Origin of the sequence: Streptomyces lacrimifluminis, from assembly GCF_014646095.1 — a bacterium.
GTDB lineage: Bacteria > Actinomycetota > Actinomycetes > Streptomycetales > Streptomycetaceae > Streptomyces > Streptomyces lacrimifluminis.
The window spans coordinates 170,832-227,728 of sequence record NZ_BMMU01000009.1 but is presented as its reverse complement, the minus strand read 5'-3'; the positions used below and the strand labels follow the sequence as shown (position 1 = coordinate 227,728).

The following is a 56,897-nucleotide window of genomic DNA, read 5'->3' as shown; positions in this document are numbered from 1 at the left end:
TTGCCGCCACTTTCCCGGTTCGCCTCATAAGCGAGAGCGGCTACCTCGTTGCGGTATGCCGCGCTGGCGGAGTCAAGGTAGTACTTCATGGGGTTGTCCTTGCGGGCGAACCGAGAACGCTGGCCCAAGAAGTTGAGTCCGCCCATGGCACCAACCTCACCGAGCACGTAGCTCTGATAGGGCCGGGCACACTGGTTCATTAGGAAGGTGAACCACCCCATGACCGTGACGTGTCCTGGAAGGATGCCGGTTCCAGCGCTCAGCCGATTCACGATCTGGTTCAGGTTCTCGTTGGTGTACGTCGTCACCAGGACGCGCTTCGCCGGGTCCCCGAGTACCTGGTCGATGATGTGCTGGGTCTTACGCGAGCCGGCCGCCGCGATGATGGCCTGGTTGTTATGAGACGGCATCGACCGCTTCCTTGATGTACTCCGGCATGTTGATGGTCTGGTTGCTCTGGAAGATGGCGAGCGCGCCGTCCGTCTTGTGCCTCTTCATGTAGTCGAGCAGGTCATCGTCTGTCGTGAAGCTCTGGCCGAGGGCGGCGTTCATCGTGGCCCTGTCGTTCACCTTGAACAGCTGTGGTTCAAGCGTCTTGAAGGCCGCGTCCTCACCAACGTGGACAGTGATGTTGGGATGTGCCGTGTAGCTCGCGTACCGCTGCTTTACGTCGCTGGCATCCTTCCCGTCGTTGTCCGTGACGACGGCAACGACGTTCTGCGGCAGTAGCTGTGCGATGTCGAGGAATCGCTTAAAGGAGAGGCCGCGGACGTTGATGATGTCGATTCCGCTTTCAACGGGGAGCGTGCCACCGTGCGTATCCATGTGGGCGCGCTGAATCACTAGTTCATCCGATGGCCCCTCGACGAGGATCGACCGCCGGGCCAGCACCATGCGAAGAGTGTCGTAGCCGGACAGCTTCCTGAAGTAGTTCTGCGTGTCGGCCGGAAGCCGGTCGAGCCGTACCCCCTCGGTCTGGGACAGCAGGACGAGCTTGTCCAGTCCAAGCTTGTTCAGTACGAACGAGCTGTGCGTGGTGATGAAGACCTGACGGTCCTTGCACTTCTCGCTGATTTTCTTGACCAGCTTGCCTAGGTTCGGGAACGACAGGTGGTTCTCCGGCTCCTCGACGAGGACGATGTGCGCGTCGTCGACCCTTTTGTTGAGGGCAAGCAGGATCTTCAATGTGCTCTGTTCCCCCTTGCCGACGAACTGGAAGGGAAGGTCATCAAGGTGCGGCACGATGCCGCTTTCCCAACTCGACTTTTGTGACACGTCGATGTTCAGTGTTAGTTCGCGGTCACTCACGTCGCTCGGGGCGCCCCGTAGCGCGTCGTTGATCTTCACGATCGACTCGTCCTCGGCGAACGTCTCACGGAGGCTGCGGTACGCGCGTGTCAACTTTACGCGCTCGTCCGGAACGAGGAGGTCATTAAGGATGTGCCTCATGTAGTAGTCGACGCCGCTTTGAAGGTGGATGTTCGCAGCGTCGATGAGGGATGCAGTGGCCGGGATACTGCGGAACGTGACGCCGTTCCCGTCGAAAGCCAGCCAATCGACCTTGTAGTACTCCGTCGGAATCAGCCGCACCTTCGCCGGGTGCTTGATGAATTCCTTGTACTCCGCCTCATAGTCAGGGTTAAGCGCAACCCGAATGCGAACGCCGGGCTCGTCGGCCTTGAGGAGGTTGTTATTCCCCTTGAGTGCGGCTGTCTCAGGTGTCAATTCAAGGAAGAGGTCGATGATGATTTCCGGAGGTGGAACCGCGCGGCTGCCCTTCAGGGCGTCGATCCATTCACCCACGGCGTCCTGGTGAAACAGGTACGGCGACAGGTCCTGATAGAGGGGGCGTCCGCGTAGCTTGCCCGTCAAACCGAGATCGATCGCCTCCAAAATCGTCGACTTACCCGCATCGTTGTTGCCAACCAAAATGTTCATCTCGGCGTCGAAGTCGAGCCTGAAGTTGCGAAACGTGCGGTAGTTCTGAATGACAATTTTAGAAAGCATACGCCCCCCTAGTATAAAACTTTCACTTACCGGAGGCGAGCATAAGTTTGATCAGCGGAACCAGGCTCCCCACGAGGTTCCACGAGCACGCCCTTCGAACAAGTGTCGAGGATCGTAGCAGGCGTCCCAGCAGTTACGGGGGCAGAGCCGACAAAGTCCCTAGCGTTCGAACGCGCTATCTATTTGCTTTGGCCAAAGCTATTTAGATACGACTGGCATTTTTAGCCAACTGGCTTGAAAGTAACCTTCATTTAGCTCCTGAATGGAAATGACTTACCGGTAACAAGAAGAGCACCGCCGGAGGGGTGGCGGTGCTCTTCTTGGCTTGTACTGCGGTCATGATCGGTCCGACCAACGGCTCCCCGCCGGCATCAGCTTGGTCGTCCGCTTCTACTACGCACACCCGTTCGGGAAGCTCTCGGCGCTAGACTGCTGCCGATTGGTCAGAAACCTGCCTCTCTAGGTGAAATACACCTATTTCGGTAGAATGGGAGCAGAATGAGTCTCGATTTATCAGCCGCAGTCCGCACCGACCTTGACGACGCCTTCGCCACCCTCAAGACGCCGTACAAGTGGCGGGCGGTGACGTCGTACTTCAAGGACGAGGTTCCGCCCCGTGACTACACCAGCAACGTGCACGTGGTGCCGTTCGTCGGGGATCGGGTGGTGCTGCTGCACGCCAAGGAATCCGGCTGGGGTCCGTCCGGGGGCACGCTGCTGGAAGGCGAAGCCTTCGAGACATGCGTGACGCGCGAACTGGCGGAGGAGATCGGCGGCGCGGCCACGCGCTTTGAACTCTTCGGACAGTGGGACAGCGAAACCACGGCCGAGACTGCCTACCGGCCGTGGCTCCCGCATCCCAAGTTCGCCATCGCGCTTGGGTGGGCCGACGTCACCATCTCCGGGTCGTCGGATGATGACGGCGGCATCGAGATGGAATCGATCCTGGAGGTTTCCATCCTCCCTATCCACGCTGCCATCGAGCGCCTGGAGCAGAACGACGAACACCACCTGGCGGCGCTGTACCGCATCGCGTACGAGGTACGTCGCGCCGCCAAGGGCTAATCCACCTACGGTTTCCGCGCCACCCAGAGGCCACGTCCAAATTCGGGCGCGGCCTCTTTGCGTACGTCGACGAACCCGGCTGCCGTGAACGCCGTCTTCATCACGTCGTCGGGGTGCAACGTGAAGTCGTAGCGTTCATCGAAGGTGTGTAGTCCGCTACTGGTCCCGAGCGTGACGTGAAAGTCGATCCGTCCGCAGGGGTGTCCGTAGCCGACCCGAACCACCGTCACCGCGTCGTCCTGGTGGTGCGTGACGTGAATCTTCTTCGGCTGCCACTCGTCTGGGGTGTACCAGGGTTCGACGACGAGAAGCCCGCCACTCACCAGATGCCCGGCGAACGTTGAAAGGGTCGGTTCAAGCTCAGCCGGCCCCATGTACCCGATCGCTCCATCAAGAAGGAGCAGTACATCCGCGCCGGGCCGCGGGAGCTGGAAGTCCTGCATCTTCCCTTGCACGAGCGCCACCTCGTCGCCGAGCTTCTTCCGCGCGATATCGAGCATGGCTTCGCTGACGTCCACCCCCGTTCGCTCGTACTCCTGGAGCCGAGCGAGCAAGGTTCCGGTGCCACACGCCACTTCGAGGATCGTCCTTGCTTCGGGCGCGTGCTGCTGGATGAGGCTCCCTATCGCGGCGGCCTCGGCGTCGTGGTTCCGATGCGATTTCACGAGGTCGTAGAAGGGTGCGATGTCCGTGAACACCCGTCATCCCTTCCGGCGCGTAGGACCGAGCTGGACAAGCAGCGGCTTGATGCACCCGGGGTCGTCGCCGTCAAGCGACCCGTTGATGTGCAGGCGCATCGCTGGACATTCGGCGTGGCAGGTGGTGTGACGAGAGCACGACCCACACGTCTTGTTCTCGGGGAGGTTCCGCATCTGCTCGAAGGCGGGAGCACTTCGCCAGAAGTCGCCGAGACTTCCCGGCGTCCAGCGTCCGGACTCGAAGCCGCTACCAAGGAACGTGCACGGCGACACCATGCCGTCTTCGTCTACGAACATGATCCGCGTGCCCGCGCCGCAGTCGTTTTCCGACAGCAGCAACGGTTCCTTGGCCCCGGCCTCGACGTTCATGAGGTCTTCCACCCCGCAGTGGTCGGCCTTGTTCAGCTTGACCACGGCGTCGAAGTACTCGGGTGTCCCCTCGGTGATGATGTCCGTCGTCCCGATGACCCTGCCGGACGGTTTGGCGCGGCGAGCCTTCACCGGCACGCCCAGCTCGTGACAGAGCTCAAGCACGGCGTCGACGTCGCACAGGTTCGAGTTCATCAGGGTGAAGCGGATCGTCGGCGTGATCCCGGCATCCAGCATGGTGCGGATGCCCTGGATGGTTCGCTGGAACGACCCCTCGCGGCCCCGGATGCGGTCGTGATTTTTCTCGGCTCCGTCGATGCTGACGTTGACCCGCACATCGTGTCGCTTGAAGGCGCGCAGATCACGCTGCCGCACGATCGTGCCGTTGGTGGTGAGCGATACGCCCATGCCCTCGTCGCGCATGGCTCCGACGAGCTTCCAGATGTCGTGGCGCATCAGAGGTTCGCCGCCGCCAACGACGATCAGGAAAACACCAAGCTCCCCAGCTTCACGGATGAGCGTCAGCAGCTCGTCAGTGGTCGGCTCCGTTCGTCCGGCTGGTGAACTGTCCGACATGCAGTGCAGGCACGTCAGGTTGCAGCGGTTCGAGACGCTGACGAACAGCTTGAGCGGAGCGGATAACGCCCCCGGTAGTGGGGGCCGTTGGATGCGCCGAACCACCTTGCCGGACGCTTCCAGCTTGGTGACGTGCTCTTCGGTGACGGGATCGACCGAGTGCTTCACGGTGTCGAAGAGCAGCCATTCTTTGCCCTCGTCGCGGGCGAGGAAGTCGTACCGCAGAGCCGGTACGCCGGCGGTCGTGGATGACATGGGTGACCTTTCAGGTGAGTGCCTCATCGGTGGTGCGTCGGATCAAGCCGGTGTTGCCGTCGACAAAGGCTTCGACGGTTTCACCAGGACGGAGCGCGGCAAGTGAACTGCCCGCCACGGAGATGTAGGCGAAGGCGCTCCGGTGCGGGATGACCTCGGGGAGGTGCCGGGGGTCATGACTCAGACGGAAACCATCGAGGAGATCGACCACCAAGGTGCGGTCGCCTCGGTGGAGTCGCCGCACAATGTCGGGGCAGTCGGCAAGCGACGTCGTCCGCTTCACCATGACGGCTGGGCGTCCCGGAACGTCCTCGTCCACAGTGCTCGGGCCGCCTTGCCATGAACCCCAGATCCACGGTGTGCGGTGCCAGTCATCCCGAGCGCTCGGAAGATGCGCCGGATGCAGAACGCGCGGCATATCTTCTGGGATCGGTCGGAGCTGTACGGCGATGACCCCGTTTGGAGACGCGAAGCCTTCCATGTCCAGGTCAAACCCGACGGCATCCCGTAGCCCGCTGATCGCGCGGTACAGCTGAAGCGGATCAGCTTCGAGGACGCTGCCGGATCGGATGTGCGCACCGGCCACGGTGGCGTAGTCGACAACCTGACCGCCCCGGATTTCCGTGAACGTCCGTCGCCCTCGACTGATGGCTTCCACCAGCACGCGCCCCTGGTAGCCGTAGGCGTAGAAAACGCCCGACAGCCCTTCCGCCTTGACGTACTGCTGAAACACGACGGTCTGTGTTCCGGGCGGTGCGTTGATGATCGCTTCGGCGACGAGCGTGCGCGCCTGGTCGAGATTGGAGCCGTCCCAGAAGCGACGGCGCGAGGAGTGACGTCCACGGGTACAACCGGGCGAGAAACTTTCCTGGTGACCGGAGTACTTCAAGGCGAAGCCGGCCCGCAGCGTAGAAGGTAGTGACTCAACCAGTCGATCCGCGCCGATCCTCGCGGCATCTTCCAGACTCAGGATCAGGTCGTCGGGAACGACCAGGGTGAAGCGGTCGGCAACGCGCTTCAAAATGGCCAGTCCCAAGCAGGAGCCCCCCTGACGCCAGTACAGGTCGATCAAGGGGGCTTCCGTAATGCCAGCCTGCTCCAAATACCGAGCAGCCGTGCCTAAGCCGATGGTGCTTGCCTCGTGCGCGCCTGAGCTCACTTGTCCCCCAAGGGCTTCTCTGGGCGAAAGGTCAAGGACGGACCAAGTATGCGGAGTATGGAGGTTTGCGCCTAGCTGTCTACCGAATGACTGAAAGTGACCTATCAGCCGAGTTGAGCAGTCTCGTTAGCACCATCAACGGGTGGGGCGATGCCTGCCTTTCCGCCTCCTGCCGAACAGCAGCCACCGACCAAGCTGCGGGCGTGAAGCACGCGGTTCCCTCGGCCCCGGAAGCTGCAACCGATGCAGCGGCCAGGCCCGCGTGGTCGTCCGAAACCAATGCGACTGCTGCATACGGAAAATGCAGCGATGACAAGCGAACAGGGGCAGTGCTGAGCCCTTCACGGTTATGTCTCCGACGTGCGCCACGGGAACGCCCGACGCTTCGCAGCGGAAGCACGCTCCTCGGTACCAGTCGAACAAATCCCATAGCTGCTGTGGCTTCATCGGACGTCAGCCCGTCCGTGAATCTCACTCGTCTCGTACAGCAGCGCCCCGCCGTCCAAGGCGATCTGCTCAGAGACGAGGAGCTGCATCAAGGGGTGTTCCGTGATCTGCTCCAGACTCGGCACGATCACGTGGCGAACGTCGTCGCGGATGAGTCGACGCACCAAGAGGTGCGGCGAGATGCCCGGTCCCCACTCGTAGTAGGTGTACGTCATCCACAGGTTGTGGGCTTCGGCGTAGGCGTGCAACTGGTCGTCGAGCAGCTTGAGTTCTTGGTCACTGGCGTTGTTGCGTACGCGCATGTAGCCGTAGGCGATTGGAGTACTGGTCATGTAGTTCACCCCGCCCGGATCAGAGGAGCTGACGGAGGCCATCAAGGACGCGCTGCATCAGAGCGATGGACGCCTGGTCCTTCACGGGACCGTCCTGCGGCTTGAGGTCATCCGGCACGCGCAGTTGAAGCGTGGAACCATCAAGCGGAGGAGACGGCAGCATGGTCAGCGTCTTCATCGCCCAGACGATCTTGCCTCCGGCCGGCGACAAGTAGGTGCCCCACTTCTCGGCAACCGCTTCGACGAGGTGAAGTCCGCGCCCACCCTCCGCTTCCGCGGTGACGGTTTGCTTCACCGGTTCATCCGAACTGCGGTCCCACACCTCGACGAACAGTTCATCGCCGACGACTCGCAGCTGTATGGCCATGACGTGCTGGGCGGTGATCTCCCATGGCTTCGGTTGTCGACCAGGGAACCCCGTTGCCTTGACGGCGTTGCTGACAAGCTCGCTCATCATGAGAGCGGTGTCATCGGCGTAGTCGTCCAGCCTCCAGTACTTCAGCGTCTGGTAGACGAACTCACGCGCCACCGGTACAGCGGAGGCAACGGCAACAAGGTGCAGTCGAGACACGTGCAGCGTCCTCACAGTGGAAGCTGTCGCGTTCATTGGTCGCCGCCGTTCTCCGCGAGGGTCGGCGGGTACGACGACCGCTCCTCTGTAGGAGCGACGATCCAGACCTGACCGCCGATGTCCTGCTCAAGCACTTCCTTAGAAATCTCCGAGAGCATTGGAAACTGGTTCAGGTGCTCGCTGGTCGGCACGATCACGTGGCGGATGTCGTGACCCTGGCAGTAGGCCATCAGAGCGTTGAGAGCGAGCGTTCGTTGCCACCGCTTCTCGACGAACACCATCGACAGTGCAAAACCTTCGCGTTCAGCAAAGGCCGCCATGTTCGCGATGTGCTGCTGTTCAGGCTGGTCGTCGTCTGACATCCGAAGCCGCAAGTACCCGACACACAGCGGGGCGGGTGTGGTCACGGTGTCTTCACCCCTTGCACGATCCACAGCCGCGCACCGAGTTCCTTCTCGATGTGCTCGCGCATGGCCGCTTGCAGTCCAGGCAGCCGGGCGAAGTGCCAGAGTGACGGCACGATGACGTGCTTGACCTCGGTGGTCTTCAGCGCGTCCACGAGCGTGAAGAACGCCGACTCTTCCTCAGCACCGAGCCGCTCGATGAACAGCCGCTCCAAAGCGAAGCCTTCGCGACTGGCGTGGACCTCCAACTCCCGCCGGATTGCCTCGTTTTCGTCTTGGCTGTCATCGCTTGGCGTTAGCCGCATGAACCCGTACATGGCAGGTGGCATCCGTTCCTCCTGGGGGACTGGAACGGTTGGCGAGTGACGTCACCGACTGCGTCACTCGCCAACCTGCCCGCCAGACAAGCGGTCTGACCTGCAAAGACACCACAGCAAACGTGCGGCACACATGCCGCATCCGTGCGGCGTTTCAGGCCCTGGCCTGCACGAATGTCATATGTGGCGCTACGGTGTTACCCCGCCCCACACCGGAGGGATGGTCCTGGTGGCAGCGAAGCGCATACGCCTCGCGCGGCGCCGGAAGTCGGCAGGCTTCACCCAAGAGGGACTGGCCGAACACCTTAGCGTCGAGCGTTCCACGGTAGGGCGCTGGGAAAGCGCCGAGACCGAGCCTCAAGCATGGTTACGGCCAAAACTGGCACGCGCGCTCAAGGTGAACACCGAGGAGCTTCAAGCGCTGCTCGATGACATCGTGGTCACCGACAATCACCCCAGCGAGCGCATGACGCATGCCCTCGAAAACCCCTCCTCCGTCGACCTGATGGTCGTTGCCTACCTTCACGAGCGGCTGCGGCAACTGGATGAGTCGTACGACCAAGAGGCATCCACCAGCCTGCTTGGTCGCGCTGGACAACTGCACGGTCAGGTGAAGTTCCTCCGGGAGAACGCGGGCAATCCGCGCGTACGACGGGCGCTCTACGAAGTCGAAGCCGACTCAGCGACGTTCATGGGGCAGTTGGTGTGGGACGTCAGCCAACGTCGCGACCACCATGGACCCCTTGGCTACTTTCAAGAGGCGGTCGACGCTGCTCGTCATGTTCGCGATCCGTCCATCGAGGCGTACGCAACGCTGCGGATGTCCTACGTCGCGCTCTACGGCGAGAAGAATCCCCGGCGAGGAGCAACGCTTGCCCAGCAGGCAGCGGACGTCGCCACACTGGTCAGTCCCTCACTCACCGGATTGAGCCTTCTTCACGTTGCCGAAGGGCACGCCATGACCGGCGCGCTCACCGAGTGCGAAGCGGCGTTGAATAGGGCCGAGGACCAGTTCGACCGCGCTCACCCCGATGACGTGGCCGCGCCGTACTACACGATCAACGAGTACAACCGTCTGGCTGGCTCGTGTTACCTGTTCCTGGACCTTCCCGAACGCGCCGAACCCATCCTCCGTATGACTACGCGGGCGCTCGCTGCCAAGAAGAAATCTCAAGCCATCGCGCTCGGCAACCTGACCTTGGCGCTCATCCGGCAACGGAAGCTCGACGAAGCGGCAGCGGCCATGCACCGGACGATTGATGCCGTAGAGCTGACTCGGGGCGGCGGCGGTCTTAACCTGGCGTTCTCTGCTGGGCGCGAGCTTCGGCAGTGGCGACAGGAGCCGTGGGCACAGGAGATCAACGATCGGTTGCTGGCGTTGATGGCAGCGATCTAAGTAGGGCGGGGTTGTACGTGAACGACATCGATCAGGCCAAGCAGGAGCTGCGCGAGAAGGTGTGGCGTCGCCTTATCGACGGGGGCGGTGCACCCGAAGATTCGTACGGCAAGATTCCTGGCTTCTACGGTGCCGAGGACACGGCGGAGCAACTGGCCGGTCAAGACTTCTGGCAGCGCGCCACCACCTTGAAGGCGAACCCCGACTGGGCGCAGCTTCCGGTGCGTGTTCGTGCCCTCAAAGACGGCAAACGCGTCTACATGGCCGTGCCGCGTATGGCATCGCTCGAACCCTTCTACTTGCTCGATCCCAAGAACCTCGGACTTCCGCCCGAAGAGGCTGCCGAGAAGAAGGGCGCGGCTCAAGTTGCCCGCCGGCTTGGCGTTGAATCGATGGAACCTATCGACGTCGTGGTGTGCGGCAGTGTGGCTGTGAACCGCTCGGGAGCCCGCATCGGCAAGGGTGCCGGGTACTCCGACCTTGAGGTTGCGCTCTTGATCGAGGCGGGCCTCGTCACGGATCGGACGGTGATCGTCGCACCGGTTCACGCGCTTCAGGTCGTCGACGACGACATCCCCGAGACCGAGCACGATTTCTCTGTGGACTACATCGTCACCCCTGACGAGGTGATCCCCTGCACCAATCGGCGCCGGCCGTCGGGGTTGGTGTGGAACGACCTCACTGCTGAGAAAATTGCCCAGATTCCGGTGCTGGCAGCGCGTCACCAGGCGTAGCTAGACTCCCAAATCAAAGAGCGCCCGACTCCCCCCGTGGTCGGGCGCTCTTCGTCAACCGATCATGTGCGAGTTGTCGTATTCAGGACCTCGGCACCCAGCACACGTGTCCATCCACTCTGACGTCTGCGTGTTCCATGAGCAGGGATTAGTCCGGCAACCTTCACATTTAGGGACCGTTGGCGCCCCGTATCCAGACGCTGCGTACGCCTTGTTGAAACGGTTGTAGTCTCTGCGCGCTTGGAGCAAGCCCACGAGATACAGCAACGGCACTCCGGCAGCCGGTACGCAGAACACCAAAGCCCAGTTTCCGGCCTGGTAGCCATCGCTGTTCGAACCGGTGTAGAAGACAACTGCCCAGCAGGCACCAAAGATTTGAGCTGCAACCCCGATGACCCACTGCCGGAGCTTGACGGGTTTGGGCGTGTTATATCCGTCGTACCGCATGGGCATCCCCTCAGAGGCTTCCAGCTCCGGCAGTTGAGTACTTGATCAAGGCAGGGCGCCAGAACGCTCCACCGAGCAGGAGCTCAGGCATGCACAACTTGGCTCAGCTTCACGTTCGGGATGGTGGCGTGATTCGCGAAGCGGACGCCCAACAAGCCGTGGAAGACGGATACATGGGTTACCACCCCAGCAGTGCCACGGTTCACGCCCTGGCCCAGCGCCTCGGTGGCAACCACCCGGTCACCCACGTTGAAGTTCTCGGCCACGTGTACACCCCCGTACAACTAGCGCTCGTCGCACTCTAATTAGCACGGTTCAGCTTGGCACGGTTCGCACGGGTACGTGAGTCTGTTGACCTATAAACGAGGTCCTACAGCTTGCTTGCCCGTCAAGGTTCTCGCTCTGACCGCTCCGCACTACTCGTCGTATGCGCTCGCCCGGGAGCAACCCCCGTCAGCGATCGTCGCTGGTGCCAGCGCGTACGAGTTCGACCGGGCGTGAACCTGAGCCCCGATCGGTAGCATCCCGGATGCTCGGCCCATTCAGAGGTCGGGCATCCAGGCGCTTAAGGGGTGGGACGTGGCATCGCAGCGGCTCGTGTTCTGGAACTGGACCGACTTCAAGCCCGACAAGACGGGCTACATCAACGCCTGGAACCTCGACTACGACTCACTTATCGGTGAGTGGCCTGAGATGGCGCAGGTCATCGGCCATGGACGCATCATCTCGCACCACGCCATGCCCCACGAGCGCGGTGTTCTGCTCACCTTCATCGTGGACTACTGAGGCTTTGGGCTCTGACGACCAGAGCGCCCAATCCGCGCCGTGGATCGGGCGCTCTTCGCTGTTGATCTTGCCGGTTGATGGCCGCATCAAACCCGGAGCGGCACTCGTCGGCGAACGTCGCTGGTCGGCGCAGCAGCACCCCTCGGAACACCCATGAATCGGCACCCGAGACACGCACCACACACCCTCTGAGCTGCACGTTTGCCCGCTCCGCAGGGCTGCCCAACGGGCCGTCAGGGCGATAGACTGACCCCTGTCGGGATGGGTGCATAGCCAGACATTTGACTATTCCGAAGTGACCATCCCGGCATCCCGCCGCGCCACCAGCACCGCACGCGTCCTGCACACCAGGGCGCACATCCGTTCCCGTACCGCTGTGAACATTTCAACTCCCGTAATTTTCAGTCTTGTTGATGACTCGTCGTCGATGACTCGTCGCTGTGACTCGCTGTTGTGACTCACTGCTGTTGAACTCCGTCGATGACCTGCTCCTGATCACCCACTGCTCACGTCATCCACCACCCCCGCCCAGCAACCCGTCCGCCAGCCCGATGACCACAGGCAGTACGCCGATCGCGATGAACGCGGGGAGGAAGCACAGCCCCACGGGCACGGTGACCATGACGGCCGCCCGCCGGGCCCGTTCCGTCGCCGTGCGCCCCCAGTCGGCGCGCGTGTCCGCGGCGAGGCGCGCGACAGGCCCGGACGCCGGTACGCCCGACTCGTCGGCCCGCTCCAGCAGCCTCGCCAGGGGGCCGGCTCCCGGTATCGACGCCAACCTCCGCCAGGCCTCCCCCGGTTCACCCCCGAGCCGCACCTCTGCCGCGCCGCGCGCCAGCGCCTCCCCGACCGGTCCCGCCAACGCCTCCCCCACCGCCTGGGCGGCGACCACCGGACCGGCGCCGGCCGCGATGCATGCGGCCAGCAGATCTGCGGCCAGCGGGAGTTGCCGGGCCGCCTCGGCAGCGTCGACGTCCGCCGCCGCACCACCGGCCCCCCGCCGCAGTCGCCAGCGCCACAGCCCGACCCCCGCGACCAGCCCCACCACGACGCCGGCCACGCCGCCGACCAGCACCCAGCCGGCACTCACCGCACCCGCCACGGGCAGCCAGCGCCGTACGGCACCCCGCGCCCCGAACCACCGTCCCGCCTGGCCGCATTCCCGCTCCGCCTCCAGCGCGAGCAGCCGGGCCAGCCTCCGCCGCACCCTCCGTTCACGCCGTACCGTCTCGATCCACCGCAGCAGCCACCCCAGGGCCAGCACGGTCCCCAGCACCACCCCCAGCCTGTGGAAAACCTCCGCGCTCACGCCAACTCCCTTCTCCGGCCACGCTCGACAGCCGTACCGAGACGGCCCCCGTCATCCACTCCCCCGGCCCTCATGCCGCCTCCGCTCCCCGCACGATCCGCAGCGCCCACCACAGGCCCGCGCCCTCCAGCGCACCGCCGACCAGCAGGCAGCCCAGTCCGGCGCCGGTGTGCAGCAGCACGTGCAGCGGGTCGGCGCCCAGTGCCGTGCCCAGGACAAGGCCCAGCACCGGCAGACCGGCGAGCATCACCGCCGTCGACCGGGCGCCCGCCAACTGGGCGCGCAGATCCGCGCGTTGGTCCCGGTCGGCACGCAGGGCCCCTTCGAGGCGGTCCAGCCCCGCCGCCAGTCCGGCACCTTGGTCCACGGCCACCCGCCAGCACGCCGCGAGGCCCAACAGCCCCTCCGCGCCCGGTTGTCGGGCCGCCGCGGCGAGCGCCCCGGGGACATCTCCGCCGAACCGTGCCGCCGCCAGCACCGACGCCTGCACCTCACCGAGGCCGCCGGAGTCCCGTGCCGCCCGCAGCAGCGCCTCCCCCGGCTGCCGCCCGGCGCGCACCTCACCGGCGAGCGCCCCGCACAACGCGATCACCTCGTCGCCCCGCCGCTCCCGGGCCCGCCGTACCCCACCGGCCAGCCTGACCCGGCGCAGCAGCGGTACCCCGGCCGCGCCCACCAGCGCCGGCACGACGGAGGCGCCCAGCAGCGCCACCACCAGCCCGACGGCCACCGACCACCACTCGGTCCGCAACCGTCCGCGCAGCCGCCGCAGTTCACCGACCACGCGCTCCCCCGGAGGCGGCCCTGCCCCCACGTCCCCACCCCCGGCGAGCAGCAACTCCGCCCGCCGCACCCCCGGACACCGCCCACCCAGCAGCCAGCAGACCGCCCCGACGCACATCCCGGCCGCGCCCACCGCGAGCCCTCCCGTTACCGTCACGTGCCTTCACTCCCCTGTCCCTTGTCACCGCCGGCGCGGAGCAGCCCCCGCAGCCGCTCCCACCCCCGCTCGTACGCGAACGCCTCCTCGCTCCACCGCAGCGCCGGCACCGTCACCACCAGCCCCGAGGGGGCCCGTTCCAGCACATGCACCTCGGCGATCCGGCGCCGCCCGGCCCGGTCACGGACGAGATGCAGGACCACCGACAGCGCCGCCGCCAACTGGCTGTGCAGTGCGGCCCGGTCGAGCCCCGCGGCCGTACCCAGCGCCTCCAGCCGGGCCGGCACGTCCGCCGCGGCGTTCGCGTGAACCGTCCCGCAGCCCCCTTCGTGCCCCGTGTTGAGGGCAGCCAGCAGGTCGAGCGCCTCGGAGCCCCGGACCTCCCCGACGACCAGCCGGTCCGGCCGCATCCGCAGCGCCTGCCGCACCAGGTCCTGGAGGGTGACCAGGCCCGCGCCCTCCTGGTTGGCGGGTCTGGTCTCCAGCCGTACGACGTGCGGATGGTCGGGCCGCAGCTCCGCCGAGTCCTCGGCGAGCACGATCCGTTCACCTGGGCCGACCAGCCCCAGCAACGCGCTCAGCAGCGTTGTCTTGCCGCATCCCGTGCCGCCGCTGATCAGGAAGGACAGCCGTGCGTCGAGCAACGCCCGCAGCACCCGGTCGCCACCCGGCGGCATCATCCCCGCGGCCATCAGCTCGTCCAGGGTGAACGCGCGCGGCCGTACCACCCGCAGCGACAGGCAGGTGCAGCCGACGGCCACCGGAGGCAGCACCGCGTGCAGGCGGGTCCCGTCGGGCAGCCTGGCGTCGACCCACGGACGGGCGTCGTCGAGCCGCCGTCCGGCCACCGCGGCGAGACGCTGCGCGAGCCGTCGTACGGCGCCCGCGTCCGGGAAGGAGACGGCGGTCAGTTCCAGTCCGCCGCCCCGGTCCACCCACACCCGGTCCGGGGCCGCCACCAGTACGTCGGTGACCGACGGGTCGGCGAGCAGCGGCTCCAGCGGGCCGGTGCCGACCAGCTCCGACCTCAACCGCTCGGCGGCGCCCAGCACTTCGGCGTCTCCGAGCACCCGCCCCTGCTCCCGCAGGGCCTGCGCCACGCGCGCGGGTGTCGCCTCGGCCCCGCTCTCGGCCAGCCACTGCCGTACGCCGTCCAGCAGCCCGGCGGGTGCCCCCGGCCCTTCGTCCCAACGCACGCCGTTCATACGGTGCCTGCCTCGGCCAGCGCCCGCTCCCAGAACACGGTGCAGAACCGGGCCAGCGGTCCGCGTGCCGCCGCTCCCGGCGGCGCCTTGCCCTCGTGCGGGCGCGACAGGGCCGATTCGACGGGGACCTCGCCGGCCAAGGGCAGGTTGAGCAGCCGGGCCACCTCCTGGTCGTCCAGTCCCGGCGTGTAGGGCCCTCGTACGGCCACACGCAGGTCGCGCAGGACCATGCCGACGGCGGACGCCACCCGGCCGGCCGCCGCGACGGCGCGCAGTTCGCCCGGGACCACCAGGATCCCGACGTCCAGTTGGGCGAGGACCTCCGCGACACCGTCGTCGATGCGGCGCGGGAGATCGACGACGACCGCGCCACCGCTCCGTCTGGCCGCGGCGAGCACCGCCCGTACGGCCTGGGGCGGGACGGCCACGCAGTCTCCGCGGTCCCAGCTCAGCACCCTCAGGGAGTGCAGGTTCGGCAGCGACTCCTCCAGAGCGCCACCGCCGACCCGGCCGCGTGAGGCGGCGAAGGCAGGCCAGCGAAGTCCGTCGGCCGTTTCGCCACCGAGGAGTACGTCGAGTCCGCCGCCCAGCGGATCCGCGTCCACGAGCAGGGTGCGCAGTCCCTCGCGCGCGGAGGTGACGGCGAGCGCGCAGGCCAGCGTGGACGCTCCGGCCCCGCCCCGGCCGCCGATGACGCCGACGGTGAGCGCCGGCCTGCCGACACCCTCGGCGACGTCGGCGATCCGGTCGACGAGCCACTGCTCGCCGTCGGGCAGCATCAGGACGTGGTCGGCGCCGATCTCGACGGCTCGCCGCCAGACCCCGGAGTCGTCCTGGTCCCGCCCGACCAGCACCACTCCCCGTCGGCGCGCGGCCCCGCACACCCGCCGTACGGCGTCGTCGCCGACCAGGACGAGCGGTGCGGCCTCCCAGCCGCCGCCTCGCTCGGGCACCCCGTGGTGCACTTCGGGTGTGGCACCGGCCGCCGCGCACAGGCGCAACAGGTCGTCCAGCAGGTCCGCGTCCTCGGTGACGATCAGCGGTCCGCTCTGCCGTCCCCCGGCCGCGGGCTGATCGTTGTCGTGTGTGATGGCTCCCGCCATGATTTCCGGCCCCCTTCGCTATATGAACGGCCGACAGAAACCGGCCAAACGCGTCCGCCAAACGGAACCGGCCATGAACTGGCCGTCGGCGGAACGCGCTGGAATCACGGTGCAGCGAACCCGGAAATCGTGTGGATCTTGATCTAAATCTGTGGACAACCTGGCGGTTGTGGATATCCCTCTCACCCAAACAGGTGACCCCTGTACGACTTTCCACAGAGCAGCACTTCAGTTACCCACAGTGACAGCATGTGAGCATGCGAAAGAGGCGGCCGGAGCCGCCTCGGACGGCGTCACAGCCGCGGAGAGTGCGCTGGGGGAAAAAGAAAACCCGCCCGGACATGCGACGACCCCCGCCGGGGGGGGAGAGCGGGGGTCGTCCCCACGGTTCGACTCGGGGGGGAGGAGCCGGACCGGGTTAGCACGGTCGCGAACGATCCGTGACTTCCATGGTGTACCCGAGACCCATCTCAGGCAAACCCACCCGCCACACCTTACGCCGAATGGAGGGCCCTATGCTCAGCCTCGTGGAAAACCACTCCTTGCCCCGCACAGCCGCCTTCTTCGACCTGGACAAGACGGTCATTGCGAAGTCGAGCACGCTCACGTTCAGCAAGTCGTTCTACCAAGGCGGGCTGATCAACCGCAGGGCCGTCCTGCGTACCGCGTATGCCCAGTTCGTCTTCCTGGCGGGCGGTGCCGATCACGACCAGATGGAGCGTATGCGCGAGTATCTGTCCGCGCTGTGCCGCGGCTGGAACGTCCAGCTGGTCAAGGAGATCGTCGCCGAGACGCTGCACGACCTGATCGACCCGATCATCTACGACGAGGCGGCCACCCTCATCGAGGAGCACCACACCGCCGGCCGTGATGTGGTGATCGTGTCCACGTCGGGTGCGGAGGTCGTCGAGCCGATCGGCGAACTGCTCGGTGCGGACCGGGTGGTTGCCACGCGGATGGTCGTCGGCGACAACGGCTGCTTCACGGGCGAGGTGGAGTACTACGCGTACGGGCCCACCAAGGCCGAGGCGATCAAGGAGCTGGCCGAGTCCGAGGGGTACGACCTGGCACGCTGCTACGCGTACAGCGACAGCATCACCGACGTCCCCATGCTGGCGTCCGTCGGCCATCCGCACGCCGTGAACCCGGACCGCGCTCTGCGCCGGGAGGCGATCGCCCGTGGGTGGACGATCCTGGACTTCCACCGCCCGGTCAGGCTGAAGCAGCGTCTGCCCGCGCTCTCCGTACCACCGCGTCCGGCCCTGGTCGCCGCCGCCGCGATAGGCGCGGCGGCGGCGACGGCGGGTCTCGTCTGGTACGCGAGCAAGCGCCGACCGACCGTCGTCTGAGCCGCCCCTCCCGCCCCGCCCAGGGACATCCGGCACACCAGCGCCCGATTCACTCCCGTTTGAGGACAAAAGTAAAGAAGTGCAGTCAGGGCTTCCGCTTGCCCCGGTCCAGGAGTAGAAAGGACTCAACGGCCCGCGAGACCAAGGACATCCGAAAGGATCACCTTAATAACGCATTTGGCCCCACGGACCGAGCATGAACACTGGGCACCCACGCGACGTCGACCCGTCGATTACGGGCCAGCCGCACCAGGTTACGGGCCGAGTTCCCGACCTGATGGGCAAAAATACGAGGACGCTTGGTAACCCGGGTGGACATGCTGGCGGCGGTACGAATCCTCGTACCGCCGCAACCCGTTGAAGGCCCTCCACGGAGGGCCTTTTCGTTTCCCCGTGCCGTTTTCTCCTATGCCGCCCCGCGTTGCAGCGCCTCGCACACGGCCGTCGACTCCCGTGCCCCGAGCGTGACCGCCCGGCCGCAGTGGGCGATCCACGCCGCCATGCCCTCCGGAGTGCCGGAGACATAGCCGTCGAGCGCCGCCAGATAGGCCGCGCGGCCGGGTTCCGCGTGGCCGACCTCGGCCGGGCACACGGACTTGGGGTCGAGGCCGCTGCCGACCAGGACGATCCGCTCGGCCGCACGCGCGACGAGGCCGTTGTGGGACCCGAAGGGCCGCAGCGCGAGGAGTTCGCCGTGCACGACCGCGGCCGTGACCAGGGCGGGGGCCGAGCCTCCCGCGATGATCAGCTCCGCTAGTCCCTCCAGCCGTCCGGCCACCTCGGCCGCGTTCGGCAGCGGCAGTTCGACCAGCGGCTCGTCGACCGGCTCACCGTCCTGCCGTGGGCGCCCCACCTCGTCACCCGTGCCCGCGGCGGCGACCAGATGCAGCCGGGCCAGCACGCGCAGCGGCGACTGGCGCCAGATGGACAGGAGTTGGCCCGCCTCCGCGGTCAGCCGGAGAGCCGCGCCGACAACCCTGGCCTCGTCGTCACCGCTGAAGTCGGTGCGCCGGCGCACTTCTTCGAGAGCCCAGTCGGCACCGGAGAGGGCCGCGGAGCCGCGCGCACCGCGCAACCCCGCCTCGCCGGTGATCGCGTTGCTGCGCCGCCGCATGATGCGATGCCCGTAGACCCGGTCCACGGCCTTGCGTACGGACTCCACGGAGTCGGCCACCCCGGGCAGTGATCCCAGGGCCGCGAGCGGGTCGGCGGTCGCGTCTGTCGTACTCATGAGTACGACCCTACGCACTCCGGGGAGCCCACCCACGAAGGAGTGGACTTCCTCACGCCCCTGGACACTTTGGGCAGTCTCCCCACTACCGTTAGTGAACATGAAAATTGCTTTCGTCGGGAAGGGCGGCAGCGGCAAGACCACGCTGTCCTCCCTGTTCGTTCGCCACCTCGCCGCGTCCGGGGCGCCGGTCCTCGCCATCGACGCCGACATCAACCAGCATCTGGGCGCCGCGCTCGGCCTCCACGACGCCGAGGCCGCCGCGATGCCCGCGATGGGCGAGCGGATGGAGCTCATCAAGGAGTACCTCCGCGGCACGAACCCGCGCATCGCCTGCGCCGACGCGATGATCAAAACGACGCCGCCCGGCGCGGGCTCGCGCCTGCTGCGGATCCAGGAGACCAATCCGGTGTACGACGCCTGCGCGCGGCCGGTGGAACTCGACGGCGGCGCCGTCCGTTTGATGGTCACCGGCCCGTTCACCGAAGCCGATCTCGGAGTGGCCTGCTACCACTCCAAGACGGGCGCGGTGGAGCTGTGCCTGAACCATCTCGTCGACGGCCCGAGCGAGTATGTCGTCGTCGACATGACCGCGGGCTCCGACTCCTTCGCGTCCGGTCTGTTCACCCGCTTCGACATCACGTTCCTCGTCGCCGAACCGACCCGGAAGGGAGTCTCCGTCTATCGCCAGTACAAGGAGTACGCCCAGGACTTCGGGGTCGTCCTGAAGGTCGTCGGCAACAAGGTGCAGGGCCAGGACGACCTCGACTTCCTCCGCGCCGAAGTCGGGGACGACCTCCTGGAAACGGTCGGGCACTCGGACTGGGTGCGCGCCCTGGAGAAGGGCCGGTCCTCCCGGTTCGAGCTCCTGGAGGACGCCAACCGCCGTTCCCTGCGCCGGTTGCACAAGGCCGTCGACGCCACGTACGAGCTGCGCGACCGGGAGCGCTACACGCACCAGATGGTCCACTTCCACCTGAAGAACGCCCACTCCTGGGCCAACGCCCGCACCGGGGTCGACCTGGCGGCCCAGGTCGACCCCGGCTTCGTCCTGGGCGAGCAGCTGGCGGCAACTACGGCGCCCCGATAGGGGCGCCCCGAACGGGCGCGGGGCTGGATCTGATCTGCGGCTCCGCCGCGTGGGCGCGACCAGCCCCCACCGACCCGCACCCGACGAACCGCCCGAACGACCCGCACGACCCGCACGACCCGCACGACCCGCACCCAGCGGAGCGTTACCGCTTGGCCGCCGGGGCCCCGGGCACTCCCTTGGGTGCCGGGACCGGCCGCCCCGCCAGGAAGGTCTTCCAGCCCTCCTTCGGGGCCTCGCCGACTCCCAGGGTCCGCAACTTCGCCAGCGTCTGCGGATCCTGGGCGTCCAGCCAGTCGGCGAGCTGCCGGAAGGAGACGCACCGGACGTCGGCCTTCGTGCAGACGCGTTCGATGACCTCCTCGACGGCACGCATGTAGACGCCGCCGTTCCAGGACTCGAAGTGGTTGCCGATGACCAGCGGCGCCCGGTTGCCGTCGTGGGCGCGTTCGAAGCCCTTGAGCAGACCGTCGCGGAACTGGTCGCCCCAGTGCTCGTGCCGGCCCTCGTCGCCCGTACGCGCACCGGACTGGTTCATGTAGAAGTTGTAGTCCATGGTCAGCGTCTCGAAGCTGCGGCCGGGGACCGGGACGAGTTGCAGGGAGAGGTCCCACAGGCCCTGCTTCTTCGCGGGCCAGAGCTGGTCGTTGACGCCGCTCGTGTCGTAGCGGAAGCCCAGTTCGCGGGCCGCGCTCATGAAGTTCTTCTGCCCTTCCAGGCAGGGTGTGCGGGCGCCGACGAGTTCCTTCTCGTAGTCGAAGGGCAGCGGGGACGCCTTCTTCATGCCCGTGGTGGTCTTCCAGGACTTCACAAAACGTTTCGCCTGGGCGATCTCATCCTTCCAGTCCTCCACCGACCACTCGCCGACGCCACCTCCGCTGCCACAGAAGTGACCGTTGAAGTGGGTACCGATCTCGCTGCCCTCCAGCCAGGCGAGCCGCAGCTGCTGCACGGTGTCGGCGATGCCCTGCTCGTCGTTGAAGCCGATGTCGGAGCGGCCCGGTGAGTGCTGGGGCGGCCGGTAGAGGTCGCGCTTGGCCTCCGGGAGCAGGTACACACCGCTCAGGAAGTACGTCATCGTCGCCTTGTTGGCCTTGGCCACCTTGCGGAAGTGGGAGAACAACCGCTGGCCGTCCTCGCCCGCGCCGTCCCAGGAGAAGACGACGAACTGGGGCGGCTTCTGGCCGGGCTCGAGGCGCTCGGGCCTGGGCTGGTAGGGCTGGGCTCCGGTGTACGCGGTGGAACCGTCGCCGATCAGCCGGACCGCGCTCTTGGGTGCCGGGGCCGGCGCCGCCTTCCTCGCTCCGTGCGTGCCTTCCTTCGCACCGGAGGAGCCGGTGGTTCCCGCCCCGCAGCCGGCGAGTGACGCGGCACAGGCCGCGACGGCCACGACGCCCGCGGCGATCCTCTTGGTGACGGCCATGTCCGCCCACCTCTTCCTTCGTTCGGGCCAGCGCTTTCGGGCGCGGCGCCGTCAAGGTGGCACGAGGACCAGGAATGAATTAGTACGACAAGCCGATCAAAAGTTCAGTTCACCCTCCGGAGTGATTTATTAACCCATTTGCCCCGAAATTACATAGACGCCCTTTACTGTGCATTACGATCCAATTACCGAGCGTTGAAGGTCCCGCCACTGCACGCCGTGACCCACGGCCGCGACCCGACCCCCCGCCATCGACGGGGGACCACCTGTTCCGCGACCGCGCCGCCCCGGAGGAGACGGGAAACATGTCTGCCTGCGTCCCCACTCGCGCCCCCGAACCGACTCGGACGAAGCGCATGCACCAGCCCCACGACCCCCCACCACCACCGACCCCGCCCCGCCGCTTCCGCATCGCGGGCGCCGACGTGTCGGCCTCCATCGCGGTCTTCCTGATCGCCCTGCCCCTCTCCCTGGGCATCGCCCTCGCCACCGGCGCCCCGCTCCAGGCCGGCCTGGTCGCCGCCGCCGTGGGCGGACTCGTCGCCGGACGGCTCGGCGGCTCCCCGCTCCAGGTGAGCGGCCCCGCCGCCGGGCTCACCGTCGTCACCGCCGAACTCATTCAGCGGTACGGATGGCGTACGACCTGTGCCATCACCGTCCTCGCCGGGTTCGCCCAACTCGGCCTCGGCTGCCTGCGCGTGGCCCGCACGGCGCTCGCCGTCAGCCCCGCAGTCGTCCACGGCATGCTCGCCGGGATCGGCGTGACCATCGCCGTCGCCCAGCTGCACATCGTCCTCGGGGGTACGCCGGAGAGTTCCGTCCTCAACAACCTCCGCGCCCTGCCCGCCCAGTTGGCCGACCTGCACCCCGTCGCCGTGTCGATGAGCGGGCTGACCCTGACCCTGTTGCTGCTCTGGCCACGGCTTCCCGGCCGGCTGGGGGGCGTGCTGCGCAAGGTTCCGGCCGCGCTGGTCGCGGTCAGCGGCGCCACACTCACCGCCGCGCTCGCCGGGCTGAGCCTGCCCAAGGTCGACCTGCCGTCCTGGCGCAGCCACGCGCTGGCCGGACTGCCCGAAGGGCCCGTGCTCGGCGTCGTCGCCGCCGTGCTCGCCACCACGCTGGTGTGCAGCGTCCAGTCACTGCTCGGCGCCGTCGCCGTGGACAAACTGGTGTCCTCCCGGCCGGAGCTGATGACCGGAGAGTCAGGCCGGCCGGAAACCGCGGCCCGCGTCGGCCGCTCCGACCTGGACCGTGAGCTGCTCGGCCAGGGCGCCGCCAACGTCGTGTCCGGGGTACTCGGCGGACTGCCGGTCGCGGGTGTGGCCGTGCGGAGTTCGGCGAATGTGCAAGCCGGTGCCGTGAGCCGGAACTCCACGATGCTGCACGGCGTTTTCGTAGTGGTCGCCGCGCTGCTGATGGTTCCGATCCTGGAGCTGATCCCGCTCGCCTCACTCGCCGCCCTGGTGATGGCCGTCGGCATCCAGATGGTGTCCCTGCACCACATTCGCACGGTGACCCGCCACCGCGAGGTCCTGGTCTACGCGGTGACGACCGTGGGCGTCGTCGTCTTCGGCGTCCTCGAAGGAGTGACGCTGGGCGTCGCGGTCGCCGTGACCGTCGCCCTGAACCGCCTCGCCCGCACCCGGATCACCCACGAAGAGAGAGACGACGAAAGAGGAGGGGGAGTCCATTACGTACACATCCGAGGACAGTTGACGTTCCTCGCGGTGCCCCGGCTCAGCCGGACCCTGCACCTCGTACCCCGAGGGGCCGCCGTCGTCGTGGAGTTGGACGGGTCGTTCATGGACCATGCGGCGTACGAAACACTGCAGCACTGGCAGAACACGCACACCGCACAGGGCGGCACCGTCGAGGTGACCGGCCGGTCGGGGACACGGATCGCCGAGCCCGCCAACGCCTCCGAGTGCCGCTGCCGGCCCTGGACACCCTGGCGCAACCACCAGTGCGATGGCCCGGAGTCCGGACCGGGGCGCGGGGAGACGGCGGACGGATCAGGCGGAGCGGGCGGAGCGGGCGGTCCCATCGGTACCCCGGGCTCGCCCGGCCCGGCGGACTCCGCGGGATCGTCCGGCGCCGTCGAGCCGAGCGGGCATCAACTGGCGCGCGGTATCAGCGCGTTCCAGCGGAACACCGCGCCGCTGGTGCGTGGTGAGCTGGCCAGGCTGGCGCGTGAGGGGCAGCAGCCCTCGCAGCTGTTCCTGACGTGCGCCGACTCGCGCCTCGTCACGTCGATGATCACCTCCAGTGGTCCCGGCGACCTGTTCGTCGTACGGAACGTCGGCAACCTGGTGCCGCTGCCCGGCAAGGAGAGCGGGGACGACTCGGTGGCCGCGGCGATCGAGTACGCGGTGGACGTGCTGAAGGTGCGGTCCATCACGGTGTGCGGGCACTCCGGGTGCGGAGCCATGCAGGCGCTGCTGGACATGGAGCCCGACGGGGCGCGGACGCCGCTCAGGCGGTGGCTGCGGCACGGGCTGCCGAGCCTGGAGCGGATGGCCGCGACGGACCGGCCCTGGGCCCGGCTCGCCGGACGGGCGCCCGCCGACGCGGTCGAACAGCTCGGCCTGACCAATGTGGTCCAGCAGTTGGAGCACCTGAGGACGCACGAGTCGGTGGCGCGGGCGCTGCGGGAGGGTGCGCTCGATCTGCACGGGATGTATTTCCATGTGGGTGAGGCGCAGGCGTATCTGCTGACCGGGACGGTGGGCGGGGACGAAGTCTTCGATCATGTGCGGGCGGCCGGGCTGTCCGCCTGAGCAAGGCCGAAGGAGTTCAAGGGAGCCCGAACAGGGTGGACGGGTGAACCGGGCGACCGTCGTGTACGTGACCTTGGTTGTCCCCCTCACGAAGAGGCGCGCCGACGGGACGGACCGGCCTGGAGATCTCCGGATCTAAAGGTCTAAACCAATTTTCCGTCGGCCCTTGTCAGCTGGCCCCCGGTCTGATGAGCTGTGGCCTGGGACACAACGGACACCCTGGGAAAGGGAGATGTCGTGAGCAACGAAAGCCTGGCCAACCTGCTCAAGGAAGAGCGCAGGTTCGCGCCACCCGCCGATCTGGCCGCAGCTGCCAACGTCACGGCGGAGGCGTACGAACAGGCCAAGGCTGACCGGCTCGGCTTCTGGGCCGCGCAGGCCCGCCGACTGACCTGGGCCACCGAGCCGACCGAGACGCTGGACTGGTCGAACCCGCCGTTCGCCAAGTGGTTCAAGGACGGCAGCCTCAACGTCGCGTACAACTGCGTCGACCGGCACGTCGAGGCCGGGAACGGCGACCGGGTAGCCATCCACTTCGAGGGGGAGCCCGGCGACAGCCGGGCGATCACCTACGCCGAGCTCAAGGACGAGGTCTCCAAGGCCGCCAACGCCCTGCTGGAGCTGGGAGTCGAGAAGGGCGACCGGGTCGCCGTCTACATGCCGATGATCCCGGAGACGGCGATCGCGATGCTCGCCTGCGCCCGTATCGGTGCCGCGCACAGTGTCGTCTTCGGCGGGTTCTCCGCGGACGCGCTCGCCACCCGCATCCAGGACGCCGACGCCAAGATCGTCATCACCACGGACGGCGGCTACCGGCGCGGCAAGCCGTCCGCGCTCAAGCCCGCCGTCGACGCGGCCGTCGAGCGCGTCGACAACGTGGAGCACGTGCTCGTCGTCCGCCGTACCGGGCAGGACGTCGAGTGGCACGAGGGCCGGGACGTGTGGTGGCACGAGGTCGTCGAGCGGCAGAGCGCCGAGCACACACCCGAGGCGTTCGAGGCCGAGCAGCCGCTGTTCATCCTCTACACCTCGGGGACGACGGGTAAGCCCAAGGGCATCCTGCACACCTCCGGCGGCTACCTCACCCAGGCCGCCTACACCCACCACGCCGTCTTCGACCTCAAGCCGGAGACCGACGTCTACTGGTGCACGGCCGACGTCGGCTGGGTCACCGGGCACTCGTACATCGTGTACGGGCCGCTGGCCAACGGCGCGACCCAGGTGATGTACGAGGGGACGCCGGACACCCCCCACCAGGGACGCTTCTGGGAGATCGTCCAGAAGTACGGGGTGACGATCCTCTACACGGCGCCGACCGCGATCCGTACGTTCATGAAGTGGGGCGACGACATCCCCGCCAAGTTCGACCTCTCCTCCCTCCGGGTGCTGGGGTCGGTGGGCGAGCCGATCAACCCCGAGGCGTGGATCTGGTACCGCAAGCACATCGGCGGCGACGTGACGCCCATCGTCGACACCTGGTGGCAGACCGAGACCGGCGCCATGATGATCTCCCCTCTGCCCGGGGTGACCGAGACCAAGCCGGGGTCCGCGCAGCGGGCGCTGCCCGGGATCTCGGCGACCGTCGTCGACGACGAGGCACGCGAAGTGCCCGACGGGGGCGGCGGCTACCTGGTGCTGACCGAGCCGTGGCCGTCCATGCTGCGCACCATCTGGGGCGACGACCAGCGGTTCCTCGACACCTACTGGTCCCGGTTCGAGGGCAAGTACTTCGCGGGTGACGGCGCCAAGAAGGACGACGACGGCGACATCTGGCTGCTCGGCCGCGTGGACGACGTCATGCTCGTCTCCGGGCACAACATCTCGACGACGGAGGTCGAGTCGGCGCTGGTGTCCCACCCGTCGGTCGCCGAGGCCGCCGTCGTGGGTGCCGCCGACGAGACCACCGGGCAGGCCATCGTCGCCTTCGTCATCCTGCGCGGCACCGCCTCCGAGACCGACACGCTCGTCGCCGAACTGCGCAACCACGTCGGTGACGTCCTCGGCCCGATCGCCAAGCCCAAGCGCATCCTGCCGGTCGCGGAGCTCCCCAAGACGCGCTCCGGAAAGATCATGCGCCGCCTGCTGCGTGACGTCGCCGAGAACCGGGAGCTGGGGGACGTGACCACCCTTACCGACTCCACCGTCATGGACCTCATCCAGACGAAGCTGCCCGCGGCGGGCAGCGAGGACTAGAAGAGGACCGGAGACCGACAAGAGACGGCAGGACATCGACTAGAGGGACTGGAGGGTTCCTCCGGACGACACAACCCGCGCACCTTGAGTAGGCTGGGGATCGCGTCAACAACGCGACAGGATCCGCGAGGATCGACAAGGTGCGCCGGGAAGTCTGGTCGGCAGGCGTTTTGTGCTGCCCACCGACCGGAGGAATCCCCGTGGCCACCCCCCGCACCGCCAGCCGCAAGCTCCTCGGCCGGCTGTCTCTGCCCGAGCGGACGTACGTCGCGGACGCCCTGCGGACCGAGACCGTCGGCGGGGTGCTGCTGCTCGTCGCCGCGATCGCCGCGCTGATCTGGGCGAACACTCCGATCAGGGACAGCTACGAGGCGGTCCTCGACTTCCACGTCGGGCCCGCCGCCCTCGGGCTCGACCTCTCCCTCCAACACTGGGCCGCCGACGGGCTGCTGGCCGTCTTCTTCTTCGTCGCCGGCATCGAACTCAAGCGCGAACTCGTCGCCGGTGATCTGCGCGACCCCAGGGCAGCCGCGCTGCCCGTCGTCGCCGCCCTGTGCGGAATGGCCGTACCGGCGCTCGTCTACACGCTCACCAACGTCACCGGCGGCGGTTCGCTCGCCGGCTGGGCCGTGCCCACGGCCACCGACATCGCCTTCGCGCTCGCCGTGCTCGCCGTCATCGGCACGTCCCTGCCGAACGCCCTGCGCGCGTTCCTGCTCACACTCGCCGTCGTCGACGACCTCTTCGCCATCCTGATCATCGCTGTCTTCTTCACCGACGGCCTGAACTTCGCCGCGCTCGGCGGCGCGGTCGTCGGACTCGCCGTCTTCTGGCTGCTGCTGCGCAAGGGCGTACGCGGGTGGTACGTGTACGTTCCGCTCGCGCTCGTCATCTGGGGGCTGATGTACAACAGCGGCATCCACGCCACCATCGCCGGTGTCTCGATGGGCCTGATGCTGCGGTGCACGACCCGGACCGAGGAGGGGGAGAAGCGTTCGCCCGGCGAGTACGTCGAGCATCTGGTGCGGCCCCTGTCGGCCGGGCTCGCCGTGCCGTTGTTCGCCCTGTTCAGCGCGGGTGTCTCGGTGTCCGGCGGGGTGCTGGGGGATGTCTTCACGGAGCCCGAGACGCTCGGGGTCGTGCTCGGGCTCGTCGTCGGGAAGACCCTCGGGATCTTCGGTGGGACCTGGCTGACTGCACGTTTCACCCGCGCCTCCCTCAGCGACGATCTCGCCTGGGCCGACGTCTTCGCCGTCGCCTCGCTCGCCGGGATCGGGTTCACCGTCTCGCTGCTGATCGGTGAACTCGCGTTCGATGGCGACCCCGCGCTCACCGACGGGGTCAAGGCCGCGGTACTGGCCGGCTCCCTCATCGCCGCGCTGACCGCGACCGTGCTGCTGAAGGTACGGAACGCCAGGTACCGCAGGCTGTGGGAGGCGGAGGAGCGGGACGACGACCTCGACGGCATCCCCGACGTCTACGAGGAGCACGATCCGGCGTACCACCTGCGCATGGCCGACATCTACGAGGGGAAGGCGGCAGAACACCGGCGCATCGCCGGGCTCAAGGCCGCCGAGTTGGAGGCCGCCGAGCGGGACCGGCTTGCCGAAGTGGTGGGCGGGGCGGGCGACGAGGGTGACGGTCCGGCATGATCTGACACGTAGACGTCAGACACGTGGTCAGGTACGGACACCGAGCACGTACGTTCAGACATCCGAGCAAGACGACCAAGACAACAGGGAGATCTCGATGAGCGCACCCGACGGCAGCCCGGTCGGCGCCGAACGCAGCATCGGCCAGTTGTTCGCCTCGGCGACGACCGAGATGTCCGCGCTGGTGCACGACGAGATCGCGCTGGCGAAAGCACAGCTCAAGCAGGACGTGAAGCGCGGCGCGACGAGCGGCGGCGCGTTCACGGTGGCCGCCGCCGTACTGCTGTTCTCCCTGCCGATGCTCAACTTCGCACTGGCGTACGCCATTCGGACCTGGAGCGACTGGAACCTCGCGGTCTGCTTCCTGCTGTCGTTCGCCGCGAACGTCCTCCTCGCCGTGCTCCTGGTGCTGGTCGGCGTCGTCTTCGCGAAGAAGGCCAAGCGGAGCAAGGGCCCGCAGAAGGTGGCCGCGTCCATGAAGGAGACGGCGGGCGTTCTCCAGAATGCCAAGCCGCACCCCCGGCCCGCCCCGGTAAGTGACGCGGTCGAGGTTGTGGCACGCTCGTCCTCATGACGGACCCCGCCACACCCTCGGCGCACCCCGCATCCACCCAGCCCTCATCGTCGCACCCCGCCTCGGCCGTACGGCTCGGCCTTCCCGGCGGGCGCGAGGTGATCCACCGGGATGTCGCCGCGAACGGCGCCCGGTTCCACATCGCCGAAGTGGGCGACGGGCCACTGGTCATGCTCGTACACGGGTTCCCGCAGTTCTGGTGGACGTGGCGGCACCAGCTGACCGCCCTCGCGGACGCGGGATTCCGGGCCGTCGCCATGGACCTGCGGGGCGTGGGCGGCAGCGACCGTACTCCCCGGGGTTACGACCCCGCCAACCTCGCCCTCGACATCACGGGCGTCGTCCGGTCCCTGGGCGAGCCCGATGCCGCGCTGGTCGGCCACGACCTGGGCGGATACCTGGCGTGGACGGCCGCGGTGATGCGCCCCAAGCTGGTACGGCGGCTCGTGGTCGCCTCGATGCCCCACCCCCGGCGCTGGCGCTCGGCGATGCTCTCCGACGTCAAGCAGACGGCCGCCGGGTCCTACATCTGGGGGTTCCAGCGGCCCTGGTTCCCCGAGCGGCAGCTCATCGCGGACGACGGGGCGCTCGTAGGGCGGCTGATCCGGGACTGGTCGGGGCCGCGGCTGCCCGACGACGAGGCGGTGGAGACGTACCGCAGGGCCATGTGCATCCCGTCCACCGCGCACTGCGCGATCGAGCCGTACCGCTGGATGGTCCGCTCGATGGCCCGTCCGGACGGCATCCAGTTCAACCGGCGCATGAAGCGGCCGGTGCGGGTGCCGACGCTCCATCTGCACGGCTCACTCGATCCGGTACTGCGCACACGCAGCGCGGCCGGCTCCGGGGAGTACGTCGAAGCGCCGTACCGCTGGCGCCTGTTCGACGGGCTGGGACACTTCCCGCACGAGGAGGACCCCGCGGCTTTCTCCTCCGAGCTGATCAACTGGCTCAAGGATCCCGAACCGGACCGGTGAGGCGACGGGACCGGTGACGGCGTGCCGGCGCGCCCAGCACCCGAGAACGGGCCAGGACGGGAACAGCTGTACTACGAACAGCCAATTGCCCGGCGCATACGCCAATTGGGGGCCCATGGGGCGGTTATCGACCTTGGGGCAGGGGCAGACGTCGGGGTATGGGCTGGACGCACGACTACAGTGACGCAGCACGCAATCGCCGCTCGGGCCACGGTCTGAGCTCCCACCAAGGAGGTTCCCCGCACCTCGCGGGGACCGATCTGAAGGTGGGAATCCCGCGCATCCTGCGCCGTCGAGCCCGCTGGGTCTCGATGCGCCTGCGCCACCCCCGTCCCTGAACCCCGTACGGGACTCGCCGTACGGGAGTCGTCCGTACGGGACTCGTCCGTAGGGGATCCGCCCGGAGAGGGCCGCTCAGAGCGCGCAGCTGTCGCTGTCCACCTGCTGGCTGGCGGTGCGCCCCCGGGCGATGTCCTCCTGGATCTCGTCCGCCGTGAGCGCGTAACCGGTGTCCGAGTCGTCGCGGGACTTCGCGAAGATCACGCCGTACACCTTGCCGTCGGGCGTGAGCAGCGGGCCTCCCGAGTTGCCCTGACGGACGGTCGCGAACAGGGAGTAGACATCGCGGCGGACCGTGCCGCGGTGGTAGATGTCCGGGCCGCTGGCCGTGATGCGACCTCGCACGCGCGCGGGACGGACGTCGTACGAGCCGTTCTCCGGGAAGCCGGCGACGATCGCGCTCTTCCCGCTGCTCGCGTCCGCGGTCGTGAACTCCAGCACGGGCGCGCGCAGATCGGGTACGTCGAGTACGGCGATGTCGCGCTCCCAGTCGTAGAGGACGATCGTCGCGTCGTACTTCCTGCCCTCGCCGCCTATCTGGACGGTGGGCTCGTCGACGCCCCCGACCACGTGCGCGTTGGTCATCACGCGCCGCTGGCCGAAGACGAAGCCGGTGCCCTCCAGGACCTTGCCGCAGCTCTGGGCGGTGCCTACGACCTTGACGATGGACCGCTGGGCGTTCACGGCGACCGCGCTGTTGGCGAGCGCGGGGTCGGGCGGATCGACGTCCTTGATGGGCTCCTCGGAGAACGGGCTGAAGACCTGGGGGAAGCCGTTCTGCGCGAGGACCGAGGTGAAGTCCTTGAACCAGGTGTCCGCGTCCGAGGGCAGCACCTCCTGCACCCCTGCCAGCACCTTGGAGCCGCGGACCTCCTTGCCCACCGTGGGCATCGTGGTCTGCGCGAGGGCGGCGCCGATCAGCCAGGCGACCAGGAGCATCGCGACCACGTTGACGAGGGCCCCGCCGGTCGCGTCGAGGGCACGGGCCGGCGACCAGGTGATGAACCGGCGCAGTTTGTTGCCGAGGTGAGTGGTCAGGGCCTGGCCGACGGAGGCGCAGACGATCACGATGACGACCGCGGCGACGGCGGCGGTCGTGCTCACCTCGGCCTCGTCGGTCACGCCGTCCCAGACGACGGGCAGCAGATAGACGGCGACGAGCCCACCGCCCAGGAAGCCGATCACCGACAGGATGCCGACGACGAACCCCTGTCGGTAGCCCACGATCGCGAACCACACGGCGGCGACCAGCAACAAGATGTCCAGCACGTTCACAAGGGCCACCCTGTCACGCGCGCCAGTCCAGCGGGACCTGCTTGTTCCTGTCCCACGGGCGCTCCCAGCCCGAGTAGTGCATCAGGCGGTCGATGATCCCGGCCGTGAAGCCCCACACGAGGGCCGATTCGACCATAAATGCCGGACCCTTGTGGCCACTTGGGTGCACGGCGGTCGCACGGTTGGCCGGATCCGTGAGATCCGCCACGGGGACCGTGAAGACCCGGGCCGTCTCGTTCGGGTCGACGACCCCGACCGGTGTCGGCTCGCGCCACCAGCCCAGCACGGGCGTGACGACGAAGCCGCTCACCGGGATGTAGAGCTTGGGCAGGACGCCGAAGAGCTGGACGCCGGACGGATCGAGCCCCGTCTCCTCCTCGGCCTCGCGCAGCGCGGCCCGCAACGGGCCGTCGCCCTGCGGATCGCCGTCCTCGGGATCGAGGGCCCCGCCCGGGAAGGAGGGCTGACCGGCGTGGGAGCGCAGCGAACTGGCCCGCTCCATGAGCAGCAGCTCTGGCCCGCCGCCGCCATCACCGCCGTCGCCGCCGCTTCCGGCCTTCCTCTCGCCCTCTCCGAAGAGGATCAGTACGGCCGACTGGCGGCCGGCGCCGTCCTCGGGCGGCAGGAAACGGCTCAGCTGCAGCGGCTCGACCGTCTCGACGGCGTGCACCACCGGATCGAGCCAGCCGGGCAGGCCGTCCTTGCTGATTGTCGCCTCGCCGCCCTGTGTGTTGCTCGCGCGCGTCACCGCCACCCCCGTTCTGCTGCTTCCAACGCCTGCGGCTGCCATGTTGGTTCCGTCGATCGGTTCCGTCGATGCCGGACGGCTCCCGGGCATCGCACCGGGCATCGCACCGGGCATCGCACCGGGCCTCATCCGGCCGCCAGCGGCGGAGCCGGGATGCCGCCCGCGTCGAGGTACGCCTGCGGCGGGTTCAGCCGCTGGCCGGGGAAGCCGCCCTTCTCGTACTTGAGGAGCTTTCGCGCCTTCTCCGGATCCGTCTCGCCCTCCCCGTACGCCGGGCAGAGCGGGGCGAGCGGGCAGGCGCCGCAGGCGGGCTTGCGGGCGTGGCAGATACGGCGGCCGTGGAAGATCACGTGGTGCGAGAGCATCGTCCAGTCGCTCTTGGGGAAGAGCGCGCCGACGGCGGTCTCGATCTTGTCCGGGTCCTTCTCCGCCGTCCACTGCCAGCGGTGCACGAGCCGCTGGAAGTGCGTGTCCACGGTGATGCCGGGGCGCCCGAAGGCGTTGCCGAGCACCACGAAGGCCGTCTTGCGGCCCACACCGGGCAGTTTGACGAGGTCTTCGAGGCGGCCGGGCACCTCGCCGCCGAACTCCTCCGACAGAGCCTTGGACAGACCTATGACAGACCTGGTCTTCGCCCGGAAGAAGCCGGTCGGGCGCAGAATCTCCTCGACCTCCTCGGGGTTGGCGGCGGCCAGGTCCTCGGGAGTGGGGTACTTGGCGAAGAGGGCGGGGGTCGTCTGGTTGACCCTCAGGTCGGTGGTCTGGGCGGACAGGACCGTGGCCACGAGCAGTTGGAAGGAGTTCTCGAAGTCCAGCTCGGGATGGGCGTACGGATAGACCTCGGCGAGCTCGCGGTCGATTCGGCGGGCACGCCGGACGAGCGCGGTGGGCGACTCGTTGCGGGCCGGCTTCGGAGCGGCGGCGGCCTGGGAAGCGGGCTTCGAGGCAGCGCCCTGGGAAGCGGGCTTCGAGGCAGCGCCCTGGGAAGCGGCTTTCGGGCCGACGGCCTTGGCAACGGCAGCCTTGGAGGCGGCGGTTTTGGAAGGGGCAGCCTTGGAGGCGGCGGTTCTGGAAACGACGGTCTTGGAGGCGGGCTTGGTGGCAGCCGACTTCGCAGGGGCGGCCTTCTTGCTCGCGGCCGACTTCGCAGGGGCGGCCCTCTTGGGCGCGGTCTTCTTCGTCGCAGCTTCCTTCGCCACGGCCTTCTCCGTCGCGGCCGACTCCTTCGCGGCCTTCTCCGTCGCGGCCGGCCCCTTCGCCGCTTCCTTCGCCGCGGCTTCCTTCGACACAGCCGGCTTCTTCGCCGCCGCGGAGGCAGCCCTCTTCACCGGCGTGGCCTTCTTCACCGGCGCGCCCGGCCGCGCGGCCCGCTCCTCCGGGGTGCCCTTCACGTCCGTCCCACCCGCCTCGGCCGTTCCGGTCACCTTCTTGGCGGCTTTCTCCACCGACATCACCTCTGCCGCTTTCTCCGCATTCCGACCCCCGCCCGCGCCCTGTTCGCCCACAGCGGAATCACCCTCCGGGGCCACCCGCTCAGCCCCCTTGGCCTGTGCTCTCACCGGCGATTTGGACACCCGGCCAGCCTAGAGCCCGGCACTGACATCCGCCCCGGACCCCGGAGATCGGCGCCCAATTGGCCCCCTGCCACACTGGCCGGGACACCCGTGCGGCATCCTTGTGACAGATCACACTGTTTGGACCGTCCGGCAAGATGGGGAACACGGTCCCCGTTAACCGGGGAGCAAGATCCCCTGAGCAGGTCGACAAGGAGAGAACTCGTGGACGACGTTCTGCGGCGCGCCCCGCTCTTCGCGGCGCTCGATGACGAGCAGGCCGCGGAGCTCCGCGCCTCCATGAGTGAGGTGACCCTCGCGCGCGGTGACGCCCTGTTCCACGAAGGCGACCCGGGTGACCGGCTCTACGTGGTCACCGAGGGCAAGGTCAAGCTCCACCGCACGTCCCCGGACGGGCGCGAGAACATGCTGGCCGTCCTCGGCCCCGGTGAACTGATCGGCGAGCTGTCGCTGTTCGACCCGGGCCCGCGCACCGCCACGGCCACCGCACTGACCGAGGTCAAGCTGCTCGGCCTCGGCCACGGCGACCTCCAGCCCTGGCTGAACGCCCGCCCCGAGGTGGCCGCCGCGCTTCTGCGCGCCGTCGCCCGGCGCCTGCGCAAGACCAACGACCAGATGTCCGACCTGGTCTTCTCCGACGTGCCGGGCCGCGTCGCGCGCGCCCTGCTCGACCTCTCGCGCCGCTTCGGCGTGCAGTCGGAGGAGGGCATCCACGTCGTGCACGACCTGACCCAGGAGGAGCTGGCCCAGCTCGTCGGCGCCTCCCGGGAGACGGTCAACAAGGCGCTCGCCGACTTCGCGGGCCGCGGCTGGCTGCGCCTGGAGGCACGGGCCGTGATCCTGCTGGACGTGGAGCGCCTCGCGAAGCGTTCGCGTTAGCCGGGAGCCGTCCGTACGCGTACGAGGGGCCCTGCCGCATGGCGGGGCCCCTCTCGCATTCGCCGGGTTCATCGGGTTCACCGGGGCGGGGGCCACGCGGTGACGAGAACGTGTTGAACGGAATCAAGGGGTGGGTGGGATGCACCAGGACAGAGCGCCCGAGTCGGTCTGGGCGGCAGCGCCGGAGCCCGCGAAGCGGCGGTTGCGACTCTTCCGCCGGGACCCGGAGGCGCAGACCCTGTGGCAGTCCGGGTTCGAGCAGCAGGACCTCGGCGAGCCGCTCGGCCTGTGGGCGACGGACGAGGCGGTGGCCCTGGCCCGCTTCGACCGCGTGGCGGCGTACGCGCCGGCGACCGGTGAGCCTCTCTGGACCTGGCAGCCGCCGGGCCAGGACGTGATCGTCGGGGTGTCCCAGGACACCCAGGAAGGCCTGGGCATCGTCCTGCACCACGACGACGGCGAGCCGGGCGCCCCGCACGTCCGCCTCACCGCCCTCGACCTCGGCTCCGGGGCCGTGGCCTGGTCGCGCGAGCAGCCGAAGGACCGCCTGGGACACCTCGGCACCGACCACGCGCGCGAGGTGGCGATCGGCGGCGGCCGGGTGGCGACCCTCTCCAGCCGCCCGGCGGACGCGCCGCCGGTCGTCCGGTGTCTCGACGCGCGCACCGGCGCCGTCCAGTGGGAGCGGTCGCTCCCGGACCGGTGGGGCGACTGGTACTCGCTCCTGGCGACGGACCCGCCGGTCCTGTCCGTCCGCAACGACGGCAGGCGCACACGCCCCCGGCTGTACGTGGTCCGCGAGGACGGCCAGTGGCACGTCGAACTTCCCGACGGGTACAAGGACTTCGGGCCCGCGGTCGCCACCGTCGACGACACGCTCGTCGTCGGACTGGAACCGGACGAACCCGTCGGTGACGACGAGAAGGGCGTCGAGGCGCTCCTGCGCGCCTACTCCGTGTCGAGCGGCGAACAGCTCTGGGAGTGGCGCACCGACCACGGCCGTACGCTCCATCCGCTGGTCCACCGCGGGTACTTCATGGTGGGCAACGGCTACGGCAGCCGGGTGACCGTCCTGGACCCCGCCGACGGCCGGGTCGTCGCGGAGCGCAGGGTCCCCGGCTTCAGCTACCGGGCACGGTACGCAGCCTGGGGTGATCGCCTGGCCGTGGTCTGCCACGCGGTGAGCGAGACCCGCCGTCTGCGCGTGTTCCGCTGGAAGTGACGTAGGGGGGTGGCGTACGGAGTGACACCGCGCCCCGGGCTGGACGAGCAGGGCTTCATCGCGCGTGAGGGCTCCCTCGCGCGCGTGCCGCCCGCTTTCCGGCCCGTCGTCGACGCGGCCCGCGACCGGGTCGACGACGTCTTCGGGCTGCGGCTGCACAGCGCGTACCTCTACGGGTCGATCCCGCGCGGCACCGCGCGCGTGGGCCACAGCGACCTGGACCTTCAGCTCGTCCTGCGCGGGGAGCCCACGGAGGCGGACCGGGCGGCGGCCCACGCGCTGGACGCGGCGCTCGACAAGGAGTTCGAGCAGATCGACGGCTCCGGCACGCTGCTGGTCTCGCGGGCTCAGGCGCTGAGCGACCTGGAGAGGCACGACCTGGGCTGGTTCGTGGCCTGCCTCTGCACGCCCCTGCTCGGCGAGGACCTCGCCGAGCAGCTGCCCCGCTACCGTCCCGACTCCCTCCTCGCCCGGGAGACCAACGGCGACCTCGCCTTGTGCCTCCCGCGCTGGCGACGCCTGATCGCCGAGGCGACCGCCCCGGGGGCTCCTCCGGGCGCGGTACGCGCACGCGTGCGGGGTATTTCCCGTCGACTCGTACGTACCGGCTTCACCCTCGTCATGCCGCGCTGGGAGGGCTGGACCAGTGATCTGTACGAGATGGCCGAGGCGTTCGCCGCGTACTACCCGGAATGGGGCCCCTCCATGAGGGAGGCCGCGTCACTGGGCGACGAGCCGACGGACGACCCGGCCGTCCTGCGGTCGTTCCTGCGCTCGCACGTCGAGGAGCTGGGCTCGTGGCTCGCCGAGGAGTACACGCGCGTGCACGGCGTCAAGGCACCCAGGCCCGGCTGACAGCGCCCGAGCGGCCAGCTAGATGAGGCCGTGGTCACGGAGGTACTCCAGCTGGGCGCGTACGGACAGTTCGGCGGCCGGCCACAGGGAGCGGTCCACGTCCGCGTATACGTGGGCGACGACCTCGGCGGGGCCGGTGTAGCCGTTCTCGACCGCCGTCTCGACCTGGGCGAGCCGGTGGGCGCGGTGGGCGAGATAGAACTCGACAGCCCCCTGTGCGTCGTCCAGGACAGGCCCGTGGCCCGGCAGGACGATGTGCACGCCGTCGTCCACCGTCAGGGACCTGAGCCGCCGCAGGGAGTCCAGGTAGTCCCCCAGGCGGCCGTCAGGATGGGCCACCACGGTCGTGCCGCGCCCCAGGACGGTGTCACCGGTCAGGACGGCCCGATCGGCCGGGAGATGGAAGCACAGCGAGTCCGCGGTGTGCCCCGGCGTCGGTACGACCCTCAGCTCCAGCCCGCCGACGCTCACGACGTCCCCGTGCCCGAGTCCCTCGTCCCCCAGCCGCAGCGCCGGGTCGAGCGCCCGCACGTGCGTCCCCGTCAGCTCGGCGAACCGCGCGGCGCCCTCCGCATGGTCCGGATGCCCGTGCGTGAGCAGCGTCAGCGCGACCCGTTTGCCGCCCTTTCGCGCGGTGTCGACGACATGCCTGAGGTGCACGTCGTCAAGGGGCCCCGGATCGACGACGACCGCCAGTTCGGAATCCGGCTCGGAGACGATCCAGGTGTTCGTGCCGTCGAGGGTCATCGCGGAGGCGTTGGGCGCGAGGACGTTGACCGCGCGCGCGGTGGCGGGTCCCGAGAGAACCCCGCCGCGCGGCTGGCCGGGGAGAGCGGCGGCTTCGGTCATGCGGGGGCACCTGCCGGGGTGTGGGGGGCTGCCAGGGGATCGGTCCCGGTCGTGGTCGCGTGCGGGTTCGTGGTCGTGGTCGCGGTCGCGGTCATCCGGGAGTTCCGCCGGTCCGGATGTGCTTGGTGAACTCGTCGTGCCCCGGCCAGGCGAGCACGATCTCGCCGTCCTTGAGGCTGGCCCTGGCCAGGACAGGCGCCAGGTCGCGCTCCAGAGCCCCCGCGAGGGCCCCGGACGCGCTGTCGTACGGGGCCAGCGCGCGCAGGGTCGCGATCGTGGGCGGCATCATCAGGAGCTCGCCCCTGTCGTACGCGGCTGCCGCGTCGGCCGGTCCGATCCACACCGTGCGGTCCGCCTCCGTGGAGGCGTTCCGGGTCCGCTGCCCCTGTGGGAGCGCCGCGACGAAGAACCAGGTGTCGTAGCGGCGTGACTCGAACTCCGGGGTGATCCAGCGGGCCCACGCCCCGAGGAGGTCCGAGCGGAGCACCAGCCCGCGTCGGTCCAGGAACTCGGCGAAGGACAGCTCGCGGGCGACCAGGGCGGCGCGGTCCGCCTCCCAGTCGTCGCCCGTCGTGTCGCCGACCACGGAATCGGCGGCCGGGCCCGCGAGCAGGACGCCCGCCTCCTCGTACGTCTCCCGTACCGCGGCGCAGACGACCGCCTGTGCGGACGTCTCGTCGGTGCCCAGGCCCAGCCGGGAGGCCCACCACGCGCGCGTGGGGCCCGCCCAGCGGATCAGGTGGTCGTCGTCGCGCGGGTCGACTCCGCCGCCCGGATACGCGTACGCGCCCCCGGCGAAGGCCATGGAGGCGCGTCTGCGGAGCATGTGGACGACGGGGCCGGTGTCGGTGTCCTTCAGGAGCATGACGGTGGCCGCGCGCTTGGGGGTGACCGGGGTGAGGGTGCCTTCGGCGAGCCCGCGGATGAGGTCCGGCCACTCCGGTGGGTACCACTGCCCGTTTGCCATGGGCGGAGGCTATCCGGTGGTGGGCGCATGTTCGAGGCCCCGAGGTTTCTCGCCCCCGCCGCCCCTACCCGTCCCATCCCTAGGGCTGCGCCCCCAGACCCCCTACGGCCCTGAACGGGCCTCGTCCTCAAACGCCGGACGGGCTAAAGAGCGCTCAGCTCCACCTGGACCTCGACCTCGACGGGCGCGTCGAGTGGCAGTACCGCCACGCCGACCGCGCTGCGGGCGTGGACGCCCTTGTCGCCCAGTACCTCGCCGAGGAGTTCACTCGCGCCGTTGAGAACCGCGGGCTGGCCCGTGAAGTCGGGCGCCGAGGCGATGAAGCCGACGACCTTCACGACGCGCGCGATCCGGTCGAGGTCACCGGCGACCGACTTGACCGCCGCGAGCGCGTTCAGCGCACACGTACGGGCGAGTTGTTTGGCCTCCTCGGGCGTGACCTCCGCGCCCACCTTGCCGGTGACCGGAAGTTTCCCGTCCACCATGGGCAGCTGGCCCGAGGTGTACACGTACACCCCCGATTGCACAGCCGGCTGGTACGCGGCCAGCGGCGGTACGACCGCGGGCAGGGTCAGGCCCAGCTCGGCGAGGCGCGCCTCGACCGCGCTCACGCCTTCTCCCGCTTCAGGTACGCCACGAGCTGCTCGGGGTTGTTCGGCCCGGGCACGACCTGGACGAGCTCCCAGCCGTCCTCGCCCCAGGTATCCAGAATCTGCTTCGTGGCGTGGACGAGCAGCGGCACGGTCGAGTATTCCCACTTGGTCATGGAGGCGACTTTATCCGCTGGCGCGAGGCAGTCCGCGCCCACGTTGTCCACAGCCCCCGGCGTAGCTTCGGGCCGGACTGGTTAACCTCGAATACGTGAGCAGGTTCCAGGTCGTCAGCGGTAAGGGCGGGACCGGAAAGACCACGGTCGCCGCAGCGCTCTCGCTCGCCCTCGCCACCGAGGGGAAGCGCACGCTTCTCGTCGAGGTCGAGGGCAGGCAGGGCATCGCGCAGCTCTTCGAGACAGAAGTGCTGCCTTATGAGGAGCGGAAGATCGCCGTCGCTCCCGGGGGCGGGGAGGTGTTCGCCCTCGCCATCGACCCCGAGCAGGCGCTGCTGGACTACCTCCAGATGTTCTACAAACTCGGGAGTGCCGGCCGTGCCCTGAAGAAACTCGGCGCGATCGACTTCGCCACCACCGTCGCCCCCGGGATCAGGGACGTACTCCTGACCGGCAAGGCGTGCGAGGCGGTCCGGCGGAAGGACAAGAGCGGACGGTTCGTCTACGACCACGTCGTGATGGACGCGCCGCCGACCGGCCGCATCACCCGTTTCCTGAACGTCAACGACGAGGTGGCCGGCCTCGCGAAGATCGGCCCGATACACAATCAGGCGCAGGCCGTGATGCGCGTGCTCAAGTCGCCAGAGACGGCGGTGCATCTGGTGACCCTGCTGGAGGAGATGCCCGTCCAGGAGACCGCGGACGGTATCGCCGAGCTGCGGGCGGCGAAGCTGCCGGTCGGGCGGATCATCGTCAACATGGTGCGGCCGGAGGTTTTGGACGAGGCCGAGCTGGAACTCGTACGAGCGGCTCCGCGGTCCGCGCTCGCGCGGTCGCTGTCGGCCGCCGGGCTCGGCGGGGCGCGGCGCGGCGGGAACGCCGAGAAGCTGGTGGATCCGCTGCTGACCCAGGCCGAGGAGTACGCCGAGCGGTATGCGCTGGAGCACGAACAGCGTTCCGTGCTGAGCGAGTTGCAATTGCCGTTGCACGAACTGCCGTTGTTCACCGAGGGCATGGACCTGGCAGGTCTGTACGAACTGGCCAACGAGCTGCGGAAGCAGAGGATGTCATGAGCCCGGATCCGCACGACACCGCTTCCCGCCATGGCCTGTACCCCGCGCGCGTGCTTGAGGTGGACCCGTTGATCGACGATCCGAAGACTCGGATCGTGGTGTGCTGCGGGGCCGGCGGGGTGGGTAAGACGACCACCGCGGCGGCGCTCGGGCTGCGCGCCGCCGAGCGGGGGCGGAAGGTGGTCGTGCTCACCATCGACCCGGCCCGCAGACTCGCCCAGTCCATGGGCATCGACTCGCTCGACAACGTGCCGCGGCGGGTCAAGGGCGTCGAGGGCGGCGGCGAACTGCACGCCATGATGCTCGACATGAAGCGGACGTTCGACGAGATCGTCGAGGCGCACGCCGACGGTGAGCGGGCCGCCGCGATTCTCGCCAACCCCTTCTACCAGTCGCTCTCGGCGGGCTTCGCGGGCACGCAGGAGTACATGGCGATGGAGAAGCTGGGGCAACTGCGGTCGCGCGACGAGTGGGATCTCATCGTCGTCGACACGCCTCCGTCCCGGTCCGCGCTGGACTTCCTGGACGCCCCGAAGCGGCTCGGTTCGTTTCTCGACGGCCGGCTGATCCGGCTGCTGACGGCGCCGGCGAAGCTGGGCGGGCGCGCGGGAATGAAGTTCCTGAACGTCGGGATGTCGATGATGACCGGCACCCTGGGCAAGCTTCTGGGCGGCCAACTCCTCAAGGACGTCCAGACGTTCGTGGCCGCGATGGACACCACCTTCGGTGGTTTCCGTACCCGCGCCGACGCCACGTTCCAGCTGCTTCAGGCGCCCGGCACGGCGTTCCTGGTGGTGGCGGCCCCGGAGCGGGACGCGCTGCGCGAGGCCGCGTACTTCGTGGAACGGCTGGCCGCGGAGAAGATGCCGCTCGCCGGACTGGTGCTCAACCGGGTCCATGGCAGCGGCGCCACCCAGCTGTCGGCCGAGCGTGCGCTCGCCGCCGCGGAAAATCTTGAAGAGCCCCGCATTGTCGATCAGGAGGACGGGAAAGCTGGACTTCGTAACTCTCCCGACACGTACGGCAGTTCAGATCATCCGGACCATCCAGATCGCTCGGACCGTTCGGAGCCCCCGGTTTCCGGGGACCCCGAGGTTGCCGAGACACCAGCTCCCGAGGCAGACGTCGAAGAACACGTCGAAGGCTCCCCCACCGCCACCGACAGTGACCCGACGGCCGACCCGAGTGAACCCACCGTCCAACAACTCACCGCAGGCCTGCTCCGGCTGCACGCCGACCGTATGCAACTGCTCTCCCGCGAGCAGCGCACACGCGACCGCTTCACCGCGCGCCACCCGGAGGTGGCGGTGACCGAGGTCGCCGCACTGCCCGGCGATGTACATGACCTCGCGGGCCTGCGGAACATCGGCAACCGGCTCGCGACCGAACGGCCGGAGCTTCCGGAGCCGCCGGAGCTTCCGAAGACGGGTAACTGACCGGGACGGCGGTGACCGACCGAGACGGCTCAGCTCACCGCCAAGTAGTTCTCGTACACCTCTTCCTCGTCGAGGGGCAGGATTCCCGCCCCCCGCTCGTACTCCGTACGCGCGGTTTCGAGCAGCCGACGCCACGAGGTGACGGTGGGACGCCTGCGCAGCAGTGCGCGGCGCTCCCGCTCCGTCATTCCTCCCCACACGCCGAACTCGACACGGTTGTCGAGCGCGTCAGCCAGGCATTCCGTGCGTACCGGACATCCGGTGCACACCGCCTTGGCCCTGTTCTGCGCTGCTCCTTGAACGAACAGTTCATCCGGATCGGTAGTGCGGCAGGCCGCCTGCGCACTCCAGTCGGTAACCCAGCCCATACCGGCGCCGTCCTCTCCCGAATCGAGGCTCCCCCACGGCGGCAGCGGCATATTCACCGCCGCCAGTTGAGGACGTTACGGAAGGTGGGCACAGCGCAACACCCCCTTCGGGCCCAATCTTGAATGGCCCGAACGGACTATGGGTAAGCGGCAGATCACCCGGGGGAGTGAGCGACCGACATGCGCGACTATCCAGACGAAGTGGGAGGGTTTGACCGAGTCACAACGGGCACCACGTGACACACGAGGCGAATCCGGGCACGTACTCCACAAAAAATCCAAAAAAAGTTGGGCTACATCCGAACCGTTTCGGGTCTCCCGGACGTATTGATACGTGACCTCACTGCTGTGACAGTTGTGAACAGCTTAGGCCAAGGCCTATACGTGTGTCCGGCGAATGAGAACGTAGGCTGCCCTCATGCCAAACAAGCGCTCGGGCGGTGGCCTGTCGGTAGTCCAGCAGGCCGCCAAGTTCCTCGGTGTCAGCGTGCTCGCGGGAGCCGTCATGGCGGGTATCGCCCTGCCAGCCGCCGGCGCGCTCGGTCTCGCGGCCAAGGGTTCGGTCGAGGGGTTCGACGAGATCCCCGCCAATCTCAAGCGCCCGCCGCTCAGCCAGCGCACCACGATCCTGGACGCCAAGGGCGGCCAGCTCGCGACGGTCTACTCGCGCGACCGCACGGTCGTCGAGCTCAAGGACATCTCGCCGTACATGCAGAAGGCGATCGTCGCGATCGAGGACTCCCGGTTCTACGAGCACGGCGCGGTCGACCTCAAGGGTGTCCTGCGGGCACTCAACAAGAACGCGCAGAGCGGCGGCGTCGCCGAGGGCGCCTCCACGCTCACGCAGCAGTACGTGAAGAACGTCTTCGTGGAGGAGGCCGGCGACGACCCGACGAAGGTCGCGCAGGCCCAGCAGCAGACGATCGGCCGCAAGATCAAGGAGCTGAAGTTCGCGATCCAGGTCGAGGAGGAGCTGGGCAAGAAGAAGATCCTCGAGAACTACCTGAACATCACGTTCTTCGGCCAGCAGGCCTACGGCGTCGAGGCCGGCGCCCGCCGCTACTTCTCCAAGTCCGCGAAGGACCTCACCCTCCCCCAGGCGGCCCTCCTGGCCGGCGTCGTCCAGTCGCCGACCCGGTACGACCCGGTGAACGACCCGGCGGAGGCCACCAAGCGCCGCAACACCGTGCTCCAGCGCATGGCGGAGGTCGGTGACATCTCCCCGCAGGAGGCCGCCGCCGCCAAGGAGAAACCGCTCGGCCTGAAGGTCAGCCAGCCCAAGAACGGCTGCATCGCGGCGGTCAAGGGCGCGGGCTTCTTCTGCAAGTACGTCGAGCAGGAGTTCCTCGGCAACCCGGTCTTCGGCAAGACCCGCGAGGCCCGGGCGAAGACCTGGAACCAGGGCGGACTGACCATCCGTACGACGCTGGACCCGCAGGCGCAGACGTCCGTGCAGGCGTCGATCAAGGAACACGTGTACAAGTCGGACTCGGTCGCGACGGCGGTCACGCTGGTCGAGCCGGGCACCGGCAAGATCCTCGGCATGGGCCAGTCGAAGCCGTACGGCTACGGCAAGAACGAGACCGAGATCAACTACTCGGTCGGCAACGACAGGGGCGGCTCCAACTTCGGCTTCCCGACCGGTTCGACGTTCAAGCCGTTCGTGGCGGCGGCGGCCCTGGAGGAGGGCCGCCCGGCGATCCAGGAGTACTCGTCGCCGTACGAGATGGAGTACCCGAGCCCGGTCCAGACGTGCAGCGGCAAGCCGTGGATCAACCAGGAAAACGCGAAGGTGGAGAACGAGAGCGAGTCGGAGAAGGGCCCGTACCGCCTGCGCAAGGCGATGGAGCTGTCGGTCAACACCTACTTCGTGCAGATGATCTCCGACATCGGCCTGTGCCCGGTGATGAAGATGGCCGACGCGCTCCACGTGACGCAGGGCAACGGCGACAAGCTCCCCGAGGTACCCGCCATCGCCCTCGGTTCCAAGGGCATCTCCCCGCTGACGATGGCGAGCGCGTACGCGGCCTTCGCCTCCCGGGGCATGTACTGCACGCCGGTCGCCATCGAGTCGATCAGGCAGAAGGCCAACGGCCAGGAGAAGTCGCTGGAGGTCCCCAAGTCGACGTGCTCGCGCGCGATGTCGGAGACCACCGCGGACACGATCAACACCCTGCTCCGGGGCGTGGTCGACTCCGGCACCGGCCAGGAGGCCGGCCTCACCGACGGCCGGGACAACGCCGGTAAGACGGGTACGACGGACGAGCGCAGGAACGCCTGGTTCGTCGGCTACACGCCGACGCTGTCCGGTGCCGTCTGGGTCGGCAGCGCCATGCAGAACGTGAAGATGCGCAACATCAGGATCGGCGGCGAGTACCACGACCTCGTCTTCGGCGGCAGAGTCCCGGGCCCCATCTGGAAGGACGCCATGACCGGCGCCCTCGAAGGCAAGGAGTCCGGGCAGTTCAACCTCGTCCCCATCATCGAACCGCCCGTCCAGCAGCCGGACGACAACGGCGACAACGGCGGTGACACCGGGGACGACAACGGCGGAAACAACAACGGCGGCGCGACGGACGGCAACAACAACGGCGGCAACGCGACGTTCCCGACCCCGTCCTTCTCCCTCCCCGAGGGCTTCATCCAGGGCAACGACAACGGCGGGAACAACGGGAACAACGGGAACAGCAACGGGAACGGCGGCAGCGGAGGGTTCCCGTAGAGGGGCCGGGCCGCACAGGTCCGCACGGGTCCGCGCTCCGAGTGGAGTGAGTGAGTCCGTAGGTACGTGAATGGGGGCGCCCTTCCTGGGAAGGGCGCCCCCATTCACGTACGTGCGTACAGGTGCGCCGGCGTCCGTGATGTACCCGGCGCGTCGGTGTTCGCCGCGGGTCAGCCCGCGAGGAGCTTCTTGACTGCGGCGGCGACCCGGCCGCCCTCGGCGAGGCCCGCGACCTTCGGGTTCACGATCTTCATGACCTGGCCCATGGCACGCGGCCCCTCGGCACCGGCCGCCTTCGCCTCCTCGACGGCCTGGGCGACGATCCGGTTCAGCTCGTCGTCGTCGAGCTGCTTGGGCAGGTAGGTCGCGAGGATCTCGCCCTCCGCCTTCTCGCGCTCGGCCTGCTCGGGGCGGTCGCCCTGCGCGAAGGCCTCGGCGGCCTCCCGGCGCTTCTTCGCCTCACGGGTGATCACCTTGGTGACCTCCTCGTCGGAGAGTTCGCGCTTCTCCTTGCCGGAGACCTCTTCCTGGGTGATCGCGGTGAGGGTGAGCCGGAGCGTCGAGGAGCGGAGCTCGTCGCGCTCCTTGATGGCGGCGTTGAGGTCTTCCCTGAGCTTCGACTTGAGCGTGGTCATGGATCGATTGTCGCAGGTGCGGGAAGGGCACCGCCCGTGGATTTCCACCGTCCCGCCGCGCCTGACACCATGGGAGCATGCGCGCGCGATACGCAGTACCCCTGGGAATCACGGCCGTTGCCGCCGCCGGCCTCGTCTACTCGGCGGGTTTCGAGACCCGCTCCTTCCGCCTCCGCCGAGTGACCGTGCCGGTGCTCCCCGCGGGTATGCGCCCGCTGCGCGTGCTCCAGGTCTCCGACATCCACATGGTCGGCGGGCAGTACAAGAAGCAGCGCTGGCTCCGCTCCCTGGCCGGCCTGCGCCCCGACTTCGTGATCAACACGGGCGACAACCTGTCCGACCCGGAGGGCGTGCCCGAGGTGCTGGACGCGCTCGGCCCGCTGATGGAGTTCCCGGGCGCGTACGTCTTCGGCTCGAACGACTACTACGGCCCCAAACCCCGTAACCCCGCCCGCTACCTGGTCGAGAAGGTCCAGGGCAAGCACGGCCTCAACGGCAACGCGCCGGCCGTCGACGTGGTCCACAACCCGTGGGAGGACCTGCGCGACGGCTTCGACACCGCGGGCTGGCTGAACCTGACGAACACCCGCGGCACGCTGAAGATCGACGGCATGTCCGTGGAGCTGACGGGCCTGGACGACCCGCACATCAAGCGGGACCGGTACGACCAGGTCGCCGGCGGCCCCTCGAAGGCGGCGGACTTCTCGCTGGCCGTCGTCCACGCCCCCTACCTCCGGGTCCTGGACGCGTTCACAGCGGACGCGTACCCGCTGACCCTCGCCGGCCACACGCACGGCGGCCAGCTGTGCATCCCCTTCTACGGCGCCCTGGTCACCAACTGCGACCTCGACACCGACCGCGTGAAGGGCCTGTCCACGCACACGGCGGAGGGCCGGACGTCGTACCTGCACGTCTCGGCGGGCTGCGGCGCCAACCGCTACACGCCGGTACGGTTCGCCTGCCCGCCCGAGGCGACCCTCCTGACACTGACGCCGCGGACGTAACCCACACAGCCCGCCCGAATCGCCCCCTTTGCCCCACCGCCCTAGCGTGAGGGCATGACCGCCCCGATACCCAGGGACATCCCGGACCTCCCCGCTCTCCCGGGCGGACCGGCCCTCCTCTCCTCCCCCGTCCCCGCCACGGCGGTGGTGACGCCGGTACGCCGTCCCGTGACGGCGATCTTCCGCCTCCTCACCGCCGCCGCCGCGGCCACGGCCGTGACAGCCGAACTGCTCCTCGGCAGCCCGCTCCACGTCCTGAGCCAGTTCACGATCCAGAGCAGCATCCTGCTGACCCTGGTCATGACCGTCTCGGCCCGCCGCGCCTGGACAGCCCGCCGCCCCCTGCCCGCCGCCCTCACGGGCGCCGCACTCCTGTACGTCGTGATCGCGGCCCTGGTCCACCACACGCTGCTGACAAACCCCTCGAGCCCGTTCGCCACCACGGCCTCACCGACGGGCTGGCACGCCGTCACCGACCAGATGCTGCATACGGCGGTCCCGATCGCGGCACTCGTGAACCTGCTGCTCATGACCGCCTCGGGCCACCTGCACCTGCGCCAGGCGGCACCCTGGCTCCTGTACCCCCTGGCATACCTGGCCTTCTCCCTGGCCCGAGGCGAACTGCTCCTCCCGGGCACGCCGAACCGCTACCTGTACGGCTTCCTCGACGTGGCCGAGCACGGCTACAAGAGCGTCCTGGGCAACGCCCTCCTCCTCGGCCTCGCCTTTTACGCCCTGGCCGTCCTCCTCGTAACCCTCGACCACATCCGCCCGAACCCCGTCCACCACCGCGCCAAAACCGGATTTCGCCTGGGGCCACCCGTGGGCTAAAGTAAACGACGTCGCCGCGACAAGCAGGACAAGCAGCGACATCGGGGTGTAGCGCAGCTTGGCAGCGCGCTTCGTTCGGGACGAAGAGGTCGTGGGTTCAAATCCCGCCACCCCGACAGCTAAGCACCACGAAATCAGGGCCACCTACTCAAGTTGTCGGTGGCCCTGATTTCGTGGTGCGTGACCAACTGCGTGACTACCGCTTCGGACCAGCGCCGAAGATGCCGTCCATGGCGGTCGCGCCGGACTGGATCACCGGCGGGTCTGCTTCCGCCAGACCGCCTCTCTTCCGTGACGGCATACTTGAGTGACCGACCAGACGGTAGATCTCCTTCAGTAGCAGGCCGCTGTCGGACAGGATCGACACGGAGCTCGGCCGAAACTCCCGGGGCGTCCACTCCTGGGGGTTGGGCCCTTCGGCGATGGATGCCTATCTGCCGCCCGGCGACATGGCCCCCGGGAGCAGCGCTATCGCGCGTAGCCCGCTCGATCCGCTCGTGTCGCGTCAGTGCTCATAGTGGTAGCGGCACTGCGCGATCAGGACGCTGTCCTCGGTGGCCTTGCAGATCAGCCGGTGCTCGTCGTTGATGCGGCGCGACCAGTAGCCCTGGAAGCCGTGCTTGAGCGGTTCCGGTTTCCCGATCCCCTCGTTGCCGTTCCGGGCAATGTCCGCAACGAGCGTGTTGATGCGCTTCAGGATCTTGCGGTCCTGAAGCTGCCACCAGAGGTAGTCCTCCCAGGCGCGAGAGGAGAAGGTGATCTTCATTCGCGGCCCTCGTCAGTCGGCCGTCAGCTCGCGTACGGTCCCGCCGCGCTTTCCAGCTCGTCGATGGACGCGAGCAGGCGCCGGGCATTCGCAGGGCTGCGCAACAGGTACGCCGTCTCCTTCAGGGACTCGTAGTCCTCAAGGGAGACGATGACGACCGGTTCGTGTCCGGCCCGGGTGATGACGACCTCTTCGGCAGCGTGGCAAGCGCCTGAACGAGGGCTGCGACCGGGCGACCTCCCGCGCGCAGGTTCCGCGGCGAACCCCTCGCGTGGGCCGTCGCCCGGCCGTCGCCCGGTCGTGGGCCGGCCGTCGCCCGGTCGTGGGCCGGTCGGGGGCCGGTCGTGGGCCGGTCGTAGGCCGGTCGTGAGCCGGTTACGGTCCTTGGGTGCCTGCTCCGAGCGCGGCCCCGGCAGCTTGGCTACCCTTGGCTTCAAAGGTTCATATGTGTTCATGTGGTGATTTATTTTCGGTGCGCGCCGTAATCGTACGAAGCCCTAAGGAACCGACCATGTGTCTCGGTGCCGGTCTTCCAGCCCTGAAGCGTGGGTTCCTCGCGGTCTCGGTCGCCGCCTCTCTGGTCCTCGTCGGGGCCTGCGGCGGCGGGGACGGCGGTGGCAGTGGGACCGGCGGAGGTGACAGCCCCAGCGTCGGTGTCCTGTTGCCCGGAGGCGGTGCCTCGCGGTTCGGGCAGTTCGACAAGCCGCTCATCGTGAAGAAGCTGAAGCAGTTGTGCCCGGACTGTCCCGCCGCGACCGTCGCCGCCACGGCCGACCCGGCGGTTCAACAGCAGCAGTTCGAGGCGATGATCACCAGGGGCATGGACGTACTCATCCTCGCTGCCGTCGATCCTCAGCTGATGCGCCCTTCCGTCGAGGCCGCTCACCGGGCCGGAATTCCCGTCGTCGCCTATGACCGGCTCGCGCAGGGGCCGATCTCCGGGTACGTCACCTTCGACGGGGAGGAGGTCGGGCGGCTTCAGGGGGAGGCGTTGCTGAAGGCCATGGGCGCCGAAGCCGATGGCGGGCGGATCGTCATGATGAACGGGGCCACCACCGATCCCAACGCCGGGTGGTACAAGGAGGGCGCGCTTGCCGTGCTCCAGGGCAAGGTGCGGATCGGCAAGTCGTACGACACCGTCCAGTGGCGGCCCGAGAACGCCTACGTGAACATGACCGGTGCCATCGCCGCCCTCGGCGCGGAGAACATCGACGGTGTTCTGTCCGCCAACGACAGCATGGCCGGTGCCGTGATCTCCGCCCTCAACGCCGCCAAGGTCAGGCCGCTCCCGCCGATCACCGGGCAGGACGCCGACCTCATGGCCGTACGGAGGATCGTCAAGGGCGATCAGTACATGACCGTCTACAAGCCCTTCAAGCGCGCTACCGACGCGACCGTCGAGATGGCCGTCGCCCTCGGTCGCGGGGAGAAGGTCGGGGCCATCGCCACCGGGTCCGTCGACAGTCCCACCACCGAGGACGTGCCGGCGGTCCTGCTGCCGTCCGTCTCGGTGACTGTCGGCAATATCGGGGAGACGCTGGTGAAGGACGGTATGTACACCGTTGACCAGATCTGTACGCCCGCTCTCCGGGCCGCCTGTGACCGGGCCGGCCTCACCTGACGCGTCCTAAGGAGGTGGCCTCGTGCCCGGTCAGCCCCTGCTGGCGTTGCGCGGTGTCTCCAAGCGGTTCGCCGCCGTACAGGCGCTGGTCGACGTCGAGCTGGAGGTCAGGGCCGGCGAGGTGGTCGCCCTGGTCGGGGACAACGCCGCCGGCAAGTCCACCCTGGTCAAGGTGATCTCGGGAGTCGGGCCCCCGGACAAGGGAGTCATCGAGTGGGAGGGCAGCGCCGTGCAGATACGGCGTCCCCAGGACGCCGGCCTCCTGGGGATCGCGACCGTCTACCAGGACCTCGCCATGTGCGAGAACCTCGATGTCGTCGCCAACCTCTTCCTCGGCCGGGAGATCCACCGCTTCGGCGTCCTCGACGAGGTGGAGATGGAGCGCCGCACCCGCGAGCTGCTGCACACGCTGTCCATCCGGATCCCCGATGTGCGGGTGCCGCTCGCCGGCCTCTCCGGCGGCCAGCGTCAGGTCGTCGCGATCACCCGTTCGTTCCTGGGCTCGCCCCGGTTGCTCCTGCTCGACGAGCCCACCGCCTCCCTGGGCATCCAGCAGACCAACCAGCTCCTCGATCTGATCGAGGAGCTGCGCGACCAAGGGCTCGGGGTACTCCTCATCAGCCACAACATGAGCGACATCAAGGCCGTCGCCGACCGGGTCGCCGTCCTGCGGCTGGGCCGCAACAACGGCCTCTTCGACGTCAACACCACCTCCCAGGAGCAGATCATCTCCTCCATCACCGGTGCGGCCGACCATGCCGTCGCCCATCGGCCGGACCCGGAAGAGGTGTGGCCATGAGGGGTGTGGGGTGAGGGGTGTGGGCGTGAGAAGTGTGGGCGTGAACATCACGTCGCGTCTCGTGGCGGGCGCGGGGGCCGCGCGCCGCAGGGTGCGCGAGGGCGGGCTCGGTCCTGCCCCGGTGCTTCTCGCCCTCGTCGTGACCTGGGTGGTCTTCCAGAGCCTCAACGATCATTTCCTCTCGCCGCGCAACCTCTCCGTCCTCAGCGTGGACATCGTCGGGACCGGCATGGTCGCCGTCGGCATCGTCTTCGTTCTGCTGATCGGTGAGATCGATCTGTCCGTGGGCTCGCTCGCCGGTCTGGCGGGCGCGTTGTTCGCGGCGCTGAACGTGAACCTCGGTATGACGGAATGGCTCGCGGTGGTCATCGCGGTGATCTGCGGTACGGCCATCGGGGCCCTCCACGGGTTCCTGTTCGCCCGGTTCCGCGTACCCGCCTTCGTGGTCACCCTCGCCGGGCTGCTGGCCTGGAGCGGTCTGATGCTCTACCTGCTCGGCCCGGACAGCTCCATCCACTTCAGCGAGGACGGGTTGGTCGCCACACTGACCAGCCGCTACTTCAGCACACCCGTCCTCACCTACGGCCTGGCGACGCTGTGCACGGCCGCCTATCTCCTCGTCTCCCTGCGCGACCGCAGCCGCCGCGCCGGCGCCGGGATGCCGTGCCGGCCGGTGGGTGAGATCTGGGTGCGTACGGTCCTGCTCGCCGCCATCGCGTTCGCCACGGTCTCCGTTCTGGGCCGCTTCGAGGGGCTGCCGCTGGCGCTTCTGATCTTCCTCGGGGTCATCGTCGCCTCGGACCTGCTGCTGCGCCGCACACCCTACGGGCGGCAGGTCCTCGCCCTGGGCGGCGGTGCGGAGGCGGCCCGGCGGGCCGGGGTCGACGTCACGCGCGTTCGGATCTCGGTGTTCATGGTGTCGGGGACGCTGGCGGCGGTCGGCGGACTGTTCGTCGCGTCGCGGTTCACCTCGGCGAGCCCGGTCTCGGGCTCCGGCATGCTGCTGATCAACGCCGTCGCCGCAGCCGTCATCGGCGGCACCAGCCTCTTCGGCGGACGCGGCTCGACCTGGTCCGCGCTGCTGGGGGTGCTCATCATCCAGTCGATCGCCTCGGGCATGGCGCTGCTGGGCGTCGAGACCGCCGTCCAGTTCATGATCACGGGTGGGGTGCTGATCACCGCCGTGATCTTCGACTCGCTGGCGCGACGCACCCCCGAGTCGCGTGGGCGGGCCTGAGGGACGACCGCGGCTCCTCACTCCTCCCGTACGTCGTCCTCGTCCCCCCACGCCGTCGCGTGCGGGCCGAACCTGTTCTCGCGCCCGTACGCCACCATCCCGGCGTTCCGGGCCTCGGCCTCGGGCCCATCCGGCAGGTGGTAGGCGTCGCCCGCGTTCGCCGAACCGGCCTGTACCCGCGTCGCGTTGGCGAGCCGTCGGCGTACGTACCGGGTGAGCGCGTCCGGGATCTCCGCCGGTGCCGTGTCCGCGAGGGAGTCCCCCAGGACCGCCGCGTCCATGAGCGCCTGGGCGGCGCCCTGGGCCTGGAACGGCACCATCGCGTGGGCGCTGTCGCCGAGCAGGGTCACCCTGCCGATGTTCCAACGGGCCAGCGGAGTACGGGTGTTGATGCCGTACCGGAACACCTGGCCCGCGCGTTCGAGAGCGGTGAGCACCCGGTGGTCCCAGCCGGCGAACTCGCGGAGCTGTTCTCCCGGTTCGGCCCGGGCGGTCCATGACTCGCTCGCCTCCTCCGCCGTGAACACGGCCACCAGGTTGAGGAGTTGACCGCCGCGCACCCAGTAGTGGACGACATGCCGGCCCGGTCCGAGCCACCCCGCGTACTCCGGCAGGTCCAGGTCGGCCACCTCGGCGGCCGGGAGCAGTGCCCGGTAGGCGGCGGTGCCGGAGAAGACCGCCTCGTCGGCGCCGAAGAGCCACTGCCGGGCGGCGGACCGCACCCCGTCGGCGGCCACGACCAGGTCCGCGACGAGGCGTTCACCGTCGGCCGTCGTAACACAGGCGGCCCTGTCGTCCTGGTCGATGCCCACGACCCGCGTGTGCAGCCGCACCGAGCCGGGCGGGACCCGGGCGGCCAGGGCCTGATGCAGGTCGGCCCGGTGGACCTGCAGGTAGGGCGCCCCGAACTCGTCCTCGGCCTCGGGGCCCAGCACGTAGCCGCAGATCTCGGTGCCGTCCGACCAGGTGCGGAAGCTCAGCCGGGCGGGGCGGGCGGCCCGGGCGGCGACCGTGTCGAGGAGGTCCAGCCGGCGCAGTACGCGGGTGGCGTTGGGGGCGAGCTGGATGCCGGCGCCGATCTCGGTGAAGCGCCGCGCCTGCTCCACGAGGGTGACCTCGTGACCGGCCGCGCGCAGGCTCAGCGTCGCGGCCAGCCCGCCGATGCCCGCCCCCACGACGATCGCCCTCATCCCCGCCTCCCCGATCGGCGTCGTACCGACCGATTTTCGCCCCAGGAAGCGGTCGCGTCGAGAGCCTCTGCCGATGCCTCTGTCGCCGCCTTCGCTCTCTGCCCCCGTCTTCGCCCTCGCCCTCACCCTCGTCTCCGCCTTCGCCTTCGCCCTCGTTTCTCGTTTCTCGTTTCTCGTTTCTCGTCGCATGATCGGATGACAGGTTCTTCAAAAGTTCTTCATCATGTCCGTTCTACCGTCGGGCTGCCCGCCTCGTTCGTGGCCGGGCACGACAGGAGGACGGGGAGGACCGATGAGGATCAATCGGGTACTGCTGGCCGCGGCGGCCTCGGTCATGGCGTTGGCGCTGACCGGCTGCGGGAGCGGCGACGGTGGCTCGAAGGTCCCCACGGCGGCGAGCGAGGGAGCGGCGGCGTCCGGCTCGTCGACCGGCGGCGGCTCCGGGGACGATGTGGCCGCGTACGTGGCCGCCCAGGGCAAGTACGTGAAGTGTCTGCGGGAGAACGGGATCGACGCACCGGACCCGGACGCGCAGGGCAACATCGACTTCGGTGGCGGCGACAATCTGCGCGCCCTGAAGAAGAACCCGAAGTTCAAGACCGCCTCGGTGGCGTGTGACGAGTATCTGACGGCCGTTCCCGAGAGCGTCGAGAAGGGCAACCAGCCCGCGCTCACCGCCGCGCAGATCAAGGTGAAGCAGGAGTACGCCACCTGTATGCAGAAGAACGGCGCCGCCGACTTCCCCGACCCGGGTGCCGACGGTCTGGGCCAGGGCGAGTGGGACCAGACGTCGGCCGGCGCCAAGCGGGCCACCCGTATCTGCGGGCCGATCGTCGGCGTTCCGGCGACCGCCGCCCCCGGCAAGGGCTGACCGTGGCGGAGACGGACACCATGACCCACTTCGACGACGACACCGAGCCGGTGGAGACCGAGCCGCCGCGCGGGGTGCGTGGCCGGCGTACCGCGCTCATCGCCTGTGCCGTGGTCGTCGTGGCGGCCGTCGCCGTGGTCGGGGCTCTCGGGCTCGGCGGCGGCGAGGAGAAGGGCCCGAGCGCACCGCCCCGGGCCGGTTCGGTCGTTCCGGTCACCCGGACGACGCTCACCGAACGTACGGACGTGGACGGGCAGTTGGGCTTCGGTACGGAGATACCGCTCCCGGTGAAGGCGACGGGCACCGTGACCTGGCTGCCCCAGCAGGGCGCGACGGTGGAGCGCGGTGACACGCTGCTGCGGGTCGACGACCGCCCCGTGGTGCTGCTGTACGGGTCGATGCCCATGTACCGCGACCTCGGGCTCACCGCCCCCGCCACCGCTTCCACCTCCACGTCGACCTCCAACTCCAACTCCGAGGCCGATGCGGGGTCCGCGGAAGCCGGGAAGGCCGACGGCGGGACCGGCGCCGCCCCCGCCGCTTCCCCCTCCCCCACCACGGGAACGGGAACGGGAACCGGAGGCGATGCCGGTGCCGGAGCCGGTACGCCCGCGCCGCTCACCGGTATGGACGTCCTGCAGTTCGAGACCAGCCTCGCCTCGCTCGGCTACACCGGCTTCACCGTGGACGAGAAGTTCACCGACGCCACCGCGCGGGCCGTCAAGCGCTGGCAGAAGTCGCTGGGGCTGGCCGAGACCGGGACGGTCGGTGTCGGGGATGTCATCTACTCCGCCGGCAAGGTACGGATCGGTCAGCCGGGCGCCCGGCTCGGTGCGGCCGTCGGCGAGAACACGCTGACGTACACCGGTACGGCACGCAAGGTCGTCGTCAACGCCTCGGCGGCGGAGGCCAGTTGGGCCGTACGCGGCACGGTCGTCGGGATCACGCTGCCCGACGGGAAGTCCGTGAAGGGCGAGGTCGCCTCGGTCGGGCGGCAGGCGAGCACGCCCGAGGGGGGCAGCGCCGAAGGCGAGTCGGGAGCGGGCGCCGCCACTCTGCCGGTGACCATCACCATCGCGGACCAGAGGTCCGTGGGACGGCTGGAGAGCGGGCCTGTCACCGTCGAGTACGTGGGCCGCGAGGTCAAGGACGTGCTGAGTGTGCCGGTCGCCGCGCTGGTCGCCCTCGCCGAGGGCGGACACGGGCTGGAGACCGAGGAGGGCCGGTTCGTCGCGGTGAGGACGGGGCTCTTCGCCGACGGGAACGTCCAGGTCAGCGGTTCCGGGGTCCGCGAGGGCATGAAGGTGAGGATCCCCGAGTGAGCGAGCCTTCGCAGCCGGCCGGGACACCTCACGCCGCGACGCCTCCCGCCGCGTCAACTCCCTTTGTTTTACGTCCCGTTGTGGAGTTGGACGCCGTCTCCAAGACCTATCCCGGTGGAGTCGCCGCCGTCCGTGACGTGAGTCTGCGGATCGGGCGCGGTGAACTGGTCGGTGTGGTCGGGCCGTCGGGGTCGGGCAAGTCGAGCATGCTGCATCTCATGGGGAGCCTGGACCGGCCCTCGGCGGGGCGGGTCCTGGTCGACGGGTACGACGTGGCGAAGCTGTCCGACCGTGAGGTCTCCGCGCTGCGGGCCACCCGGATCGGCTTCGTCTTCCAGCAGTTCCATCTGGCCGTCGGTGTTCCGGTGCTGGACTCGGTGGCGGACGGTCTGCTCTATACGGGCATGCCGATGCGCCGCCGCCGGGCCAGGGCCGCGTCCGCGCTGTCCCGGGTCGGGCTCAGCCATCGCGTCCGGCATCTGCCGCACCAGCTCTCCGGGGGCGAGCGGCAGCGGGTCGCGGTCGCCCGTGCGGTGGTCGGCGCGCCGTCGGTCCTGCTCGCGGACGAGCCGACCGGCAACCTCGACTCCGTGTCGGGAGCCGCCGTACTGGAACTGCTGCGCGAACTCCACGCGGCCGGTACGACGGTCGTGGTCATCACCCATGACCTGGAGATCGCCGCCCAGCTCCCCCGCCGTATCGAGATGCGCGACGGCCGCCTGATCCACGACACCCTGCAGAGCACCGGCACCGGCACCGGCACCGGCACGAGTACAAGTACAAGTACAAGTACGACGATCGGGGCGCATCAGTGACCGACCCCTTGGACAGGCCCAGGCCGTTGCGCGCCGCGCGGCTGCGGCCCGCCGATGTCGTACGGCTCGGTGGGACCGGGCTGCGGACGCGGCCGTTGCGGGTGTTCCTGTCCGCGCTCGGGATCGCCATCGGCGTCGCCGCGATGGTCGCGGTGGTCGGTATCTCCGGGTCCGGGCAGGCGGAGGTGGACCGGCGGCTCGACGCCCTCGGGACGAATCTGCTGCGGGTCGCCCCCGGCGAGTCCCTCACGGGCGAGAAGGCCAAGCTGCCGTACGAGGCTGTCGCGATGGTCCGGCGCATCCCGCCCGTGGAGCAGGTGACCGCCACCGGCGCGGTCAGCGCCAGCGTGTACCGCAACGAGCGCATCGCCATCGGGCGTACCAACTCGCTGACCGTGCTCGCGTCGGGCACGGACCTGCTGCCCGCCGTCGGCGGGAAGGTCAACAGGGGTCGCTGGCTGGACTCGGCCACCGCCGCGTACCCGGCGGTCGTCCTGGGTGCCACCGCGGCGCAGCGCCTGGACGTGTACACCCCTGGGACCCGGCTGTGGATCGGTGACCGCTGGTTCTCCCTGATCGGCGTCCTCGGTCCGGTGCCGCTGGCGCCTGAGCTGGACAGTGCCGCGCTGGTCGGCTGGCAGGCGGCCCGGAGCTATCTGCGCTTCGACGGTCATCCGTCGACGGTGTACGTCCGTGCCGAGGACAGCCAGGTGACCGCCGTACGGTCGGTGCTGCCGGCCACGGCCTACCCGGAGAAGCCGGGCGAGGTGCGGATCTCGCGTCCCTCCGACGCGCTCGCGGCCCGCGAGGCCACCGAGTCGGCGCTGACCGGGCTGCTGCTCGGGCTCGGCGGGGTCGCGCTGCTCGTCGGGGGTGTGGGGGTGGGCAACACGATGGTCATCTCGGTGCTGGAACGGCGCCCGGAGATCGGTCTGCGCCGTGCTCTCGGCGCGACCCGGGGCCAGATCCGGACGCAGTTCGTGACGGAGTCGCTGCTGCTCTCCCTCATCGGCGGGCTGGGCGGGACGGTGCTCGGCACGGTCATCACGGCGGGCTACGCCCTCAGCCGCGACTGGCCGACGGTCGTCCCGGCGTGGGCCAGCGTGGCGGGCATCGGCTCGACCCTGCTCATCGGCATGATCGCGGGCCTCTATCCGGCCGTTCGGGCGAGCCGGCTGGCTCCGACGGAGGCACTGGCGGGCACATGACCACCACCGGGCGTTCTGGCCGACGTTCCGGTGGTACGGAGCGGGGGCGGCCCCGAGAACCGGGACCGCCCCCGCTGTCGCGCTGTTTCGACGTGCCGGACGTACGCGGCGAATCAGAAGCCGCAGTACACGGAGCTGC

At 68.8% G+C, this 56,897-nt stretch carries 55 protein-coding genes, 1 tRNA gene and 1 pseudogene (2 of these 57 cut by a window edge); 28 read left to right on the top strand and 29 right to left on the bottom strand.

Annotated features, from left to right (window positions below; translation table 11 throughout):
- Positions 1-410 carry the 5' end (the start) of a UvrD-helicase domain-containing protein gene (locus tag IEY89_RS16550; RefSeq protein WP_189148153.1) on the bottom strand. Its footprint begins 625 nt before the window's first position, so 410 of the gene's 1,035 nt are visible here — the first part of the coding sequence; its start codon is at positions 408-410; its stop codon lies off the left edge, out of view.
- The gene (locus tag IEY89_RS16545) at positions 397-2,007 is read right to left on the bottom strand and encodes an ATP-dependent nuclease (protein WP_189148152.1); all 1,611 of its coding nucleotides are present in this window, start codon (positions 2,005-2,007) and stop codon (positions 397-399) included. Before IEY89_RS16545 ends, IEY89_RS16550 begins: the two co-directional genes overlap by 14 nt.
- Before the next feature lie 498 nt (positions 2,008-2,505).
- On the opposite strand from IEY89_RS16545, the gene IEY89_RS16540 reads away from it, so the two are divergent.
- The gene (locus IEY89_RS16540) at positions 2,506-3,072 is read left to right on the top strand and encodes an NUDIX hydrolase (RefSeq protein WP_189148151.1); all 567 of its coding nucleotides are present in this window, start codon (positions 2,506-2,508) and stop codon (positions 3,070-3,072) included.
- 5 nt (positions 3,073-3,077) lie between these two features.
- On the opposite strand, the gene IEY89_RS16535 is transcribed toward IEY89_RS16540, so the two are convergent.
- The 7 genes from IEY89_RS16535 to IEY89_RS16505 all read right to left on the bottom strand — a co-directional run bounded on the left by IEY89_RS16535 (position 3,078) and on the right by IEY89_RS16505 (position 8,212).
- Positions 3,078-3,770, bottom strand: a complete 693-nt coding sequence (locus tag IEY89_RS16535; RefSeq protein ID WP_189148150.1) for a class I SAM-dependent DNA methyltransferase — start codon at positions 3,768-3,770, stop codon at positions 3,078-3,080.
- Between the two features lie 3 nt (positions 3,771-3,773).
- A complete protein-coding gene (locus tag IEY89_RS16530) occupies positions 3,774-4,970 on the bottom strand; it encodes a radical SAM/SPASM domain-containing protein (protein WP_189148149.1) in 1,197 nt (398 codons plus the stop codon).
- 10 nt (positions 4,971-4,980) lie between these two features.
- On the bottom strand, positions 4,981-6,042 hold the full coding sequence (locus IEY89_RS16525; protein WP_189148148.1) for a hypothetical protein: 1,062 nt from the start codon (positions 6,040-6,042) through the stop codon (positions 4,981-4,983).
- Positions 6,043-6,572: 530 nt separating this feature from the next.
- Positions 6,573-6,908 (bottom strand): hypothetical protein, encoded by a 336-nt coding sequence (locus IEY89_RS16520; RefSeq protein WP_189148147.1) that lies wholly within the window; start codon positions 6,906-6,908, stop codon positions 6,573-6,575.
- A 19-nt stretch (positions 6,909-6,927) separates the two neighbouring features.
- Positions 6,928-7,479, bottom strand: a complete 552-nt coding sequence (locus IEY89_RS16515; RefSeq protein ID WP_189148146.1) for an ATP-binding protein — start codon at positions 7,477-7,479, stop codon at positions 6,928-6,930.
- Positions 7,480-7,511: 32 nt separating this feature from the next.
- A complete protein-coding gene (locus tag IEY89_RS16510) occupies positions 7,512-7,886 on the bottom strand; it encodes a recombinase family protein (RefSeq protein ID WP_189148145.1) in 375 nt (124 codons plus the stop codon).
- The gene (locus IEY89_RS16505) at positions 7,883-8,212 is read right to left on the bottom strand and encodes a hypothetical protein (protein WP_189148144.1); all 330 of its coding nucleotides are present in this window, start codon (positions 8,210-8,212) and stop codon (positions 7,883-7,885) included. Before IEY89_RS16505 ends, IEY89_RS16510 begins: the two co-directional genes overlap by 4 nt.
- 217 nt (positions 8,213-8,429) lie before the next feature.
- Here IEY89_RS16505 and IEY89_RS16500 point away from each other — a divergent pair, with 217 nt between their 5' ends.
- Both IEY89_RS16500 and IEY89_RS16495 read left to right on the top strand, forming a co-directional pair.
- Complete coding sequence (locus IEY89_RS16500; RefSeq protein ID WP_189148143.1) at positions 8,430-9,596, top strand: helix-turn-helix transcriptional regulator; 1,167 nt, start codon at positions 8,430-8,432, stop codon at positions 9,594-9,596.
- A gap of 17 nt (positions 9,597-9,613) precedes the next feature.
- Entirely contained in the window at positions 9,614-10,330 is a 717-nt protein-coding gene (locus IEY89_RS16495) for a 5-formyltetrahydrofolate cyclo-ligase (protein ID WP_189148142.1), read from the top strand.
- A gap of 530 nt (positions 10,331-10,860) precedes the next feature.
- Here IEY89_RS16495 and IEY89_RS16490 read toward each other — a convergent pair.
- Positions 10,861-11,043 (bottom strand): hypothetical protein, encoded by a 183-nt coding sequence (locus tag IEY89_RS16490; RefSeq protein WP_189148141.1) that lies wholly within the window; start codon positions 11,041-11,043, stop codon positions 10,861-10,863.
- Between the two features lie 313 nt (positions 11,044-11,356).
- On the opposite strand from IEY89_RS16490, the gene IEY89_RS16485 reads away from it, so the two are divergent.
- Positions 11,357-11,563 (top strand): hypothetical protein, encoded by a 207-nt coding sequence (locus IEY89_RS16485; protein WP_189148140.1) that lies wholly within the window; start codon positions 11,357-11,359, stop codon positions 11,561-11,563.
- A 511-nt stretch (positions 11,564-12,074) separates the two neighbouring features.
- Here IEY89_RS16485 and IEY89_RS16480 read toward each other — a convergent pair.
- From IEY89_RS16480 to ssd, 4 genes are all read right to left on the bottom strand, one after another.
- A complete protein-coding gene (locus tag IEY89_RS16480) occupies positions 12,075-12,872 on the bottom strand; it encodes a type II secretion system F family protein (protein ID WP_189148139.1) in 798 nt (265 codons plus the stop codon).
- 70 nt (positions 12,873-12,942) lie between these two features.
- The gene (locus IEY89_RS16475; RefSeq protein WP_373287250.1) at positions 12,943-13,773 is read right to left on the bottom strand and encodes a type II secretion system F family protein; all 831 of its coding nucleotides are present in this window, start codon (positions 13,771-13,773) and stop codon (positions 12,943-12,945) included.
- Positions 13,774-13,808: 35 nt separating this feature from the next.
- Positions 13,809-15,017 (bottom strand): TadA family conjugal transfer-associated ATPase, encoded by a 1,209-nt coding sequence (locus IEY89_RS16470; protein ID WP_189148137.1) that lies wholly within the window; start codon positions 15,015-15,017, stop codon positions 13,809-13,811.
- Complete coding sequence (gene ssd / locus IEY89_RS16465) at positions 15,014-16,120, bottom strand: septum site-determining protein Ssd (RefSeq protein ID WP_189148136.1); 1,107 nt, start codon at positions 16,118-16,120, stop codon at positions 15,014-15,016. Before ssd ends, IEY89_RS16470 begins: the two co-directional genes overlap by 4 nt.
- 515 nt (positions 16,121-16,635) lie before the next feature.
- Between ssd and IEY89_RS16460 the strand changes: the two genes are divergently transcribed.
- A complete protein-coding gene (locus IEY89_RS16460; protein WP_189148135.1) occupies positions 16,636-17,469 on the top strand; it encodes an HAD family hydrolase in 834 nt (277 codons plus the stop codon).
- Positions 17,470-17,875: 406 nt separating this feature from the next.
- Here the strand turns inward: IEY89_RS16460 and IEY89_RS16455 are convergent, their stop codons facing one another.
- Positions 17,876-18,700 carry a Fic family protein gene (locus tag IEY89_RS16455; RefSeq protein WP_189148134.1) on the bottom strand — a complete coding sequence of 275 codons (825 nt, stop codon included), beginning with the start codon at positions 18,698-18,700 and terminating at the stop codon, positions 17,876-17,878.
- A 100-nt stretch (positions 18,701-18,800) separates the two neighbouring features.
- On the opposite strand from IEY89_RS16455, the gene IEY89_RS16450 reads away from it, so the two are divergent.
- Entirely contained in the window at positions 18,801-19,790 is a 990-nt protein-coding gene (locus IEY89_RS16450) for an ATP-binding protein (protein ID WP_189148133.1), read from the top strand.
- Positions 19,791-19,935: 145 nt separating this feature from the next.
- On the opposite strand, the gene IEY89_RS16445 is transcribed toward IEY89_RS16450, so the two are convergent.
- On the bottom strand, positions 19,936-21,213 hold the full coding sequence (locus IEY89_RS16445; RefSeq protein ID WP_189148132.1) for a polysaccharide deacetylase family protein: 1,278 nt from the start codon (positions 21,211-21,213) through the stop codon (positions 19,936-19,938).
- A 305-nt stretch (positions 21,214-21,518) separates the two neighbouring features.
- On the opposite strand from IEY89_RS16445, the gene IEY89_RS16440 reads away from it, so the two are divergent.
- The 6 genes from IEY89_RS16440 (at position 21,519) to IEY89_RS40660 (ending at position 29,724) form a co-directional block, all read left to right on the top strand.
- The gene (locus IEY89_RS16440; protein WP_189148131.1) at positions 21,519-23,990 is read left to right on the top strand and encodes a bifunctional SulP family inorganic anion transporter/carbonic anhydrase; all 2,472 of its coding nucleotides are present in this window, start codon (positions 21,519-21,521) and stop codon (positions 23,988-23,990) included.
- Positions 23,991-24,185: 195 nt separating this feature from the next.
- On the top strand, positions 24,186-26,183 hold the full coding sequence (gene acs / locus IEY89_RS16435) for an acetate--CoA ligase (protein ID WP_189148130.1): 1,998 nt from the start codon (positions 24,186-24,188) through the stop codon (positions 26,181-26,183).
- Between the two features lie 200 nt (positions 26,184-26,383).
- The gene (gene nhaA, locus IEY89_RS16430; protein WP_189148129.1) at positions 26,384-27,835 is read left to right on the top strand and encodes a Na+/H+ antiporter NhaA; all 1,452 of its coding nucleotides are present in this window, start codon (positions 26,384-26,386) and stop codon (positions 27,833-27,835) included.
- Between the two features lie 97 nt (positions 27,836-27,932).
- On the top strand, positions 27,933-28,409 hold the full coding sequence (locus tag IEY89_RS16425; RefSeq protein WP_189148128.1) for a phage holin family protein: 477 nt from the start codon (positions 27,933-27,935) through the stop codon (positions 28,407-28,409).
- Entirely contained in the window at positions 28,406-29,386 is a 981-nt protein-coding gene (locus tag IEY89_RS16420; protein WP_189148127.1) for an alpha/beta fold hydrolase, read from the top strand. Before IEY89_RS16425 ends, IEY89_RS16420 begins: the two co-directional genes overlap by 4 nt.
- Before the next feature lie 158 nt (positions 29,387-29,544).
- On the top strand, positions 29,545-29,724 hold the full coding sequence (locus IEY89_RS40660) for a hypothetical protein (RefSeq protein WP_229695258.1): 180 nt from the start codon (positions 29,545-29,547) through the stop codon (positions 29,722-29,724).
- Between the two features lie 76 nt (positions 29,725-29,800).
- Here IEY89_RS40660 and IEY89_RS16415 read toward each other — a convergent pair whose 3' ends face one another.
- The 3 genes from IEY89_RS16415 to nth all read right to left on the bottom strand — a co-directional run bounded on the left by IEY89_RS16415 (position 29,801) and on the right by nth (position 32,947).
- Complete coding sequence (locus IEY89_RS16415) at positions 29,801-31,000, bottom strand: MarP family serine protease (protein WP_189148126.1); 1,200 nt, start codon at positions 30,998-31,000, stop codon at positions 29,801-29,803.
- A gap of 13 nt (positions 31,001-31,013) precedes the next feature.
- A complete protein-coding gene (locus tag IEY89_RS16410; protein ID WP_189148125.1) occupies positions 31,014-31,748 on the bottom strand; it encodes an NUDIX hydrolase in 735 nt (244 codons plus the stop codon).
- Between the two features lie 125 nt (positions 31,749-31,873).
- A complete protein-coding gene (gene nth / locus IEY89_RS16405; protein WP_189148209.1) occupies positions 31,874-32,947 on the bottom strand; it encodes an endonuclease III in 1,074 nt (357 codons plus the stop codon).
- 579 nt (positions 32,948-33,526) lie between these two features.
- On the opposite strand from nth, the gene IEY89_RS16400 reads away from it, so the two are divergent.
- From IEY89_RS16400 to IEY89_RS16390, 3 genes are all read left to right on the top strand, one after another.
- A complete protein-coding gene (locus tag IEY89_RS16400; RefSeq protein WP_006382668.1) occupies positions 33,527-34,201 on the top strand; it encodes a Crp/Fnr family transcriptional regulator in 675 nt (224 codons plus the stop codon).
- Between the two features lie 139 nt (positions 34,202-34,340).
- Positions 34,341-35,423 carry an outer membrane protein assembly factor BamB family protein gene (locus IEY89_RS16395; RefSeq protein ID WP_189148124.1) on the top strand — a complete coding sequence of 361 codons (1,083 nt, stop codon included), beginning with the start codon at positions 34,341-34,343 and terminating at the stop codon, positions 35,421-35,423.
- 21 nt (positions 35,424-35,444) lie between these two features.
- Entirely contained in the window at positions 35,445-36,278 is an 834-nt protein-coding gene (locus IEY89_RS16390; protein WP_229695257.1) for a nucleotidyltransferase domain-containing protein, read from the top strand.
- A gap of 18 nt (positions 36,279-36,296) precedes the next feature.
- Here the strand turns inward: IEY89_RS16390 and IEY89_RS16385 are convergent, their stop codons facing one another.
- The 4 genes from IEY89_RS16385 to sp36 form a co-directional block, all read right to left on the bottom strand.
- Positions 36,297-37,127 (bottom strand): MBL fold metallo-hydrolase, encoded by an 831-nt coding sequence (locus tag IEY89_RS16385; RefSeq protein ID WP_189148122.1) that lies wholly within the window; start codon positions 37,125-37,127, stop codon positions 36,297-36,299.
- 91 nt (positions 37,128-37,218) lie between these two features.
- Complete coding sequence (locus IEY89_RS16380; RefSeq protein ID WP_189148121.1) at positions 37,219-38,094, bottom strand: NUDIX hydrolase; 876 nt, start codon at positions 38,092-38,094, stop codon at positions 37,219-37,221.
- A 143-nt stretch (positions 38,095-38,237) separates the two neighbouring features.
- Positions 38,238-38,705, bottom strand: coding sequence for a RidA family protein (locus IEY89_RS16375; RefSeq protein ID WP_189148120.1), 468 nt, complete (start codon positions 38,703-38,705; stop codon positions 38,238-38,240).
- The gene (gene sp36, locus IEY89_RS16370; protein WP_019063748.1) at positions 38,702-38,860 is read right to left on the bottom strand and encodes a Sp36 family protein; all 159 of its coding nucleotides are present in this window, start codon (positions 38,858-38,860) and stop codon (positions 38,702-38,704) included. Before sp36 ends, IEY89_RS16375 begins: the two co-directional genes overlap by 4 nt.
- Before the next feature lie 95 nt (positions 38,861-38,955).
- On the opposite strand from sp36, the gene bagA reads away from it, so the two are divergent.
- Together bagA and bagB are read left to right on the top strand one after the other, a co-directional pair.
- The gene (gene bagA, locus IEY89_RS16365; RefSeq protein ID WP_189148119.1) at positions 38,956-39,933 is read left to right on the top strand and encodes an ATPase BagA; all 978 of its coding nucleotides are present in this window, start codon (positions 38,956-38,958) and stop codon (positions 39,931-39,933) included.
- A complete protein-coding gene (gene bagB, locus IEY89_RS16360; protein ID WP_189148118.1) occupies positions 39,930-41,369 on the top strand; it encodes an ATPase BagB in 1,440 nt (479 codons plus the stop codon). The genes bagA and bagB overlap by 4 nt, the downstream gene beginning before the upstream one ends.
- A gap of 29 nt (positions 41,370-41,398) precedes the next feature.
- On the opposite strand, the gene wblA is transcribed toward bagB, so the two are convergent.
- Positions 41,399-41,737 carry a transcriptional regulator WblA gene (wblA, locus tag IEY89_RS16355; RefSeq protein WP_055532849.1) on the bottom strand — a complete coding sequence of 113 codons (339 nt, stop codon included), beginning with the start codon at positions 41,735-41,737 and terminating at the stop codon, positions 41,399-41,401.
- Between the two features lie 418 nt (positions 41,738-42,155).
- Between wblA and IEY89_RS16350 the strand changes: the two genes are divergently transcribed.
- Positions 42,156-44,459: a transglycosylase domain-containing protein gene (locus IEY89_RS16350; protein WP_189148117.1), complete on the top strand. Its 2,304-nt coding sequence runs from the start codon at positions 42,156-42,158 to the stop codon at positions 44,457-44,459.
- Positions 44,460-44,629: 170 nt separating this feature from the next.
- On the opposite strand, the gene IEY89_RS16345 is transcribed toward IEY89_RS16350, so the two are convergent.
- Positions 44,630-45,094, bottom strand: coding sequence for a GatB/YqeY domain-containing protein (locus IEY89_RS16345; protein ID WP_189148116.1), 465 nt, complete (start codon positions 45,092-45,094; stop codon positions 44,630-44,632).
- A gap of 77 nt (positions 45,095-45,171) precedes the next feature.
- Between IEY89_RS16345 and IEY89_RS16340 the strand changes: the two genes are divergently transcribed.
- The 3 genes from IEY89_RS16340 to IEY89_RS16330 all read left to right on the top strand — a co-directional run bounded on the left by IEY89_RS16340 (position 45,172) and on the right by IEY89_RS16330 (position 47,045).
- Positions 45,172-46,098, top strand: coding sequence for a metallophosphoesterase (locus IEY89_RS16340; RefSeq protein WP_189148115.1), 927 nt, complete (start codon positions 45,172-45,174; stop codon positions 46,096-46,098).
- Between the two features lie 54 nt (positions 46,099-46,152).
- Positions 46,153-46,929: a Pr6Pr family membrane protein gene (locus tag IEY89_RS16335; protein ID WP_189148114.1), complete on the top strand. Its 777-nt coding sequence runs from the start codon at positions 46,153-46,155 to the stop codon at positions 46,927-46,929.
- A gap of 42 nt (positions 46,930-46,971) precedes the next feature.
- Positions 46,972-47,045, top strand: a tRNA-Pro gene (locus IEY89_RS16330).
- Positions 47,046-47,434: 389 nt separating this feature from the next.
- Here IEY89_RS16330 and IEY89_RS16325 read toward each other — a convergent pair.
- On the bottom strand, positions 47,435-47,695 hold the full coding sequence (locus IEY89_RS16325) for a Txe/YoeB family addiction module toxin (RefSeq protein ID WP_189148113.1): 261 nt from the start codon (positions 47,693-47,695) through the stop codon (positions 47,435-47,437).
- Positions 47,696-47,707: 12 nt separating this feature from the next.
- Positions 47,708-47,889 (bottom strand): annotated as a pseudogene (locus IEY89_RS16320) (type II toxin-antitoxin system Phd/YefM family antitoxin); the annotation flags it as partial.
- 317 nt (positions 47,890-48,206) lie between these two features.
- Here IEY89_RS16320 and IEY89_RS16315 point away from each other — a divergent pair.
- The 3 genes from IEY89_RS16315 to IEY89_RS16305 are packed head-to-tail and all read left to right on the top strand — an operon-like array spanning position 48,207 to position 51,352.
- Positions 48,207-49,316: a sugar ABC transporter substrate-binding protein gene (locus IEY89_RS16315; RefSeq protein ID WP_189148112.1), complete on the top strand. Its 1,110-nt coding sequence runs from the start codon at positions 48,207-48,209 to the stop codon at positions 49,314-49,316.
- Between the two features lie 22 nt (positions 49,317-49,338).
- The gene (locus IEY89_RS16310; protein ID WP_189148111.1) at positions 49,339-50,115 is read left to right on the top strand and encodes an ATP-binding cassette domain-containing protein; all 777 of its coding nucleotides are present in this window, start codon (positions 49,339-49,341) and stop codon (positions 50,113-50,115) included.
- Positions 50,116-50,155: 40 nt separating this feature from the next.
- A complete protein-coding gene (locus tag IEY89_RS16305) occupies positions 50,156-51,352 on the top strand; it encodes a sugar ABC transporter permease (RefSeq protein ID WP_229695256.1) in 1,197 nt (398 codons plus the stop codon).
- Between the two features lie 17 nt (positions 51,353-51,369).
- On the opposite strand, the gene IEY89_RS16300 is transcribed toward IEY89_RS16305, so the two are convergent.
- A complete protein-coding gene (locus IEY89_RS16300) occupies positions 51,370-52,542 on the bottom strand; it encodes an FAD-dependent monooxygenase (RefSeq protein WP_189148109.1) in 1,173 nt (390 codons plus the stop codon).
- A 292-nt stretch (positions 52,543-52,834) separates the two neighbouring features.
- On the opposite strand from IEY89_RS16300, the gene IEY89_RS16295 reads away from it, so the two are divergent.
- The 4 genes from IEY89_RS16295 to IEY89_RS16280 all read left to right on the top strand — a co-directional run bounded on the left by IEY89_RS16295 (position 52,835) and on the right by IEY89_RS16280 (position 56,758).
- Complete coding sequence (locus tag IEY89_RS16295; protein ID WP_189148108.1) at positions 52,835-53,413, top strand: hypothetical protein; 579 nt, start codon at positions 52,835-52,837, stop codon at positions 53,411-53,413.
- A 2-nt stretch (positions 53,414-53,415) separates the two neighbouring features.
- The gene (locus IEY89_RS16290; protein WP_189148107.1) at positions 53,416-54,735 is read left to right on the top strand and encodes a peptidoglycan-binding protein; all 1,320 of its coding nucleotides are present in this window, start codon (positions 53,416-53,418) and stop codon (positions 54,733-54,735) included.
- An 80-nt stretch (positions 54,736-54,815) separates the two neighbouring features.
- Complete coding sequence (locus tag IEY89_RS16285) at positions 54,816-55,550, top strand: ABC transporter ATP-binding protein (protein ID WP_189148106.1); 735 nt, start codon at positions 54,816-54,818, stop codon at positions 55,548-55,550.
- Positions 55,547-56,758, top strand: a complete 1,212-nt coding sequence (locus tag IEY89_RS16280; protein WP_189148105.1) for an ABC transporter permease — start codon at positions 55,547-55,549, stop codon at positions 56,756-56,758. The genes IEY89_RS16285 and IEY89_RS16280 overlap by 4 nt, the downstream gene beginning before the upstream one ends.
- Positions 56,759-56,871: 113 nt before the next feature.
- On the opposite strand, the gene IEY89_RS16275 is transcribed toward IEY89_RS16280, so the two are convergent.
- Positions 56,872-56,897, bottom strand: partial view of an SH3 domain-containing protein gene (locus IEY89_RS16275; protein WP_189148104.1) — the 3' end only. It continues 331 nt past the right edge of the window; only the last 26 of its 357 coding nucleotides appear in the window; the start codon falls outside the window, past its right edge — the gene reads right to left on this strand; its stop codon occupies positions 56,872-56,874.

Bases quoted from the DNA above. Each gene is read 5' to 3' on its own strand.
- IEY89_RS16440 (WP_189148131.1), top strand. From the start codon at position 21,519: ATGTCTGCCTGCGTCCCCACTCGCGCCCCCGAACCGACTCGGACGAAG.
- IEY89_RS16315 (WP_189148112.1), top strand. From the start codon at position 48,207: ATGTGTCTCGGTGCCGGTCTTCCAGCCCTGAAGCGTGGGTTCCTCGCG.
- IEY89_RS16325 (WP_189148113.1), bottom strand. From the start codon at position 47,695: ATGAAGATCACCTTCTCCTCTCGCGCCTGGGAGGACTACCTCTGGTGG.
- IEY89_RS16460 (WP_189148135.1), top strand. From the start codon at position 16,636: ATGCTCAGCCTCGTGGAAAACCACTCCTTGCCCCGCACAGCCGCCTTC.
- wblA (WP_055532849.1), bottom strand. From the start codon at position 41,737: ATGGGCTGGGTTACCGACTGGAGTGCGCAGGCGGCCTGCCGCACTACC.
- IEY89_RS16505 (WP_189148144.1), bottom strand. From the start codon at position 8,212: ATGCCACCTGCCATGTACGGGTTCATGCGGCTAACGCCAAGCGATGAC.
- IEY89_RS16540 (WP_189148151.1), top strand. From the start codon at position 2,506: ATGAGTCTCGATTTATCAGCCGCAGTCCGCACCGACCTTGACGACGCC.
- IEY89_RS16350 (WP_189148117.1), top strand. From the start codon at position 42,156: ATGCCAAACAAGCGCTCGGGCGGTGGCCTGTCGGTAGTCCAGCAGGCC.
- IEY89_RS16385 (WP_189148122.1), bottom strand. From the start codon at position 37,127: ATGACCGAAGCCGCCGCTCTCCCCGGCCAGCCGCGCGGCGGGGTTCTC.
- IEY89_RS16445 (WP_189148132.1), bottom strand. From the start codon at position 21,213: ATGGCCGTCACCAAGAGGATCGCCGCGGGCGTCGTGGCCGTCGCGGCC.
- IEY89_RS16475 (WP_373287250.1), bottom strand. From the start codon at position 13,773: ATGTGCGTCGGGGCGGTCTGCTGGCTGCTGGGTGGGCGGTGTCCGGGG.
- IEY89_RS16380 (WP_189148121.1), bottom strand. From the start codon at position 38,094: ATGGCAAACGGGCAGTGGTACCCACCGGAGTGGCCGGACCTCATCCGC.
- IEY89_RS16420 (WP_189148127.1), top strand. From the start codon at position 28,406: ATGACGGACCCCGCCACACCCTCGGCGCACCCCGCATCCACCCAGCCC.
- IEY89_RS16345 (WP_189148116.1), bottom strand. From the start codon at position 45,094: ATGACCACGCTCAAGTCGAAGCTCAGGGAAGACCTCAACGCCGCCATC.
- IEY89_RS16295 (WP_189148108.1), top strand. From the start codon at position 52,835: ATGAGGATCAATCGGGTACTGCTGGCCGCGGCGGCCTCGGTCATGGCG.
- IEY89_RS16545 (WP_189148152.1), bottom strand. From the start codon at position 2,007: ATGCTTTCTAAAATTGTCATTCAGAACTACCGCACGTTTCGCAACTTC.
- IEY89_RS16300 (WP_189148109.1), bottom strand. From the start codon at position 52,542: ATGAGGGCGATCGTCGTGGGGGCGGGCATCGGCGGGCTGGCCGCGACG.
- IEY89_RS16530 (WP_189148149.1), bottom strand. From the start codon at position 4,970: ATGTCATCCACGACCGCCGGCGTACCGGCTCTGCGGTACGACTTCCTC.
- sp36 (WP_019063748.1), bottom strand. From the start codon at position 38,860: ATGACCAAGTGGGAATACTCGACCGTGCCGCTGCTCGTCCACGCCACG.
- IEY89_RS16450 (WP_189148133.1), top strand. From the start codon at position 18,801: ATGAAAATTGCTTTCGTCGGGAAGGGCGGCAGCGGCAAGACCACGCTG.
- bagB (WP_189148118.1), top strand. From the start codon at position 39,930: ATGAGCCCGGATCCGCACGACACCGCTTCCCGCCATGGCCTGTACCCC.
- IEY89_RS16340 (WP_189148115.1), top strand. From the start codon at position 45,172: ATGCGCGCGCGATACGCAGTACCCCTGGGAATCACGGCCGTTGCCGCC.
- IEY89_RS40660 (WP_229695258.1), top strand. From the start codon at position 29,545: ATGGGCTGGACGCACGACTACAGTGACGCAGCACGCAATCGCCGCTCG.
- IEY89_RS16455 (WP_189148134.1), bottom strand. From the start codon at position 18,700: ATGAGTACGACAGACGCGACCGCCGACCCGCTCGCGGCCCTGGGATCA.
- ssd (WP_189148136.1), bottom strand. From the start codon at position 16,120: ATGGCGGGAGCCATCACACACGACAACGATCAGCCCGCGGCCGGGGGA.
- IEY89_RS16520 (WP_189148147.1), bottom strand. From the start codon at position 6,908: ATGACCAGTACTCCAATCGCCTACGGCTACATGCGCGTACGCAACAAC.
- IEY89_RS16470 (WP_189148137.1), bottom strand. From the start codon at position 15,017: ATGAACGGCGTGCGTTGGGACGAAGGGCCGGGGGCACCCGCCGGGCTG.
- IEY89_RS16335 (WP_189148114.1), top strand. From the start codon at position 46,153: ATGACCGCCCCGATACCCAGGGACATCCCGGACCTCCCCGCTCTCCCG.
- IEY89_RS16395 (WP_189148124.1), top strand. From the start codon at position 34,341: ATGCACCAGGACAGAGCGCCCGAGTCGGTCTGGGCGGCAGCGCCGGAG.
- IEY89_RS16425 (WP_189148128.1), top strand. From the start codon at position 27,933: ATGAGCGCACCCGACGGCAGCCCGGTCGGCGCCGAACGCAGCATCGGC.